The sequence below is a fragment of the Streptomyces sp. NPDC001902 genome, assembly GCF_042891295.1.
Lineage (GTDB): Bacteria > Actinomycetota > Actinomycetes > Streptomycetales > Streptomycetaceae > Actinacidiphila.
Genome location: NZ_JBIATA010000019.1, coordinates 55812 through 110559 on the forward strand (window position 1 = coordinate 55812; position 54748 = coordinate 110559).

Annotated in this window: 55 protein-coding genes and 1 pseudogene (2 of these 56 only partly in view); 33 read left to right on the forward strand and 23 right to left on the reverse strand. The window is 73.5% G+C overall.

Going from position 1 to position 54748, the window contains the following annotated elements; genetic code table 11:
- On the forward strand, nucleotides 1-54 hold the end of the coding sequence (locus ACFYYN_RS27600) for a helix-turn-helix domain-containing protein (protein ID WP_500547993.1). Its footprint begins 1875 nt before the window's first position; 54 of the gene's 1929 nt are visible here — the last part of the coding sequence; the start codon falls outside the window, past its left edge; the stop codon is at nucleotides 52-54.
- On the opposite strand, the gene ACFYYN_RS27605 is transcribed toward ACFYYN_RS27600, so the two are convergent.
- Both ACFYYN_RS27605 and ACFYYN_RS27610 read right to left on the reverse strand, forming a co-directional pair.
- The gene (locus tag ACFYYN_RS27605) at nucleotides 45-464 is read right to left on the reverse strand and encodes a VOC family protein (RefSeq protein WP_500547911.1); all 420 of its coding nucleotides are present in this window, start codon (nucleotides 462-464) and stop codon (nucleotides 45-47) included. The two genes, ACFYYN_RS27600 and ACFYYN_RS27605, sit on opposite strands and share 10 nt — an antisense overlap.
- An 80-nt stretch (nucleotides 465-544) precedes the next feature.
- Entirely contained in the window at nucleotides 545-1921 is a 1377-nt protein-coding gene (locus ACFYYN_RS27610) for an MFS transporter (protein ID WP_500547912.1), read from the reverse strand.
- A gap of 268 nt (nucleotides 1922-2189) precedes the next feature.
- Here ACFYYN_RS27610 and ACFYYN_RS27615 point away from each other — a divergent pair, with 268 nt between their 5' ends.
- Nucleotides 2190-4409 carry an NADP-dependent isocitrate dehydrogenase gene (locus ACFYYN_RS27615; protein WP_500324322.1) on the forward strand — a complete coding sequence of 740 codons (2220 nt, stop codon included), beginning with the start codon at nucleotides 2190-2192 and terminating at the stop codon, nucleotides 4407-4409.
- 84 nt (nucleotides 4410-4493) lie between these two features.
- Here the strand turns inward: ACFYYN_RS27615 and ACFYYN_RS27620 are convergent, their stop codons facing one another.
- The gene (locus tag ACFYYN_RS27620) at nucleotides 4494-5222 is read right to left on the reverse strand and encodes an SRPBCC family protein (RefSeq protein WP_500547913.1); all 729 of its coding nucleotides are present in this window, start codon (nucleotides 5220-5222) and stop codon (nucleotides 4494-4496) included.
- Between the two features lie 129 nt (nucleotides 5223-5351).
- Nucleotides 5352-6017 (reverse strand): ArsR/SmtB family transcription factor, encoded by a 666-nt coding sequence (locus ACFYYN_RS27625; protein WP_500547914.1) that lies wholly within the window; start codon nucleotides 6015-6017, stop codon nucleotides 5352-5354.
- Nucleotides 6018-6318: 301 nt separating this feature from the next.
- Between ACFYYN_RS27625 and ACFYYN_RS27630 the strand changes: the two genes are divergently transcribed.
- The 4 genes from ACFYYN_RS27630 (at nucleotide 6319) to ACFYYN_RS27645 (ending at nucleotide 11225) form a co-directional block, all read left to right on the forward strand.
- A complete protein-coding gene (locus ACFYYN_RS27630; protein WP_500324319.1) occupies nucleotides 6319-7161 on the forward strand; it encodes a nitrilase-related carbon-nitrogen hydrolase in 843 nt (280 codons plus the stop codon).
- Nucleotides 7162-7178: 17 nt separating this feature from the next.
- Entirely contained in the window at nucleotides 7179-8579 is a 1401-nt protein-coding gene (gene hydA / locus ACFYYN_RS27635) for a dihydropyrimidinase (RefSeq protein WP_500547915.1), read from the forward strand.
- A 20-nt stretch (nucleotides 8580-8599) separates the two neighbouring features.
- Complete coding sequence (locus ACFYYN_RS27640; RefSeq protein WP_500547916.1) at nucleotides 8600-9622, forward strand: TIGR03842 family LLM class F420-dependent oxidoreductase; 1023 nt, start codon at nucleotides 8600-8602, stop codon at nucleotides 9620-9622.
- A gap of 70 nt (nucleotides 9623-9692) precedes the next feature.
- Nucleotides 9693-11225 carry an NCS1 family nucleobase:cation symporter-1 gene (locus tag ACFYYN_RS27645; protein WP_500547917.1) on the forward strand — a complete coding sequence of 511 codons (1533 nt, stop codon included), beginning with the start codon at nucleotides 9693-9695 and terminating at the stop codon, nucleotides 11223-11225.
- A 37-nt stretch (nucleotides 11226-11262) separates the two neighbouring features.
- Here the strand turns inward: ACFYYN_RS27645 and ACFYYN_RS27650 are convergent, their stop codons facing one another.
- From ACFYYN_RS27650 to ACFYYN_RS27675, 6 genes are all read right to left on the reverse strand, one after another.
- Nucleotides 11263-12906, reverse strand: a complete 1644-nt coding sequence (locus tag ACFYYN_RS27650) for a PucR family transcriptional regulator (protein WP_500547918.1) — start codon at nucleotides 12904-12906, stop codon at nucleotides 11263-11265.
- A gap of 82 nt (nucleotides 12907-12988) precedes the next feature.
- Nucleotides 12989-13843, reverse strand: a complete 855-nt coding sequence (locus tag ACFYYN_RS27655; protein WP_500547919.1) for an amidohydrolase family protein — start codon at nucleotides 13841-13843, stop codon at nucleotides 12989-12991.
- On the reverse strand, nucleotides 13840-14151 hold the full coding sequence (locus ACFYYN_RS27660) for an L-rhamnose mutarotase (RefSeq protein ID WP_361791698.1): 312 nt from the start codon (nucleotides 14149-14151) through the stop codon (nucleotides 13840-13842). The genes ACFYYN_RS27655 and ACFYYN_RS27660 overlap by 4 nt, the downstream gene beginning before the upstream one ends.
- Complete coding sequence (locus ACFYYN_RS27665) at nucleotides 14148-15140, reverse strand: aldo/keto reductase (protein ID WP_500547920.1); 993 nt, start codon at nucleotides 15138-15140, stop codon at nucleotides 14148-14150. The genes ACFYYN_RS27660 and ACFYYN_RS27665 overlap by 4 nt, the downstream gene beginning before the upstream one ends.
- A 14-nt stretch (nucleotides 15141-15154) precedes the next feature.
- Complete coding sequence (locus ACFYYN_RS27670; RefSeq protein ID WP_500547921.1) at nucleotides 15155-15922, reverse strand: SDR family NAD(P)-dependent oxidoreductase; 768 nt, start codon at nucleotides 15920-15922, stop codon at nucleotides 15155-15157.
- Nucleotides 15919-17259 carry an enolase C-terminal domain-like protein gene (locus tag ACFYYN_RS27675; RefSeq protein ID WP_500547922.1) on the reverse strand — a complete coding sequence of 447 codons (1341 nt, stop codon included), beginning with the start codon at nucleotides 17257-17259 and terminating at the stop codon, nucleotides 15919-15921. Before ACFYYN_RS27675 ends, ACFYYN_RS27670 begins: the two co-directional genes overlap by 4 nt.
- 232 nt (nucleotides 17260-17491) lie before the next feature.
- Between ACFYYN_RS27675 and ACFYYN_RS27680 the strand changes: the two genes are divergently transcribed.
- Genes ACFYYN_RS27680 through ACFYYN_RS27690 form a run of 3 tightly spaced genes read left to right on the forward strand, consistent with a single transcriptional unit; the run spans nucleotide 17492 to nucleotide 21199 of the window.
- Complete coding sequence (locus ACFYYN_RS27680) at nucleotides 17492-18544, forward strand: sugar ABC transporter substrate-binding protein (RefSeq protein WP_499510657.1); 1053 nt, start codon at nucleotides 17492-17494, stop codon at nucleotides 18542-18544.
- A 34-nt stretch (nucleotides 18545-18578) separates the two neighbouring features.
- Complete coding sequence (locus tag ACFYYN_RS27685; protein WP_500547923.1) at nucleotides 18579-20150, forward strand: sugar ABC transporter ATP-binding protein; 1572 nt, start codon at nucleotides 18579-18581, stop codon at nucleotides 20148-20150.
- 2 nt (nucleotides 20151-20152) lie between these two features.
- Nucleotides 20153-21199, forward strand: coding sequence for an ABC transporter permease (locus ACFYYN_RS27690; RefSeq protein ID WP_499510655.1), 1047 nt, complete (start codon nucleotides 20153-20155; stop codon nucleotides 21197-21199).
- Between the two features lie 24 nt (nucleotides 21200-21223).
- Here ACFYYN_RS27690 and ACFYYN_RS27695 read toward each other — a convergent pair whose 3' ends face one another.
- The gene (locus tag ACFYYN_RS27695; protein WP_499510654.1) at nucleotides 21224-21658 is read right to left on the reverse strand and encodes a nucleoside deaminase; all 435 of its coding nucleotides are present in this window, start codon (nucleotides 21656-21658) and stop codon (nucleotides 21224-21226) included.
- Between the two features lie 2 nt (nucleotides 21659-21660).
- Nucleotides 21661-22506, reverse strand: a complete 846-nt coding sequence (locus ACFYYN_RS27700; RefSeq protein ID WP_500547924.1) for a TIGR03619 family F420-dependent LLM class oxidoreductase — start codon at nucleotides 22504-22506, stop codon at nucleotides 21661-21663.
- A gap of 93 nt (nucleotides 22507-22599) precedes the next feature.
- Here ACFYYN_RS27700 and ACFYYN_RS27705 point away from each other — a divergent pair, with 93 nt between their 5' ends.
- Nucleotides 22600-23061, forward strand: coding sequence for an Lrp/AsnC family transcriptional regulator (locus tag ACFYYN_RS27705; RefSeq protein WP_500547925.1), 462 nt, complete (start codon nucleotides 22600-22602; stop codon nucleotides 23059-23061).
- A gap of 2 nt (nucleotides 23062-23063) precedes the next feature.
- Nucleotides 23064-23441, forward strand: coding sequence for a nuclear transport factor 2 family protein (locus tag ACFYYN_RS27710; protein ID WP_500324305.1), 378 nt, complete (start codon nucleotides 23064-23066; stop codon nucleotides 23439-23441).
- Between the two features lie 31 nt (nucleotides 23442-23472).
- Here the strand turns inward: ACFYYN_RS27710 and ACFYYN_RS27715 are convergent, their stop codons facing one another.
- Nucleotides 23473-25530 carry a phosphocholine-specific phospholipase C gene (locus ACFYYN_RS27715; RefSeq protein ID WP_500547926.1) on the reverse strand — a complete coding sequence of 686 codons (2058 nt, stop codon included), beginning with the start codon at nucleotides 25528-25530 and terminating at the stop codon, nucleotides 23473-23475.
- Nucleotides 25531-25727: 197 nt separating this feature from the next.
- Between ACFYYN_RS27715 and ACFYYN_RS27720 the strand changes: the two genes are divergently transcribed.
- The 4 genes from ACFYYN_RS27720 (at nucleotide 25728) to meaB (ending at nucleotide 31689) form a co-directional block, all read left to right on the forward strand.
- The gene (locus tag ACFYYN_RS27720; protein WP_500547927.1) at nucleotides 25728-26510 is read left to right on the forward strand and encodes a potassium channel family protein; all 783 of its coding nucleotides are present in this window, start codon (nucleotides 25728-25730) and stop codon (nucleotides 26508-26510) included.
- 97 nt (nucleotides 26511-26607) lie between these two features.
- Nucleotides 26608-28500, forward strand: a complete 1893-nt coding sequence (gene mutA, locus ACFYYN_RS27725) for a methylmalonyl-CoA mutase small subunit (RefSeq protein WP_500547928.1) — start codon at nucleotides 26608-26610, stop codon at nucleotides 28498-28500.
- The gene (gene scpA, locus ACFYYN_RS27730) at nucleotides 28500-30701 is read left to right on the forward strand and encodes a methylmalonyl-CoA mutase (RefSeq protein ID WP_500547929.1); all 2202 of its coding nucleotides are present in this window, start codon (nucleotides 28500-28502) and stop codon (nucleotides 30699-30701) included. Before mutA ends, scpA begins: the two co-directional genes overlap by 1 nt.
- Before the next feature lie 4 nt (nucleotides 30702-30705).
- Nucleotides 30706-31689: a methylmalonyl Co-A mutase-associated GTPase MeaB gene (gene meaB / locus ACFYYN_RS27735; protein ID WP_500547930.1), complete on the forward strand. Its 984-nt coding sequence runs from the start codon at nucleotides 30706-30708 to the stop codon at nucleotides 31687-31689.
- An 18-nt stretch (nucleotides 31690-31707) separates the two neighbouring features.
- Here meaB and ACFYYN_RS27740 read toward each other — a convergent pair whose 3' ends face one another.
- Nucleotides 31708-31995, reverse strand: a complete 288-nt coding sequence (locus tag ACFYYN_RS27740; RefSeq protein ID WP_500324299.1) for a hypothetical protein — start codon at nucleotides 31993-31995, stop codon at nucleotides 31708-31710.
- 177 nt (nucleotides 31996-32172) lie between these two features.
- Here ACFYYN_RS27740 and ACFYYN_RS27745 point away from each other — a divergent pair, with 177 nt between their 5' ends.
- Entirely contained in the window at nucleotides 32173-32628 is a 456-nt protein-coding gene (locus ACFYYN_RS27745; protein WP_500547931.1) for a hypothetical protein, read from the forward strand.
- 356 nt (nucleotides 32629-32984) lie between these two features.
- Here ACFYYN_RS27745 and ACFYYN_RS27750 read toward each other — a convergent pair whose 3' ends face one another.
- Nucleotides 32985-33794, reverse strand: a complete 810-nt coding sequence (locus ACFYYN_RS27750; RefSeq protein ID WP_500547932.1) for a DUF6597 domain-containing transcriptional factor — start codon at nucleotides 33792-33794, stop codon at nucleotides 32985-32987.
- Between the two features lie 75 nt (nucleotides 33795-33869).
- Here ACFYYN_RS27750 and ACFYYN_RS27755 point away from each other — a divergent pair, with 75 nt between their 5' ends.
- From ACFYYN_RS27755 to ACFYYN_RS27765, 3 genes are all read left to right on the forward strand, one after another.
- A complete protein-coding gene (locus tag ACFYYN_RS27755) occupies nucleotides 33870-34454 on the forward strand; it encodes a TIGR03086 family metal-binding protein (protein ID WP_500547933.1) in 585 nt (194 codons plus the stop codon).
- Nucleotides 34455-34569: 115 nt separating this feature from the next.
- Nucleotides 34570-36591: an NADPH-dependent 2,4-dienoyl-CoA reductase gene (locus ACFYYN_RS27760; RefSeq protein ID WP_500547934.1), complete on the forward strand. Its 2022-nt coding sequence runs from the start codon at nucleotides 34570-34572 to the stop codon at nucleotides 36589-36591.
- A 26-nt stretch (nucleotides 36592-36617) separates the two neighbouring features.
- Nucleotides 36618-37160, forward strand: coding sequence for a PadR family transcriptional regulator (locus tag ACFYYN_RS27765; RefSeq protein ID WP_499510640.1), 543 nt, complete (start codon nucleotides 36618-36620; stop codon nucleotides 37158-37160).
- Nucleotides 37161-37173: 13 nt separating this feature from the next.
- Here ACFYYN_RS27765 and ACFYYN_RS27770 read toward each other — a convergent pair.
- Nucleotides 37174-37485, reverse strand: a pseudogene (locus ACFYYN_RS27770) (FAD-binding protein); the annotation flags it as partial.
- Nucleotides 37486-37519: 34 nt separating this feature from the next.
- Nucleotides 37520-38611, reverse strand: coding sequence for a PP2C family protein-serine/threonine phosphatase (locus tag ACFYYN_RS27775; RefSeq protein ID WP_500547935.1), 1092 nt, complete (start codon nucleotides 38609-38611; stop codon nucleotides 37520-37522).
- A 149-nt stretch (nucleotides 38612-38760) separates the two neighbouring features.
- Here ACFYYN_RS27775 and rpmG point away from each other — a divergent pair, with 149 nt between their 5' ends.
- Together rpmG and ACFYYN_RS27785 are read left to right on the forward strand one after the other, a co-directional pair.
- The gene (gene rpmG / locus ACFYYN_RS27780) at nucleotides 38761-38925 is read left to right on the forward strand and encodes a 50S ribosomal protein L33 (RefSeq protein WP_499510637.1); all 165 of its coding nucleotides are present in this window, start codon (nucleotides 38761-38763) and stop codon (nucleotides 38923-38925) included.
- 50 nt (nucleotides 38926-38975) lie between these two features.
- Nucleotides 38976-39233, forward strand: coding sequence for a 50S ribosomal protein L31 (locus tag ACFYYN_RS27785; protein WP_499510636.1), 258 nt, complete (start codon nucleotides 38976-38978; stop codon nucleotides 39231-39233).
- A gap of 25 nt (nucleotides 39234-39258) precedes the next feature.
- Here the strand turns inward: ACFYYN_RS27785 and ACFYYN_RS27790 are convergent, their stop codons facing one another.
- From ACFYYN_RS27790 to ACFYYN_RS27805, 4 genes are all read right to left on the reverse strand, one after another.
- A complete protein-coding gene (locus tag ACFYYN_RS27790; protein WP_500547936.1) occupies nucleotides 39259-39657 on the reverse strand; it encodes a PTS-dependent dihydroxyacetone kinase phosphotransferase subunit DhaM in 399 nt (132 codons plus the stop codon).
- Entirely contained in the window at nucleotides 39654-40325 is a 672-nt protein-coding gene (dhaL, locus tag ACFYYN_RS27795; RefSeq protein WP_500547937.1) for a dihydroxyacetone kinase subunit DhaL, read from the reverse strand. Before dhaL ends, ACFYYN_RS27790 begins: the two co-directional genes overlap by 4 nt.
- A gap of 24 nt (nucleotides 40326-40349) precedes the next feature.
- Nucleotides 40350-41342 (reverse strand): dihydroxyacetone kinase subunit DhaK, encoded by a 993-nt coding sequence (gene dhaK, locus ACFYYN_RS27800; protein WP_500324290.1) that lies wholly within the window; start codon nucleotides 41340-41342, stop codon nucleotides 40350-40352.
- A 123-nt stretch (nucleotides 41343-41465) separates the two neighbouring features.
- Nucleotides 41466-42176: a GntR family transcriptional regulator gene (locus ACFYYN_RS27805; RefSeq protein WP_500547938.1), complete on the reverse strand. Its 711-nt coding sequence runs from the start codon at nucleotides 42174-42176 to the stop codon at nucleotides 41466-41468.
- Nucleotides 42177-42387: 211 nt separating this feature from the next.
- Here ACFYYN_RS27805 and ACFYYN_RS27810 point away from each other — a divergent pair, with 211 nt between their 5' ends.
- The 5 genes from ACFYYN_RS27810 (at nucleotide 42388) to ACFYYN_RS27830 (ending at nucleotide 46414) form a co-directional block, all read left to right on the forward strand.
- Complete coding sequence (locus ACFYYN_RS27810; RefSeq protein WP_500547939.1) at nucleotides 42388-43152, forward strand: LamB/YcsF family protein; 765 nt, start codon at nucleotides 42388-42390, stop codon at nucleotides 43150-43152.
- The gene (locus ACFYYN_RS27815; protein ID WP_500547940.1) at nucleotides 43149-43778 is read left to right on the forward strand and encodes a 5-oxoprolinase subunit B family protein; all 630 of its coding nucleotides are present in this window, start codon (nucleotides 43149-43151) and stop codon (nucleotides 43776-43778) included. The genes ACFYYN_RS27810 and ACFYYN_RS27815 overlap by 4 nt, the downstream gene beginning before the upstream one ends.
- Nucleotides 43775-44638 (forward strand): 5-oxoprolinase subunit C family protein, encoded by an 864-nt coding sequence (locus ACFYYN_RS27820; protein ID WP_500357413.1) that lies wholly within the window; start codon nucleotides 43775-43777, stop codon nucleotides 44636-44638. The genes ACFYYN_RS27815 and ACFYYN_RS27820 overlap by 4 nt, the downstream gene beginning before the upstream one ends.
- Nucleotides 44639-44727: 89 nt before the next feature.
- Nucleotides 44728-45906: an acyl-CoA dehydrogenase family protein gene (locus ACFYYN_RS27825; protein WP_500547941.1), complete on the forward strand. Its 1179-nt coding sequence runs from the start codon at nucleotides 44728-44730 to the stop codon at nucleotides 45904-45906.
- Nucleotides 45907-46015: 109 nt separating this feature from the next.
- Nucleotides 46016-46414, forward strand: coding sequence for a VOC family protein (locus ACFYYN_RS27830; RefSeq protein WP_500547942.1), 399 nt, complete (start codon nucleotides 46016-46018; stop codon nucleotides 46412-46414).
- Between the two features lie 5 nt (nucleotides 46415-46419).
- Here the strand turns inward: ACFYYN_RS27830 and ACFYYN_RS27835 are convergent, their stop codons facing one another.
- Nucleotides 46420-46914, reverse strand: coding sequence for a nucleotidyltransferase domain-containing protein (locus ACFYYN_RS27835; RefSeq protein WP_500547943.1), 495 nt, complete (start codon nucleotides 46912-46914; stop codon nucleotides 46420-46422).
- Nucleotides 46915-47133: 219 nt separating this feature from the next.
- Here ACFYYN_RS27835 and ACFYYN_RS27840 point away from each other — a divergent pair, with 219 nt between their 5' ends.
- The 6 genes from ACFYYN_RS27840 to ACFYYN_RS27865 all read left to right on the forward strand — a co-directional run bounded on the left by ACFYYN_RS27840 (nucleotide 47134) and on the right by ACFYYN_RS27865 (nucleotide 52110).
- Entirely contained in the window at nucleotides 47134-47622 is a 489-nt protein-coding gene (locus ACFYYN_RS27840) for a fluoride efflux transporter FluC (RefSeq protein ID WP_500547944.1), read from the forward strand.
- A complete protein-coding gene (locus ACFYYN_RS27845) occupies nucleotides 47619-47966 on the forward strand; it encodes a DUF190 domain-containing protein (protein ID WP_500547945.1) in 348 nt (115 codons plus the stop codon). The genes ACFYYN_RS27840 and ACFYYN_RS27845 overlap by 4 nt, the downstream gene beginning before the upstream one ends.
- A complete protein-coding gene (gene crcB, locus ACFYYN_RS27850) occupies nucleotides 47963-48337 on the forward strand; it encodes a fluoride efflux transporter CrcB (protein ID WP_500324281.1) in 375 nt (124 codons plus the stop codon). The genes ACFYYN_RS27845 and crcB overlap by 4 nt, the downstream gene beginning before the upstream one ends.
- Nucleotides 48338-48515: 178 nt before the next feature.
- Nucleotides 48516-48971: an SPW repeat domain-containing protein gene (locus ACFYYN_RS27855; protein ID WP_500547946.1), complete on the forward strand. Its 456-nt coding sequence runs from the start codon at nucleotides 48516-48518 to the stop codon at nucleotides 48969-48971.
- A 141-nt stretch (nucleotides 48972-49112) separates the two neighbouring features.
- Nucleotides 49113-49979, forward strand: a complete 867-nt coding sequence (locus ACFYYN_RS27860) for an oxygenase MpaB family protein (protein ID WP_500547947.1) — start codon at nucleotides 49113-49115, stop codon at nucleotides 49977-49979.
- Between the two features lie 76 nt (nucleotides 49980-50055).
- Nucleotides 50056-52110: a serine/threonine-protein kinase gene (locus ACFYYN_RS27865; protein ID WP_500547948.1), complete on the forward strand. Its 2055-nt coding sequence runs from the start codon at nucleotides 50056-50058 to the stop codon at nucleotides 52108-52110.
- Nucleotides 52111-52854: 744 nt separating this feature from the next.
- Here the strand turns inward: ACFYYN_RS27865 and ACFYYN_RS27870 are convergent.
- Nucleotides 52855-53751 (reverse strand): LysR family transcriptional regulator, encoded by an 897-nt coding sequence (locus ACFYYN_RS27870; protein ID WP_500438533.1) that lies wholly within the window; start codon nucleotides 53749-53751, stop codon nucleotides 52855-52857.
- 181 nt (nucleotides 53752-53932) lie between these two features.
- Here ACFYYN_RS27870 and ACFYYN_RS27875 point away from each other — a divergent pair, with 181 nt between their 5' ends.
- A protein-coding gene (locus ACFYYN_RS27875) for an SDR family oxidoreductase (RefSeq protein WP_500547949.1) crosses the window boundary here: on the forward strand, nucleotides 53933-54748 show its 5' portion. It continues 93 nt past the right edge of the window; only the first 816 of its 909 coding nucleotides appear in the window; its start codon is at nucleotides 53933-53935; its stop codon lies off the right edge, out of view.

Below are 54748 nucleotides of genomic sequence, written 5' to 3' on the forward strand. Positions count from 1 at the left end.
CACCGGCTCTCGGCCGGGCAGGAGGGCCCGCCGGGCCCCGCCGGTCAGGTCTGATCCGCGCCCGCGACCAGCTCCACCTCGAACCCGTCGCCGTTCTCCAGGTAGGCGGCGTAGTGCTCCTCGCCGCCGGCGTACGGATGCAGCTCGGGGAACATCAGCGTCCAGCCGTGCCCCGGCGAGCGGGCCACCAGGGCGTCCAGCTCCGCGCGGCCCGCCACATGGAACGCGAGGTGGTTCAGCCCCGCCCTGCGGCGCTCGTGCGGCCCCTCGACGAGGTCCGGTGACCGTTCGACGACGATATAGGTCGCCCCCAGCCGCCAGCTGCGGCCCGCCTCCCACCGCTGGTACCGGACGTAGCCGAGCTCGCCCAGCAGCCAGCCCCACTCGGCGTCCGCGCGCTCCAGCTCCGGAACCCACAGCTCGACATGGTGCAGCACCCCCGTCATCTCTCTCGTGTCACCCACGGTCACGACGGTAGACCCCGCCACTGACACACCGTGACGGGGTCCACGTACCAGGGGGTGCGGAACGTGTCCGCACGGGGTCAGCCCGCGTGGGCCGACCGGGCCAGCGGGGCGTCCTCCGCGGTCCCGGAGTCGACGGCGTCGAGGTCCCGGCCGCGCGTCTCCTTGGCCACCCCGACCGCGACCAGCGTGAGCAGCGCGGCGGCGATGACGTACAGCGAGATGGGGACCGAGCTGTCGTAGGACGCGAGCAGCGCGGTCGCGATGAGCGGAGCCGGGGCGCCCGCGGCCACGGAGGCGAACTGGGCGCCGATCGAGGCCCCGGAGTAGCGCATGCGGGTCGCGAACATCTCGGAGAAGAAGGCCGCCTGCGGCGCGTACATGGCGCCGTGCAGCACCAGGCCGCCCGTGACGGCCAGCAGCAGCGCCGGGAAGCTCTTCGTGTCGATCAGCGCGAAGAAGGGGAAGGCCCACAGGCCCACGCCCGCCGCGCCCAGCAGGTACACCGGCCTGCGCCCGACGCGGTCGGAGAGCGCGCCCCAGGCCGGGATGACGGCGAAGTGCACCGCGGAGCCGATGAGCACGGCGTTCAGCGCGGTCTGCTTGCCCAGGGCCGCGTGCTCGACGGCGTAGACGAGGACGAAGGCGGTGATGACGTAGTAGCTGATGTTCTCCGCCATGCGGGCACCCATCGCCACCAGGACGTCCCGCCAGTGGTCGCGCAGGACCGACACCAGCGGCAGCCGCTCGATCGTGGACTCCTCCGTCTTGCGGGCCTCCGCCCTGGCCAGCGCCGCCTTGAACACCGGGGACTCGTCCACCGACAGCCGGATCCACAGCCCCACCATCACGAGCACGCCCGAGAGCAGGAACGGGATGCGCCAGCCCCACGAGGTGAACGCGGCGTCCGAGAGCAGCGCGGTCAGCGCCGACAGCACACCGGTGGCGAGCAGCTGCCCGGCCGGCGCGCCCGTCTGCGGCCACGAGGCCCAGAACCCGCGCCGCTTCGCGTCGCCGTGCTCGGAGACCAGCAGCACCGCGCCGCCCCACTCGCCGCCGAGCGCGAAGCCCTGCACGAGGCGGAGCATGGTGAGCAGCACCGGTGCGGCGACGCCGATCGTGGAGAACGTCGGCAGCAGGCCGATGCAGAAGGTCGCGCCGCCCATGAGCAGCAGGCTCAGCACCAGCAGCCGCTTGCGGCCGAGGCGGTCCCCGAAGTGGCCGAAGACGAGGGCGCCCACCGGGCGGGCGGCGAAGCCGACGGCGTACGTGAGGAACGACAGCAGCGTGCCGACCAGGGGTTCCTCGTTGGGGAAGAACAGCTTGTTGAAGACCAGCGCGGCGGCGGAGCCGTAGAGGAAGAAGTCGTACCACTCGATGGTGGTGCCGATGAGGCTCGCCGCGACGATTCTGCGGAGCGAGCCGGGTGCGGTGGGCGCGGGTGCCGGGGTTGCCATGGTCACCACTTCCGGGCGGGGGACGGGGACGTTTCCGATGTCGCCACACCGTAGAAACGGCCACGTCACGCTCCCATGTGGTGGAACACCACAGTTATGCCGCCGGGTATGCGGGCGGGCACCATGAGCGTCCCGCCCGGGGTACCCGGCGTGGCCGGGGCGGGGCCGGGCGGTGGTGCCCCGGCGCCGGGAGGGTCCATTCGAGTGGCGGCCGCTCACGAGATATCTTGATGTCGAGCAATGTTGCAGACGTGGAGCGGAGCACCCGGTGACTGACTCGACCATCATCTATACGCACACCGACGAGGCGCCGGCGCTGGCGACGTACTCGTTCCTGCCCGTGATCCAGGCGTACGCCTCCACGGCCGGAGTCGCCGTGGAGACCCGTGACATCTCCCTGGCCGGGCGCATCATCGCGAGCTTCCCCGAGTACCTGGAGGAGGGCCAGCGCATCGCCGACGCCCTCGCCGAGCTCGGCGAGCTCGCCAAGACCCCGGCCGCGAACATCATCAAGCTGCCGAACGTCTCGGCCTCGATCCCGCAGCTGAAGGCCGCGGTCGCCGAGCTGCAGGCGCAGGGCTACGCGCTGCCGGACTACCCGGACGACCCGAAGTCCGACGAGGACAAGGACGTGCGCGCCCGCTACGACAAGATCAAGGGCAGCGCCGTCAACCCCGTCCTGCGCGAGGGCAACTCCGACCGCCGCGCCCCCGCGTCGGTCAAGAACTACGCCAAGGCGCACCCGCACCGCATGGGCGCGTGGTCGGCCGACTCGAAGACGAACGTCGCGCACATGACCGCCGACGACTTCCGTTCCACGGAGAAGTCCGCCGTCATCGCCGAGGACGGCGCGCTGCGCATCGAGCTGGTCGGTGACGACGGCACGACCACCGTGCTGCGCGAGTCGGTGCCGGTGCTCGCGGGCGAGGTCGTGGACGCCTCCGTCATGCGCGTCGCCGTGCTGCGCGAGTTCCTCGGCGAGCAGGTCGCGCGCGCCAAGGCCGAGGACGTGCTGTTCTCGGTGCACCTGAAGGCCACGATGATGAAGGTCTCCGACCCGATCGTCTTCGGCCACGTGGTCCGCGCCTTCTTCCCCAAGACCTTCGCCCAGTACGGCGAGACCTTCGCGGCGGCCGGCCTCACCCCCAACGACGGCCTCGGCGGCATCCTCAAGGGCGTCGAGTCCCTGGCCGACGGCGCGGCGATCAAGGCCTCCTTCGAGGCGGAGCTGGCCGAGGGCCCGGCCCTGGCCATGGTCGACTCCGACCGCGGCATCACCAACCTGCACGTCCCGAGCGACGTCATCGTCGACGCCTCCATGCCGGCCATGATCCGCACCTCCGGCCACATGTGGGGCCCGGACGGTCAGGAGGCCGACACCCTCGCGGTGCTCCCGGACAGCAGCTACGCCGGCATCTACCAGGCCGTCATCGACGACTGCCGCGCGAACGGCGCCTTCGACCCGGCCACGATGGGCTCGGTGCCCAACGTCGGTCTCATGGCGCAGAAGGCCGAGGAGTACGGCAGCCACGACAAGACCTTCGAGATCCAGCACACCGGCACCGTCCGCCTGGTCGACCAGGCCGGGAACGTCGTGCTGGAGCAGGCCGTCTCCGCCGGCGACATCTTCCGCGCCTGCCAGACCAAGGACGCGCCGATCAAGGACTGGGTCAAGCTCGCCGTCACCCGCGCCCGCGCGACCGGCGACCCGGCGGTGTTCTGGCTGGACGAGGAGCGCGCCCACGACGCGAACCTCATCGCCAAGGTGAAGCAGTACCTGACGGAGCACGACACCGAGGGCCTGCAGATCGAGATCAAGTCCCCGGTCGAGGCAATCAAGTTCTCCCTCGACCGCATCCGTCGCGGCGAGGACACGATCTCCGTCACCGGCAACGTGCTGCGCGACTACCTGACCGACCTCTTCCCGATCCTGGAGCTGGGCACCAGCGCCAAGATGCTGTCGGTCGTGCCGCTGATGAACGGCGGCGGGCTCTTCGAGACCGGCGCCGGCGGCTCCGCGCCCAAGCACGTCCAGCAGCTGGTCAAGGAGAACTACCTGCGCTGGGACAGCCTCGGCGAGTTCCTCGCGCTCGCGGTCAGCTTCGAGCACCTGGCGACCACCACGGGCAACGCCCGCGCCCAGGTCCTGGCCGACACCCTCGACCGCGCCACGGGCACCTTCCTCAACGAGGACAAGTCGCCCAGCCGCCGGCTCGGTGGCATCGACAACCGCGGCAGCCACTTCTACCTGGCGATGTACTGGGCCCAGGAGCTGGCCGGGCAGTCGGACGACGCCGAGCTGGCCAAGGCCTTCGGCCCGCTCGCCCAGACGCTGACCGAGAAGGAGCAGGTGATCGTCGACGAGCTGATCGCCGTGCAGGGCTCCCCGGCCGAGATCGGCGGCTACTACCAGCCCGACCCGGCCAAGGCCGCGGCCGTCATGCGTCCGTCCGCGACCTTCAACGAGGCGCTGGCGACCCTCGCCTGACGCGACCGGCAGCACGACGCGAACCGCCCCGGCTGGTGATCCAGCCGGGGCGGTCCCGTGCAGGGGGCGCGGTGGGGCGCGCGGTTACGCGAAGACGCCGTCCAGCCACGCCTGCCAGCGCTGCCCGGCGCGCTCGCCGTCGGCGCCGGGGGCGAAGTCGTGCACGCTCACGCCGACCGGGGCGCCGAAGTGGTTGCGGCCGAAGACCCGGTACATCGCGTCGCCGGTCCGCAGGCCGACGAAGTACCGGTCGCGGTAGTCGACCAGGGCCTCCACCGGCCCGGCGCCGGGCAGTTCGACACGCACCACGGCACCCTCGGCCGCGTCGTCCGGCACGCCGAGGGCGCGGCTGACGGCCTCGAGGGCGTCGGGCGAGGTGGACGCGGCGGGGCCGTTCACCGTGGCGAAGGCGGCCGGCCGCCCGGTGAAGTGGGTCAGGTACTGGCGCAGGGTGTGCAGGTAGAAGTCGGTGTGCTTGCTCGCGCCGTCGTACTGGTTGTCCCAGTCGTCGACGAAGACGCCGCTGTGCACGTAGCGCACCCAGGCACCGCCGCCCTCGCGCTCCTCGATGACGTGCTCGAGCTGGTTGAAGAACTGGTTGTCGACGCCCTCCGGGCTCTCCGACCGGGCGATCAGGTGGTGCGGCGGGTCCCAGGCGGTGAGGGTGCCGCCGAAGGGCGCGGCGCCGCCCTTGCGCGGCTCGAACTCCTGGGGCCACAGCCAGCCGGCGGAGCCGGTGGTGACGGCCTCCCAGACCTCCTCCGGGCTTGCCTCGGTCTCGAACTCGCGGACGATCTCGAATTCCTTGGACATGGTGCTTCTCGCTCCTCGGGGGACGGGCCCGGACGCCCGGACGACGTGGTGGGTGGTGGGGTGGTGGTGGGGGTGGTGTTCGGCGGGTGCGGTGCGGTGCGGTGCCGGCCGCGACGGGTCACGGGCCGCTCACGGGGACTCCTCGACGGCGGCCGGCGTGGCCCGCCCGACGGCCGGTGCGGCCTCCCCGGACGGCCCTGGCGTGGGGCCGGGGTCCTTGACGGTGGGGTGGAGCGCGACCACGATGCGGTGCTCGCGACCGCCCTCGCCGTCCGCGTCGTGGTACTTGGCGATCAGCGCGCTCACCCCGCGGGTCAGCTCCTCCACGAACGCGGCCCGGTCGGCGGCGGAGGCGAAGCGCACCTCCCCGTCGAGGGCGTACGTCGCGAGCCGCTTGCGGGCCCTGGCCGCACCGGTGATCAGGGTGCCGACGTCGCGGACGAGCCGGGCGGCGACGGCCAGCAGCCAGCGCGCGGACAGCTGGTCGCGGAAACGCCCGGGGTCCGGCTGGACGGCGGCCAGCGCGAGCGGGGAGATCACGTACGAGGCCGCGGTGGCCCGCATCAGCCGCTCGGTGACGTTGCCCTTCCGGCGTTCGCCGGCCAGCTCGACCAGGCCGTGCGCCTCCAGTGTCCGCAGGTGGTAGTTCACCTTCTGCCGCGGCAGCCCGACCCGGGCGGCGAGCATGGCCGCCGACGCGGGCCCCTCCGCCAGCTCGGCGAGGAGGCGGGCCCGTACGGGGTCCAGCGTGGCAGCGGCGGCCGCCGAGTCCTCGATCACGCTCACGTCCAACATGGCCCCACCGTCTCACCGAAAAGTTTTTTTGTCCAGCCCATATTTCTTGTCGGTGAGCCCGGGGACACCCGCCGGTAACGCCGGGGCCTCGGACGAAACACCGATTTCACCTGCCGCGCGAACGGACCTGACACGGCCGTGGGCCGTGTCCGCGCAGGTGACGCGGCGGAACGCCGGGGGCCCCAGCGCGTTACAGCGTGGTACTGCACCCCGCACCTCAGGGCTCCTAATGTCAGCCGTCAAGCGGCCCGGAGTTCACCTTCGCGGCCCGCTCATTGCCGCGACGTCGGAGGGAAGACCGATGAGTCGAGTAGTGCGCGCCGCGCTCGTCCAGACGAAGTGGACCGGCGACAAGGAATCGATGACCGACCTGCACGAGCGGTACGCCCGCGAAGCGGCCGCCCAGGGGGCGCAGGTCATCGGCTTCCAGGAGGTGTTCAACGCCCCGTACTTCTGCCAGGTGCAGGAGCCCGAGCACTACCGGTGGGCGGAACCGGTGCCGGACGGCCCGACGATCGTGCGGATGCAGGCGCTCGCCAAGGAGCTCCGCATGGTGATGGTGGTGCCGGTCTACGAGGTCGAGCAGGCGGGCTTCTACTACAACACCGCCGCCGTGATCGACGCCGACGGCAGCTACCTGGGCAAGTACCGCAAGCACCACATCCCGCAGGTCAAGGGCTTCTGGGAGAAGTACTACTTCAAGCCCGGCAACCTGGGCTGGCCGGTCTTCGACACGGCCGTCGGCAAGGTCGGCGTCTACATCTGCTACGACCGCCACTTCCCCGAGGGCTGGCGGGCACTGGGCCTCGCCGGCGCCGAACTCGTCTACAACCCCTCCGCCACCTCGCGCGGGCTGTCCGCGTACCTGTGGCAGCTGGAGCAGCCGGCCGCGGCCGTCGCCAACGAGTACTTCGTCGCCGCCATCAACCGGGTCGGCCAGGAGGAGTACGGCGACAACGACTTCTACGGCACGTCCTACTTCGTCGACCCGCGCGGCCAGTTCGTGGGCGACGTCGCCTCCGACAAGGAGGAGGAACTTCTCGTGCGCGACCTGGACTTCGGGAAGATCGAGGAGGTCCGTCAGCAGTGGGCCTTCTACCGGGACCGCCGCCCCGACGCCTACGGCCCGCTGACCGAGGCCTGAGGGGAGGGAGGGAACCGGTGAGCCGAACCCTGATCCGCGGCGGACTGGTCGTCACCGCCGCAGAGGAGGTCCACGCCGACGTCCTCGTCGAGGACGAGAAGATCGTCGCCCTCGCCACCACCGGCAGCACGGTCGCCGAGGGCTGGACGGCCGGCACCGTGATCGACGCGACCGGGACGTACGTCGTCCCGGGCGGTGTCGACGCGCACACCCACATGGAGCTGCCCTTCGGCGGCACCTTCGCCTCGGACACCTTCGAGACCGGCACCCGGGCCGCCGCCTGGGGCGGTACGACGACGATCGTGGACTTCGCCGTCCAGTCGGTGGGCGAGTCGCTGCGTGCCGGACTCGACGCCTGGCACGCCAAGGCCGAGGGCAACTGCGCCGTCGACTACGCGTTCCACATGATCGTGTCGGACGTGAACGAGGACAGCCTCAAGGAGATGGACCTCCTCGTCGACGAAGGGGTCACCTCCTTCAAGCTGTTCATGGCCTACCCCGGTGTCTTCTACAGCGACGACGGCAAGATCCTGCGGGCCATGCAGCGCGGTGCCGACAACGGCGGCCTGATCATGATGCACGCGGAGAACGGCATCGCCATCGACGTGCTCGTCGAGCAGGCGCTGGCCGCGGGCAGGACCGACCCCCGCTACCACGGCGAGGTCCGGCGGGAGCTGCTGGAGGCCGAGGCGACCCACCGCGCCATCCGGCTGGCCGAGGTGGCCGGTGCGCCGCTCTACGTCGTCCACGTCTCGGCCCAGCAGGCGGTCGCGGAGCTGGCGACGGCGCGCGACCGCGGTCTCAACGTCTTCGCCGAGACGTGCCCGCAGTACCTGTTCCTGTCCACGGACAACCTGGCGGAGCCGGACTTCGAGGGCGCCAAGTACGTCTGCTCGACGCCGCTGCGCCCCAGGGAGCACCAGGCGGAGCTGTGGAAGGGTCTGCGGACCAACGACCTGCAGGTGGTGTCCACGGACCACTGCCCGTTCTGCTTCGTGGGGCAGAAGGAGCTGGGCCGGGGTGACTTCTCGAAGATCCCCAACGGTCTGCCGGGGGTGGAGAACCGGATGGACCTGCTCCATCAGGCGGTGGTGGACGGGCACATCAGCCGGCGCCGGTGGATCGAGATCGCCTGCGCGACCCCGGCGCGGATGTTCGGGCTGTACCCGCGCAAGGGCACCATCGCGCCGGGCGCGGACGCTGACATCGTCATCTACGACCCGGACGCGGAGCAGGTGATGTCCGCCTCCACCCACCACATGAACGTCGACTACTCGGCCTACGAGGGCAAGCAGGTACGCGGCAAGGCCCGCACCGTGATGTCGCGCGGCACCGTCGTCGTCGACCGGGACCGCTACCTGGGCCGGGCCGGCCACGGCCGCTACCAGACCCGCGAGACCTGCCAGTACCTCGTCTAGCCACCCCAGGGAGCAGAGCTATGGATTTTGGTCTCGTCCTGCAGACGGACCCGCCCGCGTCGGGGGTCGTGGAGCTGATGCGGCGCGCCGAGCGCAACGGCTTCACCCACGGCTGGACCTTCGACTCCACGGTGCTGTGGCAGGAGCCGTTCGTCATCTACAGCCAGATCCTGGCGCGGACGGAGCGGATGGTCGTCGGCCCGATGGTCACCAATCCGGGCACCCGTACCTGGGAGGTGACCGCGTCGACCTTCGCCACGCTGAACGAGATGTTCGGCAACCGGACGATCTGCGGCATCGGCCGGGGCGACTCGGCGATGCGTGTGGCGGGCCGCAAGCCCAACACCCTCGCCCGCATCGAGGAGGCGATGCACGTCATCCGCGACCTCGCCGAGGGCCGCGAGGCCGACCTCGGCGGCGGGACGGTGGTGAAGTTCCCGTGGGTGCGGCCCGGTGCGCAACTGCCGGTGTGGATGGCGGCGTACGGGCCGAAGGCGCTGGCGATCGCCGGGGCGAAGGCGGACGGGTTCATCCTGCAGCTCGCCGACGTCTACCTGACCGAGTGGATGGTCAAAGCGGTCAGGGACGCCGCGGTCGCCGCCGGCCGGGACCCCTCGCAGGTCAAGGTCTGCGTGGCGGCCCCCGCCTACGTCACCGAGGACGACTCCCCGCAGGCGCTGGCCCACGCCCGCGAGCAGTGCCGCTGGTTCGGCGGCATGGTCGGCAACCACGTCGCCGACCTGGTGACCCGGTACGGCGAGGTGTCGAGCGCGGTCCCCCAGGAGCTCACGGATTACATCAAGGCCCGTGAGGGGTACGACTACTCGCACCACGGCCGCACCGGCAACCCCGACACCGCGTTCGTCCCCGACGAGATCGTCGACCGCTTCTGCCTCATCGGCACCGCCGAGCGGCACATCGAGAAGCTGCGCGCCCTGAAGGCCCTCGGTGTCGACCAGTTCGCCCTGTACGACATGCAGGACGCCAAGGAGTCCACCATCGACGTCTACGGCTCCACCGTCATCCCCGCGCTCCGCGGCTGATCCCGGGCCCGCCATCCCCCCGCACGGCACGTTCGATCCCCGTTCCCCGCCTCGAACGAAGGGGGCTGCCATGACAGCCACCGCTCCACCCCCTGCCGGAAGAACCGGGGCCGACGGCCGCGTCGAGCTCCCGCCCGACGCCGTCCCGTCCGGCCCCTACGCCAACGAGGACCTGCTCCCCGTTCCGCTCGCCAAGCGGAAGTGGACCACGTACAACTTCACCGCGCTGTGGATCGGGATGGCGCACAACGTCGCCTCCTGGACCCTCGCCTCGGGCCTGGTCGCCCTCGGCATGGACTGGAAGCAGGCGGTGCTCACCATCGCCCTCGCCAACCTCATCGTGCTCGTGCCGATGCTGCTCACCGGCCACGCCGGTCCCAAGTACGGCATCCCGTTCCCGGTCTTCGCCCGCGCGTCGTTCGGGGTGCGCGGGGCCAACCTGCCCGCCCTGGTCCGGGCGGCGGTCGCCTGCGTGTGGTTCGGCATCCAGACCTGGATCGGCGGCTCCGGCATCTTCCTGCTCGCGGGGAAGCTCTTCGGCGACTCCTGGGCGACCGCCGGGACGATCGGCGGTTACCCGTGGACGCAGTGGCTCTCCTTCGTCGTCTTCTGGATCATCCAGGTCGCGATCATCGTGCGCGGCATGGAGATGGTGCGGCGGTTCGAGAACTGGGCGGCCCCCTTCGTCATCGTCGGCGCGATCGCGCTGCTGATCTGGATGAGCGTGAAGGCCGGCGGCTTCGGCCCGCTGCTCGACCAGCCCTCCGCCCTCGGCTGGGGCGGTGACTTCTGGAAGGTCTTCTTCCCCGCCCTCATGGGGATGATCGGCTTCTGGTCGACCCTCTCCCTCAACATCCCCGACTTCACCCGCTACGCCGCCGGCCAGCGCGCCCAGTTGTGGGGCCAGTCCCTCGGACTGCCCACCACGATGACGCTGTTCGCGCTGCTGTCGGTGCTGGTGACCTCCGGCTCGCAGGCGGTGTACGGCGAGCCGATCTGGGACCCGGTGGCGCTGGCCGCGAAGCTCGACAACTGGGCCGCGGTGCTCTTCGCGCTGATCACGGTCCTGGTGGCCACCCTGTCGGTGAACATCGCGGCCAACGTGGTCTCACCCGCCTTCGACCTGTCCAACATCGCGCCGCGCAGGATCAGCTTCCGTACCGGTGCGCTGATCACCGCGGTCGTGGGCGTCGTCATCTTCCCCTGGAAGCTGCTGGCCAGCCCGCAGGCGTACATCTTCACCTGGCTCGGCACCGTCGGCGGTCTGCTCGGCACGGTGGCCGGCATCCTCATCGCCGACTACTGGATCCTGCGCCGCACCCGGCTGGAACTGGCCGACCTGTACCGGACGGAGGGCCGCTACTGGTACGACGGCGGGTGGAACTGGCGGGCGCTGGCGGCGTTCGCGGTCGGCGGTGTCCTGGCCATCGGCGGCTCGCACTCCGGGCTCGACGCCAAGGGCGTCAAGCAGGGGCCGTTCCCCGTCGACGGGATGATCCCCTTCCTGAAGCCGCTCGCGGACTACGGGTGGGCCGTCGGCCTCGCCGCCTCCCTCCTCGTCTACCTCCTGCTCAGCCGTCTCGCGCCCGACCGCAGGAGCTGACCCCGCCGGTTCGTACCGGGGCCCGGGTCCGGTCCGCTCAGCGGCCGGACCCGGGCCCCGCGGCGCGCTGCGCCTCGTGCGCGAGCAGCGCCACGTACAGCGAGGTGAGCTGCTCCCAGTCGTCCAGGTCGATGCCGAGCAGCGACTCGATGCTCTGCAGCCGCCGGTACAGGGCGGGCCGGCTGACGTGGTGCACCTGGGCGGCCGCCGACTTGTTGCGGCCCGTGGCCAGGTAGGTGCGCAGCACCTCCAGCAGCGCCGGGTTCCCCAGCAGGGGCCCCAGCTCCCGCCCGATGAAGGCCTGCAGCTCCGGCTCGTCGCGCAGCAGGCGGACCAGGCCGCGCAACCGCACGTCGCGCAGCCGGGCCACCGGTGCCCCGGGCGGGCCGGCGACCGCCGCGTCCGCCACGTGCACCGCCTCGACGAAGGAACGGCGGACCTCGTCCAGCTCCCGGCAGCCGAAACCCGCGCCGGCCACCGCGGTACGGTGCCGCCCGGCGAGCTCCTCGTGCACCCGCACCGCCACCTTGTGCGCGGCGGCGTCGGCGTCCTGACCGTACGGGACGCTCAGCAGGACCGCCGTGCCGGCGGAGCCGATCCGCGCCACCAGCCCGGCGACGCCGGGGTGTTCGGCCAGTACGTGCTCGATCAGCTCCGGCATGTCGTCCCGGCCCTCCGGCGCCGCTCCGAGGGGGCGGACGACGACGGGCACGAAGGTGCGCCGGTTGACCGGGAGCCCCGCTGCGCGCACCCGGGTGACCAGCTGCTCGGGGCGGGCCGTGCCCGTCGCCAGGTCGTGCAGCAGCGACTCGGCGGCCTGGTCCTCCCAGCCCCGGTCCTGGTCACCGAGGAGGCGGTGCATGGCGAGCGCCTCGGAGGCACGGGCGCCCAGCACCCGGCCGAACTCCTCCGGGCCGTGGTAGCCGAAGAGCACCAGGCGCCCCCACTGCCGGCCCCGCGCCTCCAGCGGGGCGACGACCCAGCCGTCCGGGCCGACCGTCACCGCGCCGCTGCCGGCCAGTTCGGCGACCTGACCGGAGACCCGCTCCCAGTCGCGCAGCAGGTCGTTGAGCGAGCCCTTGTCCCCGGCCGAGGCCAGCACGCGCTGCGCGAGGTTGACGACGACGGCCGGGCAGCCGCTGTGCGCCGCTATCTCGTCCAGGACCTGCTGGAGGCTGGCGCCGGAGAGGTTGAGCGCGGTCAGCGAGGAGCGGACCCGGTCGGAGAGGTCGAGCGCGGCGAACCGGCCGTGTACCAGCCGCGCGTGCACCTCCTCGGTGAGCCGCGCGAACGGTGCCGGCCGGTGCAGCACGATCAGCGGCACCCCGCAGCGCTCGGCGGCCCGGCGCATCGGCTCGGGCGTGGTGCGGAACGCCCGGCCGAGGCCCAGGACGACCGCCGCGACGTCGGCGCGCTGCATCGACTCGACGTACTCGCGCTGCGCCCGCTCGTCGCCCGCCAGCAGCAGTCCGGTGGTCAGCACCATCTCCCCGCCGCTGAGCATGACCCCGACGTCCAGCGCCTCGGCCACGTGCAGCCAGCGCACCGCGCGGTGCAGATGGGCGGAACCGGCCACGACCTCCGGCACCCAGGGCGTCACGAGGTCGAGGTCGAGGACGTCGCGCACGGTGAGCCGCCCCGCCGCGCCCGCCGGGGGTGTGTCCGGTCTGCCGTCGCTCACGCGCCCACGCCCGTCCCTCGTGCTGCCAGGGGTGGGAGTCTAGTCACCCGCACCCCGCCGGGGGCCGGTCCGCGCGGGGGGATCAGAGGCCGTAGACGCGCCGGGCCGTGCCGGAGAAGACCTCCCGCCGCTCGCCGTCGTCCAGTCCGCCGGTCAGGGCGCGGGCGGCGTCGACCACCTCGGCGTAGGAGGCGGCGAGTCGGCACACCGGCCAGTCGGAGCCGAACATCAGGCGGCCGGGCCCGAAGGCGTCGAGGGCGGTGGCGGCGTACGGGGTGAGGTCGGCCGTGGTCCAGGTGTCCCAGTCGGCCTCGGTGACCATGCCGGAGAGCTTGCACACGGTGTTGGGCCGTGCGGCCAGCGACCGCAGGTCGTCGCTCCAGGGCCGCGTCCCGCCCTCGGAGATGGGCGGCTTGCCCAGGTGGTCGAGGGCGAACACCAGCTCGGGCACGAGGCCGGCGGCGCGGGTCGCCGCCGGGAGCTGGCGGGCGAGCATCACCAGGTCGTAGACGAGCCCCGCGTCGGCCACCGCGCGCAGTCCGCGCAGCACGTCGGGACGGAGCAGCCACTCGGGGTCGGCTTCGCCCTGCACCTGGTGGCGGATCCCCACCAGGTGCTCGCCGCCCGGCAGTTCGCGCAGGGCCGCGAGCCGGTCCGCGACCGCGGGGTCCGTCAGGTCGGTCCAGCCGACCACCCCGGCCACCAGGTCGCTGCCCGCGGCCAGCGCCAGGAACTCCGGGGTCTCCGCGGCCACCGTGACGGTCTGGACGAGGACGGTCGCGGTGACCCCGGCGGCCTTCGCCTCCGGTTCCAGGTCGGCGAGGGAGAAGTCGCGGCGCAGCGGGGCCAGCCGCTCCCCGGTGATCCAGTCCTGGTCGCGCACCGACAGGTCCCACAGGTGGTGGTGCGCGTCGACGATGCCTTCCGCCGCGGTCACAGCCGCCACACCACCGGCAGCGGCGCCCCGGCACCCTCGGCGGAGTAGTCGTGGGCGACCTCCAGCAGCTCCGCCATCCTCGCCTGCCAGGCGATGTTGACGGGCAGCCGTTCCAGCGCGGCGAGCATCGCCGGGTAGTCGTCGACGTCCAGCAGGTGGAAGAGGTCGCCGCCGCTGCGCCAGATCGTCCACTCGCGCACGCCCGCGCCGCGGATGGCGGCGGTCAGTTCAGCGGGCACCTCGCGGTGCGCCGCCTCGTAGGCGGCGATCCGGTCCGCTCGCACCTTCGTGTGCAGGGCGACCCTCATGACACCTCCTCGTCCGGTACGGGTACGTCCGCGCGGAGCAGGCCCTCGGCGCGCAGGTCGGCCCACATCGGGGCCGGGAGCGGCAGCCGCAGCATCGCCGCGGTGTCCCGCGCCTCGTCGGCGGAGCGCAGCCCCACCAGCGTGCTCGCGACGGCGGGATGGGCCGCGGGGAAGCGCAGCGCGGCCGCGCGCAGCGGCACGCCGTGCCGGCCCGTCACCGAGCGCAGGCGCCGGGCGCGGGCGAGCACGGGTTCCGGGGCGGGGGCGTAGTCGTACGTGGCGTCCTCGCCGGGGTCGATCAGCAGGCCGGAGTTGAAGGCACCGCCCACGACGACGCTCGCGCCGCGGGACGCCGCCAGCGGCAGCACCTCGGCGAGGCCCTCCTGCTCCAGCAGCGTGTAGCGGCCGGCCATCAGCACCACGTCGACGTCGGTGTCGCGCAGGAAGCGGGCGAGCATGGAGGTCTGGTTCATGCCCGCGCCGATCGCGCGGACGACGCCCTCCGAGCGCAGTCGCTCCAGCGCCGGGTAACCCTGGCCGAAGGCCTCCTCGGCGTCGTCGTCGGGGTCGTGGAGGTAGACCAGGTCGACGTGGTCCAGGCCCAGGCGCTCCAGGCTGGCCTCGATGGAGCGCCGGACGCCGTCGGCGCTGAAGTCCCAGACGCGGCGCAGCCCGGCGGGCACGGCGAAGCCGTTCGCCAGGTCGTCCCCGCCCGGTCCGCCGGGCTCCAGCAGCCGCCCGACCTTGGTGGAGACGGTGTACTCGGCCCGCGGCCGGTCGCGCAGGGCGGCGCCGAGCCGGCGTTCGGACAGGCCGAGCCCGTAGTGGGGCGCGGTGTCGAAGTAGCGGACGCCTGCGTCCCAGGCGGCGTCCACGGCCGCGCGGGCGGCGTCGTCGGCGACCGGGGTGAAGAGGTTGCCGATCGGGGCGGCGCCGAAGCCCACCTCGGTGACGGCGACGTGGCTGCGGCCCAGGGTGGTGGTGCGCATCGCGGTCCGGGCCCTCACTTCCCGGCCGGGCGCAGCCGCAGCCCGGCCATGCCGCCGTCCACGGCGAGCGCGGTGCCGGTGACGGAGGCCGCGGCGGGGCTCGCCAGGTAGACGATGGCGGCGGCGACCTCGTCGGCGGTCACCAGGCGGCCCATCGGCTGCCGGGCGTGGAGGGCGGCGCGTTCCGCCTCGGGGTCGTCGGCGGCGTCCAGCAGCCGGGCCACCCACGGGGTGTCGGCGGTACCGGGGTTGACGCAGTTGACCCGGATGCCCTCGCGGACGTGGTCGGCGGCCATCGCCAGGGTCAGCGAGAGCACGGCGCCCTTGCTGGCGCTGTACAGCGCGCGCTGCGGCAGCCCGGCGGTGGCGGCGATGGAGCAGGTGTTGACGATCGCGGGACGGGCCGAGCGTCGCAGGTGCGGGAGCGCGGCGCGGGTGGTGCGCACGATCCCGAGCACGTTGACGTCGAGCACGCGGTGCCACTGCTCGTCGGGGTTGTCCTCGACGGTGCCCGCCGCCCCGATGCCCGCGTTGTTGACGAGGACGTCGAGGCCGCCGAGGGCTTCCGCCGCGGAGTCCACGGCGGCGCGGGTGGAGGCGTCGTCGCTGACGTCGGCCTTGAAACCCGTCAGGTGCGCCGGCAGTCCGTCCGGCGCCAGGTCCAGTACGGCGACGCGGGCGCCGCGCGCGGCCAGCAGCCGCGCGGTCGCCAGCCCGATCCCGGAGGCACCGCCCGTGACCAGGGCCCCGAGGCCCTCCAGGTCGCGCAACTCCTCGCTCATGCCGTCCCACCTTCCTGCCGTGCCCGGTCGGCCACCCAGAACGTACCGTCGGGGTAGCGGTACGCGTCGATCGATTCCGGCCTCATCTGCGCGGAGAAGCCGGGCGCCACCGGAGCGGTGTAGTGGCCGCGGCGCATGACGACCGGCGTGGTGAAGTGTTCGTGGAGGTGGTCCACGTACTCGATGGAGCGGTCCTCGGTCGTGCCGGCCAGTGCCACGAAGTCGAACATCGACAGGTGCTGCACCAGCTCGCACAGTCCGACGCCGCCGGCGTGCGGGCACACCGGGACGCCGAAGGCGGCGGCCAGCAGCAGGATGGCCAGGTTCTCGTTGACCCCGCCGACCCGCGCCGCGTCGATCTGCAGCACGTCGATCGCGCCGGCCTGCAGCAGCTGCTTGAACACGATCCGGTTCTGCACGTGCTCGCCGGTGGCGACCCGGACCGGCGCGACCGCCTTGCGGATCGCGGCGTGGCCGAGGACGTCGTCGGGGGAGGTGGGTTCCTCGATCCAGTACGGGTCGAACTCGCCCAGCGCGGTGACCCATGCCACGGCCTCGGCGACGCCCCACCGCTGGTTGGCGTCGATCGCGATGCGTACGTCCGGGCCCACGGCGGCACGGGCCGTGCGCATGCGCCGTACGTCGTCGCCCAGGTCGGCGCCGACCTTCAGCTTGATCTGGGTGAAGCCGTCGGCCACGGCCTGCTCGGCGAGGCGGGTCAGCTTCTCGTCGGAGTAGCCGAGCCAGCCGGGCGAGGTGGTGTAGCCGGGGTAGCCGTGCTCCAGCAGTTCGGCGGTGCGCGCGGCGGCGCCCTTCCGGCCCGCGCGCAGCAGTTCCAGCGCGCGCTCGGGGGTGAGGGCGTCGGCGATGTAGCGGAAGTCGACCTGGGAGACGAGCCATTCGGGCTCGGCCTCGGCCAGCAGCCGCCACAGCGGAAGGCCCCGGCGCTTGGCGGCCAGGTCCCACACGGCGTTGACGACGGCTCCGATCGCCATGTGCATCACGCCCTTCTCGGGCCCCAGCCAGCGCAGTTGGCTGTCGCCGGTCAGGTCGCGGGCCACGGAGCCGGGGTCGGCGCACAGCTCCTCGACCGGCCGGCCGGCGAGATGGGGGCGGAGTGCCTCGATCGCCGCGACCTGGACGTCGTTGCCCCGGCCGATGGTGAAGACGAAGCCGTGTCCTTCGTGGCCGTCGTCGGCATCGGTCCGCAGCACCACGTACGCGGCGGAGTAGTCGGGGTCCGGATTCATCGCGTCCGAACCGTCGAGCTCCCGTGAGGTGGGGAAGCGGATGTCGTGGGTGTCGATCGCGGTGATGCGGGCGGAGGTTGCGGACAAGTGGCTGCCTTTCACGCTCGGCCTGGCCAAGACATCGGAGGTCTCGCGCCACGGTGACTCTAGGCCTCCGGGACGGGGCTGGCAATCCATTCCTCGGATGTCTCGCCCCTCGAACTCCATTCGATCGTGTCCGTATAAGGGGTTGTCAGGGTCGCGGGACGGACTTACCTTCCTTTCGTCCGGGATACCTCGGATGAATCGCCCCGGCTTACCCGGACAGGGAGAACACGGCATGAAGCCCGCCCGCACGCGCTCCACCGCCGCGATCGCCGCGGCCGTTCTCGTCACGGCCGCGCTCGCCACCGCCTGCAACCGCGGCAGCACCGGCACCGCCGCCGGCTCCGGCGACGACAAGCCCGCCATCGGCATCGACCTGCCGCGCTCGGACTCCGACTTCTGGAACTCCTACGCGCAGTACGTCGAGAAGGGCATCGAGGACGACGGCCTGAACGCGCTGCCGCGGAGCAACTCGCAGAACGACATCACCAAGCTCGTCGCCAACGTCCAGGTCTTCCAGAACACCGGGGCCAAGGCCGTCGTGATGGCGCCGCAGGACACCGGCGCCATCGCCTCCACCCTCGACACCCTCGCCGGCAAGAAGATCCCCGTGGTCAGCGTGGACACCCGCCCCGACAAGGGCGACGTCTACATGGTCGTCCGCGCCGACAACAAGGCGTACGGCACCAAGGCCTGCGAGTTCCTGGGCGAGCAACTGGGCGGCAAGGGCAAGGTGGCCGAGTTCCAGGGCGCCCTGGACTCCATCAACGGCCGCGACCGCTCCGAGGCGTTCGCGGCGTGCATGAAGGAGAAGTTCCCCGGCATCACGGTCTTCGAGCTGCCCACCGACTGGAAGGGCGACGTCGCCTCCGCCAAGCTGCAGAGCCTGCTCGCCCAGCACCCCGACCTGAACGGCATCTACATGCAGGCGGGCGGTGTCTTCCTGCAGCCGACGCTGGCCCTGCTCAAGCAGAAGGGCCTGCTCAAGCCGGCCGGGCAGAAGGGCCACATCAGCATCGTCTCCAACGACGGCATCCCGCAGGAGCTGGACGCCATCCGCAAGGGCGAGATCGACGCCACCGTCTCCCAGCCCGCCGACCTCTACGCCAAGTACGCGCTGTACTACGCCAAGGCCGCCGCGGAGGGGAAGACCTTCAAGGCGGGCCCCACCGACCACGACTCGACGATCATCAGCATCCCCAACGGCCTGGAGGACCAGCTCCCCGCGCCGCTGGTGACCAAGGAGAACGTCGACGACAAGGCCCTGTGGGGCAACAACATCGGCTGACCGTCCGTCCGCACCCGAAGAACGGAAGACCACCATGGCGGACCCCGCCACCGCGCCGCCGGCCGTGGCCGAGGCGACCGGGATCAGCAAGCGGTTCGGCGCCACCGTGGCGCTGCGCGACGCGGGCATCTCGGTCGCCCCGGGCGAGTCGCACGCCCTCGTGGGCCGCAACGGCGCCGGCAAGTCCACCCTCGTCGGCATCCTCACCGGCCTCCAGCAGCCCGACGACGGCACCCTGCGCTTCTCGGGCGAACCGGCGCCCTCCTTCGGCGACACCGACGCCTGGCGCTCCCGGGTCGCCTGCGTCTACCAGCGCTCCACCGTCATCGGCGACCTCTCCGTGGCCGAGAACCTCTTCCTCAACCGGCAGAGCCCCGGCGCGCTGCGCCCCATCCGGTGGACGGCACTGCGCCGCCGGGCGGCCGAACTGCTCGGCGAGTACGGGGTCGACATCGACCCCGCCGCCCGCGCCCGCGACCTCACGGTCGAGCAGCGGCAGTTCGTCGAGATCGCACGCGCCCTGTCCTTCGGCGCCCGCTTCATCATCCTCGACGAGCCCACCGCCCGGCTCGACGCCCGCGGTATCACCCGGCTCTTCGACAAGCTCCGCGACCTGCAACGGCAGGGCGTGGCCTTCCTCTTCATCTCGCACCACCTGCAGGAGGTCTACGACCTCTGCACCACCGTCACCGTCTACCGGGACGCCCGCCACATCGTCACCGCCCCGGTGGCCGAACTGGACCACGACGCCCTGGTCGAGGCGATGACCGGGGAGAGCGCCGCCGCGCCCGCGGCCGGCGCCCCGGCGGGCGGCCGGGCGGCGGCCACCGGCGGCGCGCCGCTGCTGGACGTGACCGGCCTGACCCTGCGCGGCGCCTACGCGGACGTCCGCCTGGAGGTCCGCGCCGGGGAGGTCGTCGGCCTCGCCGGGGCCACCGCCAGCGGCAACGTCCGGCTGGGGGAGACCCTCGCCGGGCTGCACCGCGCCGACGCCGGGCGGATCACCGTCGCGGGCCGGGAGGTGCGCGGCTCCGGCGTTCCCGCGGCCCTGGCCGCGGGGGTGGGCCTGGTCCCCGAGGACCGCCACCACCAGGGCCTGGTCGGCACGCGCAGCGTGGCCGAGAACGCCACCCTCACGGTCACGGACCAGCTCGGGCCGTTCGGCACCGTACTGCCCTCGCGGACCCGCGAGTTCGCCGAGCGCATGATCAAGGACCTGGACATCAGGACGCCGGGCGCGGCGACCTCCGTCTCCGCGCTCTCGGGCGGCAACCAGCAGAAGGTCGTGGTCGCCCGCGCCCTGGCCACCGACCCCCATGTGCTGGTCGCGGTACGGCCCACCAACGGGGTGGACGTGCGGTCCAAGGAGTTCCTGCTGGGCAGGATCCGCAAGGTCGCCGACGACGGCCGGGCCGCGCTGGTCGTCTCCGACGAGCTGGACGACCTCAGGGCGTGCGACAGGATCGTGGCGATGTTCCACGGCCGGGTGGTCGCGGAGTTCGGCCGGGGCTGGCGTGACGAGGAACTGGTCGCCGCCATGGAGGGCGTGGCCGCCCGTCCCGCGCAGTCGCGGGACACCGAGCAGGGAGAGGAAGAGGAAGGGTAGCCATGTCCACCACCACTGACGTCACCGAGCCGCCGGTGCCCACCGCCGAGGCGGCCGCGGCCGGGACGCCGCGCCGCGTACCGGGCGGGCTCGCCCGCTTCCGCGAACTGTCCCTCGTCCCCGCCATCCTGGTGCTGGGCGTCATCGGCTTCATCGTCTCGCCGGCGTTCCTCACCTCCGACAACCTCATCGGGGTCGCCCAGCAGTCCACCGAGCTCAGCCTGCTCGTGCTGGCCCAGGCGCTGATCCTCATCGCGGGCCGGATGGACCTGTCGCTGGAGTCGACCATCGGCGTCGCGCCGGTCATCGCCGTCTGGCTCGTCCTGCCCTCCGCGGGCGGCCGCTTCAACGGACTGGAACTGCTGCCGGTCTGGACGGCGATACCGGTGTGCCTGCTGGTCGGCGCGGTCATCGGTGCCGTCAACGGCTTCTTCATCCTCAAGCTGCGGCTGAACGGCTTCATCGTCACCCTCGGCGCGCTCACCATGCTGCGCGGGCTGCAGATCGCCATCTCCGAGGGCCGTTCCATCGTGGAGCTCCCCGGTTCCTTCACCTACCTCGGCCACGCCTCCTGGGCCGGGGTGCCCGCCGCGATCTGGGTCTGCGCCCTGCTCTTCGCGGTCGGCGGCTGCGCGCTCGCCTGGCTGCGGCACGGCCGGGCGCTGTACGCGATCGGCGGCAACCCCGAGGCCGCGCGCACCGCGGGAATCCGGGTGGACCGGATCACCTGGGTGGTGCTCATCGTGGGCGGCGTGCTCGCGGCCTTCGCGGGCGTGCTCTACAGCGGGCACTACGGCTCGATCTCCGCGGACCAGGGCAGCGGCTGGATCTTCCAGGTCTTCGCCGCGACCGTCATCGGCGGGGTCAGCCTCAACGGCGGCCGCGGCACGCTCTTCGGGGCGCTGACCGGTGTCCTCACCCTGCAGCTCGTCGTGAACGTGATGACCCTGGCGGGCGTGCCCCCGCTGTGGAACCAGTTCCTCAACGGGGCCATCATCATCGTCGCCCTGATCATCTCCCGCTTCGCCTCGGGCGAGAAGCAGGAGTGAGGCCGCGGGGCGGGGCCGACGGGATCAGTAGTAGCCCTCGACCGGGACGCGGGCCTCGTCGTACAGGGCCGGGCCGTCCTGCGGCACGTGCGGGAAACCGGCCTTGGCGGCGGGCGACTTGAGCCCGGTGAGCTGGTCGGTGGACAGGGCGTAGACGACCCGGCCCAGGCCCGAGCGCTCGATGGCGCCCGCGCACATCCCGCAGGGCTGGCAGCTGGTGTACAGGGTGGTGGCGGCCGCGGTGGCCGGATCGAGCTCCCGGGCCGCCCACCGCGCCAGCTTCAGCTCGGGGTGGGCGGTGATGTCGTCGTCGCTCAGGCTGCTGTTGCGGTCCTCGGCGAGCACGGCGCCGTCCGGCCCCGCCAGCAGCGAGCCGAAGGGCGGGTTGCCGGACGCACGGGCCTCCGCGGCCAGTTCGACCGCCCGGCGCAGCAGCCGGGTCGTCATCTCGTCGGTCATCGTCACTCCGTTCGTGAGCGGTGGGCGGCGACGGCCGCGAGCGCCTGCCACGCCGTCTGCGGGCGCAGGATCTCGTGGGGGTCGCCGTTGAAGGGGTCCAGGACGACGGTGTCCGCGCCGAGCGCCCGCAGTCCGTCGAGGTCGGCGGTGATCTGGTCGAGGGTGCCCTCGCCGGCGAGCCGGTCCGGCCCGGTCACCGGTCCCGGCGTGAGCCGCAGCGCGATGCGCGGCGCGAGTGCGGGTACGGGCCGTCCCTGCTCGCGGGCCTGAGAGGCGAGGTCGCCGACGGCCTCGCGCAGCCAGGGCAGGGTGAACCGCAGCGGATGCCACGCGTCGCCGACGCGGACCGCCCGCCGTCGTCCCGCCGCGCTGTTGCCGCCGATCCAGAGCGGCACGGGGCCGCCGGCGTAGTCCACCTCGTCCTTCCAGGCCTCGCGCAGTGCCGCCAGGTACTCGTCCGTCAGCGCGCCGCGCCGCTCGTGGGGGACGCCGAGCGCCGCGAACTCCTGCCGCGCCCAGCCGACGCCCACGCCGAGCACCAGCCGCCCGCCGCTGAGCGCGTTGAGGTTCGCGGCCATCCGGGCGGTCAGCAGCGGATGCCGGTACGGCAGGATCAGCACCGTCGTCCCCAGCCGGATCTTGTCGGTGACGCCCGCGAGCCAGGACAGGGTGGTGAAGGGCTCGTAGAAGGGTGCCGGGTACTGCTCCGCCACGTCCGGCGTCACCACGACGTGGTCGGAGACCATCAGCAGGTCGAAGCCGAGGCCCTCCACCGTCCGCGCCCAGTCGCGCAGTACGCCGGGGTCGGTTCCGGGCCCGAAATTGGGGACGTTCACACCGATTCGCACTCCGTCAGGCTATCCAGCCGGAGGTCCCGCCCGGAAGGCATTCCTCGCGGTGTGGGCGGCGCCCGGCCGTGGATCCGCCGGTATCTTCGCCGCATGGCCGAGAATCTCGACGCGACCGACTGGACGATCCTCACCGAGCTGCAGCGCGACGGCCGGGTCCCCTTCACCGAACTGGCCCGCCGGGTGAGCCTCAGCGCCTCCGCGACCACCGAGCGGGTCCGCCGGCTGGAGACCCTGGGCGTCATCACGGGCTACCGCGCGGAGGTCGACCTCGGCGAGGCCGGCTACCCGGTCCTCGCGGTCGTCCGCCTGAAGTACCCCGGCAGCCGGCACGAGCCCCTGCACCGGCTGCTCGCGGAGCGTGCGGAGATCCTGGAGTGCCTGCGCACCACCGGGGAGGAGTGCTACGTGCTGAAGGTCGCCACCGCGTCCATGGGCCACCTGGAGGAAGTCATGGACGAGCTGGCGCAGTTCGGGAGCGCGACGACCAGCGTCGTCTACCGGCAGACCCTGCCGTACCGGGGTCCCGGCGGCGCTCCTTCGGGCATGCTGTGAGCGTGGAGTCTGCGAAGGTCGTCGAAGAGCTGTGGCAGCGGATCCAGGCGCGCGACTGGGCCGGTGCCGGTGAACTGATCGCCGAGGACGCCGTGGTGGAGTGGCCCGTGAGCGGCGAGCGCATCGTCGGCAGGGCCAACTTCCTCGCCGTCAACAGCGAGTACCCGGAAGGCTGGTCGATCCGCGTCCTGCGGGTCGTGGGCGACGGCGACCAGGCCGTCTCGGAGGTCGAGGTGCCGCACGTGGACCTCGGGCTCTTCCACGCGGCGTCGTTCTGGACCGTCCGCGACGGGCGGATCGTCGCCGGACGCGAGTACTGGACGAGCCCGGGCGCCGACCCCCGCCCGGAGTGGCGCGCCCGCTACGTCGAGCCGATGTAGCGGGCGCGCGCCCTCGTACCGTGCGGGACGGTCAGCCGCCGATCGCCGGGTCGCTGGTGCTCTCCCGGCCCGTCTCGACGTGGCCGGCCAGCCGGCGCCGGAAGGTGCCGTCGTGGTCGGAGGTCACCGACAGGTCGTACCAGCCGTGGCTGCGGTGCGTCTCGGCCACGTGCACGACACGGGCACCCGGACGCAGCCGGTGGGACGCCGGCTTGTGCTCGCCGTAGCCGTCCTTGACCGTGAGCGTGACCGTCGAGTGGCCCTGGTTGGTCAGGACCAGGCGCACGGCGCCGCTCCCGCCGTCGTGGCGGGCGCTGACCTCGGCACCCGCCGCCGCGGCCCGGCCGGCGAACCGGCGCAGGAAGCCGTTGGGGCCGTGCACGGTGAGGTCGTAGTCGCCGTGGGCGGACGCGGCGACGTTCCAGGCGCCGGTGAACGAGTGCCCCGACCCGACGGTGTACGTCCACGGACCGGAGGCGTCCGTCGTGGAGGTGACCAGGAAACCGGCGCCGGCCTCGCCGTGGGAGGCGAACTCGATCCGCAGCGAGCCCGCGGCGCTGACCGCGCCGTCGGCGGCGAGGTCGTACGGGACGGGCCGTGCGGGGCGCAGACCGCGCTCCTGACGGGGCAGCGAGCCCTTCGCGGGAGGGACCGGGGAGTAGTCGGGGTGACGGTCGCCGTCCGGCGGGAGGTAGCCGTCGGTGTCGGGCAGCCGCGGGGTGCGGCTGTCCTTGTGCCGGAAGTCGAAGGCCGTCGTCAGATCGCCGCAGACGGCGCGGCGCCAGGGGGAGATGTTGGGCTCGGTCACGCCGAAGCGGCGCTCCATGAACCGGATGATGGAGGTGTGGTCGAAGGTCTGCGAGCAGACGTAGCCGCCCTTGCTCCAGGGGGACACGACGAACATCGGGACGCGCTGACCCAGCCCGTACGGACCCGCCGGGCGCCCGCTGTCGCCGGCGTACACGTCGCGGGTGACGTCGACGGTGGACGCGCCCTGTGCGGACGAGCCGGCCGGGAACGGCGGCACGACGTGGTCGAAGAACCCGTCGTTCTCGTCGTAGGTGATGAACAGCGCGGTCCTGCTCCACACCTCCGGGTCGGAGGTGAGCGCGTCGAGGACCTGCGAGATGTACCAGGCGCCGTAGTTGGCGGGCCAGTTGGGGTGCTCGGTGAAGGCCTCGGGGGCCACGACCCAGGAGACCTCCGGCAGCTTCCCGGCCTTGACGTCGGCGCGCAGGAGGTCGAAGAAGCCCTCGCCCTTGCGGGCGTCGGTGCCGGTGCGGGCCTTGTCGTACAGCGGGTCGCCGGGCTTGGCGTTGCGGTACTGGTCGAAGTACAGCAGCGAGTTGTCGCCGTAGTTGCCGCGGTAGGCGTCCTCGATCCAGCCCCAGCCGCCGGCGGCGTCCAGGCCGTCGCCGACGTCCTGGTAGATCTTCCAGGAGACCCCGGCCTTCTCCAGCCGCTCGGGATAGGTCGTCCAGGAGTAGCCCAGTTCGTCGTTGCCGAGGACCGGGCCGCCGCCCTTGCCGTCGTTGCCGGTGTGGCCCGTCCACATGTAGTAGCGGTTGGGGTCGGTGGATCCCATGAAGGAGCAGTGGTAGGCGTCGCAGATGGTGAAGGCGTCGGCGAGCGCGTGGTGGAACGGGATGTCCTCACGGGTCAGGTGCGCCATCGTCGTGGCGGACTTGGCCGGGATCCACTGGTCGTACCGGCCCTTGTTGAAGGCGGCCTGGGTGTCCTTCCACCCGTGCGGCAGGTCCTCCAGGAAGGCCAGACCGAGGTCGTCGGCGTCCGGGTGGAAGGGCAGCACCTCCTTCGTGCCGTCCGACTGGTGCCAGACCGGCTTGCCGCTCGGCAGCGTCACGGGGTGCGGGTCCCCGAACCCCCTGACGCCGCGCAAGGTGCCGAGGTAGTGGTCGAAGGAGCGGTTCTCCTGCATCAGGACCACGATGTGCTCGACGTCCTTGAGGGAACCGGTGGTCCTGTGCGCGGGTATCTCCGCCGCGCGGGCGATGCTGGTGGACAGCGCGGTCAGGGCGGCCGTACCGCCCGCCAGTTGCATGAACCTTCTGCGGTCAAGGGCGTTCATGAAGGGCCTGTCTCCCGGAAGATGCGATGGGCCGTCGGATGTGTGGAGCCGTCAGCTTCCTCAACTTGTCCGAACAAGTGGGGGCCAGTACGCGAACCGTTCGGGAAACCTGCCCCAACCGGGCCGCGGTCGGCGGTGCCGTGACCTGGCCTGCCGTGCCGCTGAGGGCGTGCGGGGAGAGCGTGCACACTGAGCCCATGAACCGTCTCGAACGCTGGGAGCAGCAGACCAGGGCGCCGCTGCTCGCCCTGGCCGTGGTGTTCGGCGCCGCCTACGCCCTGCCGATCCTGGTGCCGGCCGCCGACCCCTCGCTCATCACCACCGCGCACTGGACGGAGCGCACGGTCTGGGCCCTGTTCGCCGCCGACTACGCGGTCCGGCTGGGGCTGAGCGAGCGTCGCTGGGAGTTCGTCAAGCGCCAGCCGCTCAGCCTGGCGGTGGTCGTCCTCCCGCTGCTCCAGCCGCTGCGCCTGCTGCGGCTGGTCTCCGCGCTCTTCCTGGTCGGCCAGCGGGTGCGGATGGCGGCTCAGGTGCGCCTGACGACGTACGTCGTCGGTGCCGTGCTCGGGCTGCTGGCGTTCGGGTCGGTCGCCGTCCTCGAGGTCGAGCGCAGCTCCCCGCACGGCAACATCCGCACCATCGGCGACGCCCTGTGGTGGTCCTTCACCACGATGACGACCGTGGGCTACGGGGACCACGCCCCCACCACCGGCGTCGGCCGGCTGATCGCCGTCGGGCTGATGCTCTCGGGCATCGCCCTGCTCGGTGTGGTCACCGCCAACATCGCCGCCTGGTTCCTGGCCCGCTTCCAGGAGGACGAGGAGGAGAACCGGCGGGTCCAGGAGGTCACGGAGGAGCTGCTGCGGGAGGTCCGTGAGCTGCGCCGCCAGGTGGCCGACCTCACGCAGGCCACGGCCGCCGCCCGCGCCGGGGCGTCCGGGCACGTCGCGAACAGCGCGGTCGAACAGGGCGTCGAATAGGGCATCGCGTCCGAACGGATCAAGGGCGCGCGGGAATGGGCTAGGTCACAGGTGTGCCCCCTGCTGCTCACCTGCTCACGGGCACTAACCTCTGAGCATGACGGTCCTGCCTGATGACGGGCTTTCTCTGGCCGCCGAATTCCCGGATGCGACCCACGAGCAGTGGCGGCGCCTCGTAGAGGGCGTCCTGCGCAAGGCGGGCAAGGACGTCTCGGGTCAGGCGGCGGAGGACGCGCTGTCCACCACCCTCGAAGACGGGCTGACCACGCGCCCGCTGTACACCGCGCCCGACGCGCCCGACGCCTTCGGCGACCGCGTCGGCCTCCCCGGCTTCGCGCCCTTCACCCGGGGCGGCTCCCCGGCGGGCGGCGTCCTCGGCGGCTGGGACGTGCGCCAGCGCCACGCCCGGCCCGACGCGGCCCGCGCGAACGAGGCGGTGCTCGCCGACCTGGAGAACGGTGTCACCTCCCTCTGGCTCGTGCTCGGCGACGCCGGGCTCCCGGTGTCCGCGCTCGGCGCGGCCCTGGACGGCGTCTACCTCGACCTCGCCCCGGTCGTGCTCGAGGCGGGCGCGGACTTCGAGGCCGCCGGGCAGGCGCTGCTCGCGCTGTACGACGAACGCGGCGTGGCCCGTCGGGCCGCGCGCGGCAACCTCGGCGCCGACCCCCTCGGCCACGTCGCCCGCACCGGTGACGCCGACGCGCTCGCCGCGCACACCGCCGCCGCCGCGGGGCTGGCCCGCCGGGCCCACGAGCAGTACCCGGGGCTGCGCGCGCTGACCGTGGACGCCCTGCCGTACCACGAGGCGGGCGGCTCGGCCGCCGAGGAACTGGGCGCCTCCCTGGCCACCGGTGTGGCCTACCTGCGGGCGCTCACCGAGGCCGGACTGCCGGTCGACGCGGCCTGCGGTCAGCTGGAGTTCCGCTACGCCGCCACCGCCGACCAGTTCCTGACGATCGCCAAGCTGCGCGCGGCGCGCCGGCTGTGGGCCCGCGTCGCGCAGGTGTGCGGCGCGACCGCGGCGGTGGGGCAGCGCCAGCACGTCGTCACCTCGCCGGTGATGATGACCCGCCGTGACCCGTGGGTGAACATGCTGCGCACCACCGTCGCCACGCTGGGCGCCGGTGTCGGCGGCGCGGACTCGGTCACGGTGCTGCCGTTCGACCACGCGCTGGGCCTGCCCGACGCCTTCGCGCGCCGCATCGCCCGCAACACCTCCACCATCCTCCTGGAGGAGTCCCACCTGGCCCGGGTCGTCGACCCCGCCGGCGGCTCCTGGTACGTGGAGCGCCTCACCGACGAGCTCGCCGGGGCCGCCTGGGCCTGGTTCCAGGAGCTGGAGCGCGCCGGCGGACAGGCCGCCGCCCTCGCCTCCGGCCTGGTCGCCGACCGCCTGGCCGCGACCTGGGCCAAGCGGGCGCAGGCGCTGGCGAAGCGCCGCGAACCGATCACCGGCGTCAGCGAGTTCCCGTTGCTGTCCGAGGCACCCGTCGAGCGCGACCCGGCCCCGGCCGCGCCCTCCGGAGGGCTGCCGAAGGTCCGCCGCGACGAGGCCTACGAGAACCTGCGCGCCCGCTCGGACGCCCACCTGGCCGCGACCGGGTCCCGCCCGAAGGTCTTCCTGGCCGCCCTCGGTCCCGCCGCCGCGCACACCGGCCGCGTCACCTTCGCCGCCAACCTCTTCCAGGCCGGCGGCGTCGAGCCCGTCCACGACCCGGTGACGGTCGACGCCGCGACCGTGGCCGAGGCCTTCGCCCGCAGTGGTGCGCAGATCGCGTGCCTGTGCTCCAGCGACGCGCTGTACGAGGAGCGTGCCGCGGACGTCGCCGCGGCGCTGAAGGCCGCGGGCGCGGGCCGGGTGTTCCTGGCCGGGCGTCCGGGCGGGCATGAACAGGCCTACACGGCGGCCGGCGTCGACGGCTTCGTCTTCGCGGGCGGCGACGCGGTCGCCGTCCTGACCTCCGTACTCGACAGGATGGGAGTGGCGTGATGCGGATCCCGGACTTCTCGGAGATCGAGCTGGGACCGGGCGCCGGGAACGGCGCCACCGAGGAGCAGTGGCGCGCCGCGGTCAAGGAGACCACCGGCCGCGGCGCCGAGGACCTGGTGTGGGAGACGCCCGAGGGCATCGGCGTCCAGCCGCTCTACACCGGTCGCGACCTGGAGGGCCTGGACTTCCTGGGCACCTTCCCGGGCATCGCGCCGTACCTGCGCGGCCCGTACCCGACGATGTACGTCAACCAGCCCTGGACGATCCGGCAGTACGCGGGCTTCTCCACCGCCGAGGAGTCCAACGCCTTCTACCGGCGCAACCTCGCCGCCGGCCAGAAGGGCCTGTCGGTCGCCTTCGACCTGCCCACCCACCGCGGCTACGACAGCGACCACCCGCGCGTCACCGGCGACGTCGGCATGGCGGGCGTCGCCATCGACTCGATCTACGACATGCGGCAGCTCTTCGACGGCATCCCGCTGGACCGGATGACCGTGTCGATGACGATGAACGGCGCCGTGCTGCCGGTGCTGGCGCTCTACATCGTGGCCGCGGAGGAGCAGGGCGTACCGCCCGAGAAGCTGGCGGGGACCATCCAGAACGACATCCTCAAGGAGTTCATGGTCCGCAACACCTACATCTACCCGCCGAAGCCCTCGATGCGGATCATCTCCGACATCTTCGCGTACACCTCGCAGAAGATGCGGCGCTACAACTCGATCTCCATCTCCGGCTACCACATCCAGGAGGCCGGGGCCACGGCCGACCTGGAGCTCGCCTACACCCTCGCCGACGGCGTGGAGTACCTGCGCGCCGGGCTCGGCGCGGGCCTGGACGTCGACGCCTTCGCGCCGCGGCTGTCGTTCTTCTGGGCGATCGGCATGAACTTCTTCATGGAGGTCGCCAAGCTGCGCGCGGCCCGACTGCTGTGGGCCAAGCTGGTCAGGCAGTTCGAGCCGGCGAACGTGAAGTCCCTTTCGCTGCGCACCCATTCGCAGACCTCCGGCTGGTCGCTGACGGCGCAGGACGTCTTCAACAACGTCACGCGCACCTGCGTGGAGGCGATGGCCGCCACCCAGGGCCACACCCAGTCGCTGCACACCAACGCCCTCGACGAGGCGCTGGCGCTGCCCACGGACTTCTCCGCGCGCATCGCCCGCAACACCCAGCTGCTGCTGCAGCAGGAGTCGGGCACCAACCGGGTCATCGACCCCTGGGGCGGCTCCGCGTACGTGGAGAAGCTGACGTACGACCTGGCGCGGCGCGCGTGGCAGCACATCCAGGAGGTCGAGGCCGCCGGCGGCATGGCGCAGGCGATCGACGCGGGCATCCCCAAGATGCGCGTCGAGGAGGCCGCGGCCCGCACCCAGGCGCGCATCGACTCCGGCCGGCAGCCCGTCATCGGCGTCAACAAGTACCGGGTGGACAGCGACGAGAAGATCGAGGTCCTCAAGGTCGACAACTCCTCCGTGCGCGCGCAGCAGATCGCCAAGCTGCGCCGGCTGCGCGAGGAGCGCGACGAGGCCGTCTGCCAGGACGCGCTCGCCGCGCTGACCACCGCCGCCGAGCGCGGCGCGGGTCAGGGCCTGGAGGGCAACCTGCTGGCGCTCGCGGTGGACGCGGCCCGCGCCAAGGCCACCGTGGGCGAGATCTCCGACGCCCTGGAGAAGGTGTACGGCCGGCACGCCGGGCAGATCCGTACGATCTCGGGTGTGTACCGGAACGAGGCAGGGGAGTCGCCGTCCGTGGACCGCACCCGCGCGCTGGTCGACCGCTTCGAGGAGGCGGAGGGCCGCCGTCCGCGCATCCTCGTCGCCAAGATGGGCCAGGACGGTCACGACCGCGGGCAGAAGGTGATCGCCACTGCTTTCGCCGACCTCGGCTTCACGGTGGACGTCGGGCCGCTCTTCCAGACCCCCGCCGAGGTCGCCCGGCAGGCGGTGGAGGCCGACGTGCACATCGTCGGTGTCTCCTCGCTCGCGGCCGGCCACCTCACGCTGGTGCCCGCGCTGCGCGAGGAACTGGCGGCCGAGGGCCGGGAGGACATCATGATCGTGGTCGGCGGCGTCATCCCGCCGCAGGACGTCCCCGAACTGCTGGACATGGGCGCGGCCGCGGTCTTCCCGCCCGGCACCGTCATCCCCGACTCGGCGCACGACCTGGTCACGCGGCTGGCCGCCGCGCTCGGCCACGAACTGTGAGCCCATGCCTCCCACCATCGACCTGGACGCGTACGTCAAAGGCGTGCTGGACGGCTCCCGGGCCTGGATCGCCCGCGGTATCACCCTGGTGGAGTCGTCGCGGCCCGACCACCGGGAGCTCGCCCAGCGGTTCCTGACCGAGCTGCTGCCGCACGCGGGCAAGGCCCGCAGGATCGGCGTCAGCGGGGTGCCAGGGGTGGGCAAGTCCACCTTCATCGACGCCTTCGGCACCCTGCTCACCGGGCTCGGCCACCGGGTCGCGGTGCTCGCCGTCGACCCGTCGTCCACGCTGACCGGCGGCTCCATCCTGGGCGACAAGACCCGCATGGAGCGGCTGTCGGTGGACCGTTCGGCCTTCGTGCGGCCCTCGCCCTCGGCCGGGACGCTCGGCGGCGTGGCCAAGGCGACCCGGGAGTCCATGGTCGTGGTGGAGGCGGCCGGCTACGACGTCGTGCTCGTGGAGACCGTGGGCGTCGGCCAGTCCGAGACCGCGGTCGCGAGCATGGTCGACACCTTCCTGCTGCTCACGCTGGCCCGTACCGGCGACCAGCTCCAGGGCATCAAGAAGGGCGTGCTGGAACTCGCCGACGTCATCACCGTCAACAAGGCCGACGGCCCGCACGAGCGCGACGCCCGCGCCGCCGCGCGTGAACTGTCCGGCGCCCTGCGGATGATGACCCCGGTGGACGCCGCCTGGACCCCGCCCGTGCTGACCTGCAGCGCCCGCGAGGGGACCGGCCTCGACACCCTCTGGGAGCGGCTGGAGCAGCACCGCACGCTGCTGGAGTCCACGGGCCGGCTGGCCGCCAAACGGCGCGACCAGCAGATGGAGTGGGCCTGGAGCATGGTCCGCGAGGAACTGCTGGGCCGCCTGCGCGGTCACCCCGAGGTGCGCAGGCTGACCCCGGAGATCGAACGGCAGGTCCGCGAGGGCACGCTGACGCCCACCCTGGCCGCCGCGCGCATCCTCGACGCCTTCTCGGGCTGAGCCCGCAGACCCTTGGGCTCAGGCCGCCCGGGCCTGGTCCCGGGGCACGGCGCACCGCCCCGCCGACCACAGCGCACCGGGCATGTTGCAGTCCGGGCCGACCTGGTGGCGGTCGACGTAGGCGAACAGCCGCCGCGCCTCCGCCATGTGGCCCGGGCACGCGAACGAGCCGTGCCCGGGGAGCCATTGGATGTGCCACCGTGCGGGCTCCCCGCACGGCTGCGTCGCGCCGGTCGCGACACGGCCGCACGGCGTCATGCCGTCGACGGGGATCGGGGTGAGCCGGGGCGTGATGGGACCGGTCATGGGGCAGGCCTCCTCTGCCGCGTGACGCGACGTGACCTGTGTGCGTGTGGGGGGATGAGCCGCTTGTGCGCACTCGATGTCGGTATGCCCCGTCGTGGCCGCCTCCGACGCATGTGCGAGGGTCAGGAGTTGGTAACCCTGCCGCCCCGGGGCGGGGGAGGAGGCCACCATGCGGGCATGGACGACCAGGGTGGGGCTCCGGTAGCGGTGTGGCGGGTGGGCGGGGCGGCTCGTGCGGCGGGCTTCCTGCTCCCTGCGGTCCTGGGCGTGAAGGCGCTCGTCGGCTGGGCCGGCTGGATCTCCTCGCCGGAAGCGGCGACGGCCCGGTCGGCCGGGCTGTCGTCGGGATTCGCCGTCGGCGTCTCGTTGTTCTTCTGGTGGTTCGTCCACAGGGTCCGGCTCGAGGTCGGCCCGGCCGGGATCGTGGCGGTCAATCCGTGGGGCACCCACCGCCTGGGGCTGGACGAGGTGGCTTGGGTGCGGCTCGGTGCCTGGGGTGCGGAGTTCCATCACGGGGACGGCTTCAAGACCACGGCGTACGCGCTCAGCGAGCTGGCCGCAGGCACGTCGCAGGTCCGACGTTTCGCCGAGCTGCAGGCCGTTCTGGGAACGGGCCCCGAGGCCGGGGACTGACCGGGCGGGCCGGGCGGGAGGCAGCGGCGCGGGTGCACTCCGGAGCGCCGGCCCGCTCCGGTGACCGTTGCGCCGTAAGGCGTGCCAGGAGCCCCGGGGTGGGGCCGGGCCGGTCGTGCGGTGCCCGCGGGGTGCCGGGCACGGGTGGCGGCGGGTGCCGGACTGCTGCGCTGTGGCCCCGTGGGGAGCTGTGCCGTCGGGCTGGTCCCGGGCCCGGGGCGGTTGAGCTGGTGGTGCTGCGCCTGCGGGGCCGCTGCGCGGCGGTGTTCGGCGCGGCGGTGGTGGCCCTTCGCGGAGGGAGACGCCTGGCTCGGCTGGGCCCGCGGGTGGAATCGGGCCGGTCGTGCGACGCCCGGTCAGCTCGCGTAGGCGGTCGGCGGCACGCCTACGGTCGCGGTGAAGTCCCGCACCAGATGGGCCTGGTCGCTGTAGCCGAGCTCCGCGGCGAGGGCGGCCCAGTCGACGGACGCCTCGGACTCGGCGCGCTCCAGGGCCTCGTGGATGCGGTAGCGGAGGATGACCCACTTCGGGCTGACGCCGACGTACGCCGCGAACAGCCGCTGCAGCGAGCGGGCCGACATGCCCTCGGCGCGGGCGAAGTCCTCGACCCGCAGGATGGACCGGTCGTGGCGGATGCGGTCGGCCAGCGCCGTCGCGAGGGCCGCCTGCGGGTCGGGGGCAGGGGAGAGGGACAGCAGGAAGGCGTCGAGGGCGGCCACGCGGGCGTCCTCGTCCTGCGGGCCGAGCACCGCGTCCGGCGCGGCCTCGTGACCGGGCAGCGCCTCGTCCAGGAGGACGCGCCGGCCCGTCCAGTGCGACACCGGCACCGTGGGGGCGAACGGCCGGAAGCCGCCGGGCCGGAACTGGATGCCGCAGACGCGTCCGGCGGCCTCCAGCTTCTGCGTGAACAGCTCGAGCCCGATGCCCGCGACCTCGCCGAAGTCGGGGGTGGTGCCGTGGCGCTGGAAGACGATGTTGACCGAGGGGTGCGGCACGACGTGCGAGGCGTACGGCTCGGCGAGGTCCCAGTCGATCAGCCAGTAGTGCTCCAGGTACGGCCGCAGTGCGGGCGCGGGCGCCCGGCGCCGGAAGCGGACGCGGGCGAAGAGCTCCGGGGCGTCGACGATGCCCCGGGTGTCGTGGCGCGGGCTGTCCGGACCTGCCATACCGGCGATCCTACGGGGCGCCCCTGTCGCATTTCTTCAAGCCGCCGCGGCCTTCGCCGCCCTAGCGTCGGCCCCATGACGACGAGGACCGGTGAACTGCTCGCCGCGGCCCGCGACCGGGCCCTGCCCCTGGTGCGTGCGCTGCCCGACGAGGCCCTGGACGCGCCCACGCCGTGCGCCGAGTACGACGTGCGGAGCCTGCTCAACCACCTCTTCCACGTGGTCGTGGGCTTCCAGGCCCTCGCGGCCCGGGGGGAGGCCGACTTCTCGGTCACCCCGGACCGTCTCTGCGCTTACGGCGACGGCTGGCGGGCGCGCTTCGAGAAGGAGACGGAGTTGCTGGTCGAGGCCTGGGCGGCGCCGGGCGCCGACGAGGGTGTGGCCGGGTCGATGAACCTGCCGGCGCGCACCGTCGGTGCCATGGCCCTGCTCGACCTGACGGTGCACCCCTGGGACCTCGCCCGTGCCACCGGGCTGCCGTTCACGCCGCACGACGAGGGGCTGCGGGCGCTGGAGGAACTGGTGGCCGCGATGGGGCCGACCGCCCGGAAGATGGGGGTCTTCGGCGAGCCCGCGCCGGTGCCCGCCGGGGCCTCCGCCTTCGAGGCGCTGCTGGCGGGGACGGGCCGCGATCCGCGCTGGAGCCGCCCGGCGGCATAGGGCCGCGCAGTGCGGCGTAGCGCGGAACACTTTTGCAACTGGTTGCATAATCGCCCCCGGGTGGTCTACAAAAGTCGCGAAGACACCGCGCGCCGCCGCCCGAGGAGACCCCGCGATGAGCCCGTACCCGCACCTGCTGAGCCCGCTCGACCTCGGCTTCACCACCCTGCCGAACCGGGTGCTCATGGGCTCGATGCACATCGGTCTCGAGGAGGCCGAGCGCGGCTTCGAGCGGATGGCCGCGTTCTACGCCGCCCGGGCCCGCGGCGGCGTCGGCCTCATCGTGACCGGCGGCATCGCCCCCAACGACCGGGGCCGTCCCTATCCGGGCGGGGCCCGGATGACCACCGAGGCCGAGGCGGCGCAGCACGCCGTCGTCACCGACGCCGTGCACCGCGCGGGCGGCCGCATCGCGATGCAGATCCTGCACTTCGGCCGGTACGCGTACCACCCCGACCTGGTCGCCCCGAGCGCGCTGCAGGCACCGATCAGCCCCTACGTCCCGCACGCCCTCACCGACGAGGAGGTCGAGGAGACCGTCGAGGACTTCGTGCGGGCGGCCGCGCTCGCGCAACGGGCGGGGTACGACGGCGTCGAGATCATGGGCTCCGAGGGCTACCTGATCAACGAGTTCATCGCCTCCGCCACCAACCACCGCGACGACCGCTGGGGCGGCTCCTACGAGAACCGGACCCGCTTCCCGCTGGAGATCGTCCGCCGCACGCGCGAGCGGGTCGGACCCGACTTCATCATCGTCTACCGGTTGTCCATGCTGGACCTGGTACCCGGCGGGTCCACCCTGGAGGAGGTCGTCTCCCTCGCCAAGGAGATCGAGGCGGCCGGCGCGACGATCATCAACACCGGCATCGGCTGGCACGAGGCCCGCATCCCCACCATCGCCACCTCCGTCCCGCGCGGCGCGTACACCTGGGTGACGAAGAAGCTGATGGGCGCGGTCTCGGTGCCGCTGGTCACCAGCAACCGCATCAACACCCCCGAGGTGGCGGAGCGGTTGCTCGCCGAGGGCGCCGCCGACATGGTGTCGATGGCCCGCCCGATGCTCGCCGACCCGGACTTCGTCGCGAAGGCCCGCGAGGACCGCGCGGACGCCATCAACACGTGCATCGGCTGCAACCAGGCGTGCCTGGACCACACTTTCAGCGGCAAGCTCACCTCCTGCCTGGTCAACCCCCGGGCCTGCCACGAGACCGAACTCGTCCTCCTCCCCACCCGCCTGCGCAAGAACGTCGCCGTCGTCGGCGCCGGGCCCGCCGGGCTCGCCTGCGCCGTCGCGGCGGCCGAACGCGGCCACGCCGTCACCCTCTTCGACGCCGCCGACCGGATCGGCGGACAGCTCAACATCGCCCGCAAGGTGCCGGGCAAGGAGGAGTTCGACGAGACGCTGCGGTACTTCCGCACCCGGCTCGCCGAGGAGGACGTGCAGCTGCGTCTGGGCACCCACGTCACGGCGGAGTCCCTGGCGGACCAGGGCTTCGACGAGATCGTCCTGGCCACCGGCGTCACCCCGCGCACCCCGGAGATCCCCGGCCTCGACCACCCGAGCGTGCTGAGCTACCTCGACGTGCTGCGCGACGGCGCCCCGGTCGGCGAGCGGGTCGCCGTCGTCGGCGCGGGCGGCATCGGCTTCGACGTCGCGGAGTTCCTCACCGACGGCGGCGAGGGCGCGAGCCGGGACCCGGAGACGTACTTCCGCCAGTGGGGGGTCGACACCGACTACCGCGCGCCCGGCGGGCTGCGCGCGCCCGAGCGGCCACGGCCGCCGCGCACCGTGCACCTGCTGCAGCGCAAGACCACCAAGGTCGGCGCGGGGCTGGGCAAGACCACCGGCTGGATCCACCGCACCGAGCTCAAGCACCGCGGCGTCACCATGGTCGCGGGCGCCGTCTACGAGCGCATCGACGACGAGGGCCTGCACATCACCGTCGACGGCGAGCGGCGGACCGTGCCGGTCGACACCGTCGTCCTGTGCGCCGGTCAGGAGCCGCGCCGCGACCTGTACGAGGCGCTGCGCGCGGCCGGGCACTCCGTGCACCTCATCGGCGGCGCCGACGTCGCGGCCGAGCTGGACGCCAAGCGCGCCATCCGCCAGGGCACTGAAGTGGCCGCGGCGCTGTGACCCCGGCCCGTCCGTAGGATGCGGGCATGTCGCTGCCGCACGCCATCCTGACCGCCCTGCTGGAGAAGCCGTCCTCGGGCCTTGAGCTGGCACGCCGCTTCGACCGCTCGATCCGCTACTTCTGGTCCGCGACGCACCAGCAGATCTACCGCGAACTGGGCCGGCTGGAGGAGGCGGGGCTGATCCGGGCCCTGCCCGCGGCGCAGCCCGCCCGCGGCCAGCGCAAGGAGTACGAGGTGCTGCCCGCGGGCCGTGCCGAACTCACCGCCTGGGTGGCGGCCACCGAGGACCCCAAACCCATCCGCGACCCGCTGCTGCTGCGGCTGCGCGCCGCGGCGGTGGTCGGGACCGACGGGCTCGCGGCCGAGTTGCGGCGCCATCTGGAGCTGCACGAGCGGCAGTTGGCGGAGTACGCCGAGATCGAGCGGCGCGACTTCCCGCCGGGGCGCGGCGCCGACGAGGACCGGCTGCGGCACCTGGTGCTGCGTGCGGGCATCGACCTGGAGACCTTCTGGTCGCGGTGGCTCGGCGAGGCGGTCGCCGAGGTCGAGCGGATGGGGCGGCCCTGATCTGCCTCCGGGTTCACTGGTCGGCGATGTCGTTGGCCGCGACGTGGCCGAAGGTCATCGCGGGGCCGATGGTCGAGCCCGCCCCGGCGCAACTGTGCCCCATGACGGCCGAGCTGGCGTTGCCCGCGGCGTAAAGGCGCGCGATCGCCGTCCCGTCGGGGCGCAGCACACGGGCGCGGACGTCGGTGCGCATGCCCCCCTTGGTGCCGAGGTCCCCGGGGACGATCTTGAAGGCGTGGGAGGGCGGCAGCCAGAGCGGGGCCGGGCAGGAGTTCGGCAGCAGCGCGGGGTCGGTGCAGTGGTGGTCGTGGGCGCTGTCCCCCCGGAACTCAAGACGCACGCGTCCGTCACCGCGTCCGTCACCGTGTGCGGCGCACGGCCAGCAGTGCCGCGTCGTCGCCGAGGCCGCCGCCGCTCCAGGAGCGCAGATCGGCCAGCACCCGGTCGAGCAGGTCGTCCGGGTCCTGTTCCGGCATCTCCCGCACGCGGTCGGCGAGCGGGTAGAAGCGGCCCCGTCGGTCGCGGGCCTCGACCACACCGTCGGTGAAGAACAGCAGCAGGTCGCCGCGGTGGAAGGGGACCGTCCGCGGCCGGTAGCGGTCGCCGGTCAGGGCGAGGAGCCCGAGCGGCGGCGCCGCGGGCTCCGGCGTCAGCTCGGTCACCGTGCCGGCGCGCCGCAGCAGCGGCGCGGGATGGCCGCAGTTGACGAGCACGGCGGCGTCGCCGTCCTCCGGGACGGTCAGCAGCACGGCGGTGACGAAGTCCTCGCTGCCGCCGCTGCGGGAGAGCGCGCCGTCCAGCCGGACGGCCACCGCCTCCAGGTCCGGTTCGGAGCGGGCGGCCTCCCGGAAGACGCCCAGGACGTCGGCGGCGGTCTCCACGGCGGTCAGTCCCTTGCCGCGCACGTCGCCGAGCAGCACCCGCACCCCGTGGTCGGTCGGCACCACCTCGTACAGGTCCCCGCCGATACGGGCCTCCGCCTCCGCCGCCACGTACCGCACCGCGACACGCAGCCGTCCGATCCGGGGCGGCGCGGGACGCAGCAGGGCGCTCTGCGCCGCCTCGGCGACCCCGCGGACCCGGGCCAGCTCCCGCTCCCGCCCGGTGATCAGGACGACGGCGCCGGTGCTGGTGAAGGTCACCGCGAGCACGGTGATCGCGGAGGCCACGTGGACCAGCGCCGGGACCCCGTGGTTCGCCGCCGCGAGCACGAAGACCAGGCCGATCGCGAGCGCCCCGGCCGCCAGCGGCCCGCGGGCGCGGCGGGAGTGCGCACCGGCGAGCACCGGAAGGGCCGCCAGCACGGGGGCCAGGGTGGTCTGCGGGCCGCTGGTCAGGTCCAGGACCACGCATGCGGCGATCAGCAGGTAGGCCATGGCCAGGAAGCACAGCGCCCCGCGGGACAGTGCGAGCGGGGCTGCCGCGGTGTGCAGGTGCGGGCCTCGGGCCATCGGTGCCGGCCCTCCTGTCGCCGTGCGGGACCCCCTGTCTCCATCTTCGCCGCACCGGGCGGGGAGCGGCGGGAATGGACGCGAAGGCCCCCGTGTTGAGGAGGACGTCCGAAGAAAATGAAAACCATTATGGAAGAAGAGGGCACCGCATGGCACGCAGCGAGCAGCGCCCGGTGGTCACGCTCCGGTCGACCGCCGGCACCGGCACGACCTACGTGACCCGCAAGAACCGGCGCAACGACCCGGACCGCATGGTCCTGAGCAAGTACGACCCGGCCGTCGGCCGTCACGTGCCGTTCCGCGAGGAGCGCTGACACCGGCGAGGCCGACCGTCCCCCGTCCCTTCCCCAGACTGGAGCACACCGTGCAGCACACGATCCACCCCGTCTACCGTCCGGTCGTCTTCCGCGACCGCGCCGCGGACCACGCCTTCCTCACCCGCTCCACGATGACCAGCGAGAAGACCGTCGTCTGGGAGGACGGGAACACCTACCCGGTGGTCGACGTGGAGATCTCCTCCGCGAGCCACCCGTTCTACACCGGCAACGCCCGCGTCCTGGACACCGCCGGACGCGTCGAGCGGTTCGAGCGCCGGTACGGGGCCGGCGCCCGCCGGAGCTGACGACCGCCGACGGCCGCGGCGCCGCTCAGGTCTTGCGGAAGGTGTAGGCGTCCTGGGCCGCCGCGGCCACGGCGTCCAGGTCGGCGCCCGCCGACGCGGTGACCACCGCGGCCACCGCGCCCTCGGCGAACGGCGCGTCGACCAGCCGGGTGCCGGGCGGCAGCTCGTCCTCGTCGGCGAGCAGCGTCTTCACCGTCAGGACCGCGCTGCCCAGGTCGGCGAGGACGGCGACGCCGTCGCCCTGGTCGACCGCGTGCGCGGCGGCGGCGATCTTCGTGGCGTCCGTGCCGAGTCCGCCGCCCGGCGCGCCGCCGGCGGCGGCCACCGGCACCCGGGCCCCGCCGCCGCTGAGGCCGGTCGCCATACGGGCGACCGACTCGGCGACCTCGGCGCTGTGCGACACCAGCACCACTGCGACCGTCATGACGCACCGCCCCGCGCGGTGCCGGCCAGGGCGCCCACCAAGAGGGCCGAGGAGGTCGCCCCGGGATCCTGGTGGCCGATGCTGCGCTCCCCGAGGTAGCTCGCCCGCCCCTTGCGGGCCTGGAGCGGCACGGTCGCCAGCGCGCCCTCGTCCGCGGCGATCGCGGCCGCCGACAGCGCCTCCGCGAGCCCCGCACCCTTGTCGAGGGCGAACGACAGCGACTCCACGGCCGGCACCAGTGCGTCCAGCATCGTTTTGTCCCCCTGCGCCGCGCCGCCCAGCTGCGCCACTCCGTCGACCCCCTCCCGCAGCGCCTGTGCGAACTCCTCCGGCGCCACCTGGTGGGCGTCGCCCAGGGCCTTGCCCGCCTTGCGCAGCAGCGTCCCGTACAAGGGCCCCGAGGCCCCGCCGACCGTACTGATCAGCTGCCGTCCGACCAGCACCAGCACACCGCCCGGGGTGTCCGGCGGCTCCTTCTCCACCGCGGTGCGCGCGGCGATGAAACCCCGCCGCATGTTCGCGCCGTGGTCGGCGTCGCCGATGGGGGAGTCCAGCTCCGTCAGCCGGTCCGCCTCGCGCTCGATCACCGAGGCCGCGGCGGTGAGCCAACGGCGGAGGAAAGCCGTGTCGATCACCTGGCCCGCTCCGGTGGACGATGCCTCGCTCATCTCTCCCGCTCTCCTTCTGCTCGCTCAGGCGCCCCAGCGCAGGCCCGGCGTGCTCACCGGCGCGTCCCACAGGCGCAGCAGCTCCTCGTCCACCTGGCACAGCGACACCGACGCGCCCGCCATGTCCAGCGACGTCACGTAGTTGCCGACCAGTGTGCGGGCCACCGTCACACCGCGCGCCCCGAGCACACGGTGCACCTCGGCGTTGAACCCGTACAGCTCCAGCAGCGGCGTCCCGCCCATGCCGTTCACCAGCAGCAGCACCGGACCGGTCGGGCGGAAGTCGTCCAGGACGGCGTCGACGGCGAACTCGGCGATCTCGCCCGAGGTCATCATCGCCCGCCGCTCCCGGCCCGGCTCGCCGTGGATGCCGATGCCCAGCTCCAGCTCGCCCGCCGGGAGGTCGAAGGTGGGCGCGCCCTTGGCGGGCGTGCTGACCGCGGTCAGCGCCACGCCGAAGCTCCGCGAGAGCTCGTTGACGCGCCGCGCGACCGCCTCGACGCGCTCCAGCGGCGCCCCCTCCTCGGCCAGCGCGCCCGCGATCTTCTCCACGAAGAGCGTGGCGCCGGTGCCGCGCCGTCCCGCCGTGTAGAGGCTGTCGGTCACCGCGACGTCGTCGTTGACCAGGACCTTGGCGACCACGATCCCCTCGTCCTCGGCCAGCTCGGCGGCCATGTCGAAGTTGAGCACGTCACCGGTGTAGTTCTTCACGATGAACAGCACCCCGGCCCCGCTGTCCACCGCCGCGGCGGCCCGGACCATCTGGTCCGGGACGGGGGAGGTGAACACCTCGCCCGGGCAGGCCGCGTCGAGCATCCCGCGTCCCACGAACCCGCCGTGCAGCGGTTCGTGCCCCGACCCGCCACCGGAGACCAGCCCGACCTTCCCCGCGACCGGCGCGTCCCGGCGCACGACCAACCGGTTCTCCACGTCCACGGTCAGCTCGGGATGCGCGGCCGCGAACCCCCGCAGCGCGTCGGCCACGACGGTCTCCGGGACATTGATCAGCATCTTCATCGAACGGCTCCGTCCAAAGGCTGGGTCTGGCGGTGCTGCGCTGTGACATCAGCCTACGGATCAGCCGCGCGCCGTGGGCAGTCCTGATGACGCACGAGTCTCGTGTGCACCGTGCACGAGGCTTCAGCCGCGCTGGTCCCCGCCCCCGGCCGGTCCGGAGTACCGGCGGACGAGCTGCGCCTCGGCGTCGTCGAGGTAGGACGCCAGCAGCAGTTCCGCCTTCGCGGGATCGGCCGCCTCCAGGGCGGCGAGGATCTCCCGGTTGCCGCCCAGGTAGGGCGCGTGGAACTCGCGCGGGTCGTCCATCGCGTGGAAGGCCAGGCGCAGTTCGGCGAGCACGCCCGTCATGAGCCCGGTCAGCCGGGCGCTGCCCGCGAGGTCGACCAGCGCCTGGTGGAAGTGGATGTCGGCCGTGCCGAGCAGGCCCCACCGCTCCCCGGCCGCGGCCCGCTCGCCCTCCGCCACGGCCTCCGCCGCCCCGGTCAGGTCGTACGGCGGGGTCACGAGGCCGCGGATCACGGAGCACTCGACCAGGCGCCGCACCCGGTAGACGTCGACGACGTCCCGCACGGTCAGCACCCGGACGAAGACCCCGCGGTTGAGCTCGTGCACCAGCAGTCTCTCGTGCGTCAGCAGCCGGAAGGCCTCGCGGAGGGTGTTGCGGGAGACGCCCAGCGCCCCGGCGACGACGTCCTCGGCGAGCTTGGCGCCCGGCGGCAGGTGGCCCTCGGAGATCCGGCTGCGCAGCACGGCGGCGACACGGTCGGCGGTGCTGGAGCGTGCCAGCAGTGCGCGGTCGCCCACGAGGACCGCCGGATCCACCTCGGCTGCCATCGTCCCCGCCCCTCTCCGCTCCGCCGTGGGCCCGCGGCGCGGGCCCAGTCAATCCGAGAGCGGGGGACAAGACAACAGGACTCTTGTGGGATTGTTCAACAAGAATCTACGGTGAGCGAGCGCCGGGTACCCGTTCGCCACCGGCCCGCCGGAGACCGCAGCTCGCGTCGCCCGACCGGACGCGACCCTTCCCGAGGAGCTCGCCGCACCGATGACAGACCTCGTGATCGACCTCAACGCGGACCTGGGGGAGGGCTACGGGCGGTGGGTCCTCACCGACGACGAGGCCCTGCTCTCCGTCGTGACCAGCGCCAACGTCGCCTGCGGCTTCCACGCCGGGGACCCCGGCATCATGCGCCGGGTGTGCGACACCGCGGCCGGGCGCGGGGTGCGCATCGGCGCCCAGGTCTCCTACCGCGACCTGGCGGGGTTCGGCCGGCGGGCGATGGAGGTGCCCGCCGACGAACTGGCCGACGAGATCACCTACCAGATCGGCGCGCTGGAGGTCTTCGCCCGCGCCGCCGGGGCCCAGGTGGCGTACGTGAAACCGCACGGGGCCCTCTACAACAGGGTCGTCGTCGACGACGAGCAGGCCGCCGCCGTCGCCGCGGGCACCCGGCGGGCCGACCCGGCCCTGCCGGTGCTCTGCCTGCCCGGCTCGGCCATGGAGCGCGCGGCCCGGCAGGCCGGGCTGGACGTGGTGGGGGAGGCCTTCGCCGACCGCGCCTACACCGCCGCCGGCACACTCGTCCCGCGCGGCACCTCGGGCGCGCTCCTCGCCGACCCCCACGACGTCACCCGGCAGGCGGTCGCCCTCGCCCGCGACGGTGTCACCACCGCCCTGACCGGCGAGCGGGTGACCGTACGGGCGCGGTCGCTGTGCCTGCACGGCGACTCCCCGGACGCGGTGGCCACGGCCCTGCGGGTGCGGGCCGCGCTCGAGGACGCGGGCGTGCGGCTGGAGGCGTTCGCGTGAGGGTCCTCACGGTCGGGGAGGACGCACTCCTGATCGACCTCGCCACCGCCGAGGAGGCGCAGTCCTGGCACGCCGAGCTCCTGCGCCGCCGCGGCGAGGGCAGCCTCGGGCCGGTGCGCGAGATCGTCCCCGGCGAGCGGACCGTGCTGCTGTACGGGGTGCCGGACACCGCCGCGCTCCGCGCCGAGCTGCGCGGCTGGACCGTCGCGGTCCGGGCCGCCGGGAGCGGGCCGCTCGTGGAGATCCCCGTGCGCTACGACGGGCCCGACCTGGCGGTCGTGGCCGAGCGGTGGGGCGTTGCGGAGGAGGACGTGGCCGGGCTGCACACCGGTGCCGAACACCGCGTCGCCTTCTGCGGGTTCGCCCCGGGCTTCGCCTACATGACCGGCCTCGGCGCACGGTACGGCGTGCCGCGCCGGGCCGAGCCGCGCACCTCGGTGCCCGCCGGCTCGGTGGCCGTCGCGGGCCCCTACACCGGCATCTACCCGAGGAGTTCGCCGGGCGGCTGGCAACTGATCGGCACCACCTCCGTGCGCCTGTGGGACCTGGAACGCGAACCGGCCGCGCTGCTCGCGCCCGGCACCCGGGTGCGCTTCGTCCCCGTGCCCGCCGGGGCCGGCGCATGAGCGGGGGCGAGCTGCGGGTCGTCAGGGCCGGCGCGCTGACCACCGTCCAGGACCTCGGGCGGTACGGCCACGCGGCCCTCGGCGTCGCCCGCTCCGGGGCCCTGGACCGTCCGGCGCACCGGCTCGCCAACCGCCTGGTGGGCAACGCCGACGGCGCCGCGACCCTGGAGACCACGCTGACCGGGGTGACCGTGCGGGTCACCCGCCCCGCCGTCGTCGCGGTCACCGGAGCCCCGGCACCGGTCCTGCTCGACGGCCGTCCCGCCCCCTGGGGCACCCCCGTGCGGCTGCCGGCCGGGGCGGTGCTCGAGGTCGGGCCCGCCACGCGGGGCGTGCGCAGCTACCTCGCGGTCGGGGGCGGAGTGGCCGTGCCCGCGGTGCTCGGCAGCCGCTCCACCGACCTGCTGTCCGGGCTCGGGCCCGCCCCGCTCGGGGACGGTGACGTCCTGCCGCTGGGCCCGGGGGCCGGGCTGCCCGTCCATGCCGACCTGGCCCCGCACGCCGGTCCGCCGCGGGAGCTCGTGCTGCCGCTGCGGCTCGGTCCGCGCGACGACTGGTTCACGGCCGCGGCCGTACGAACCCTCGCGGCCGGCCGCTTCCGGGTGTCCGACCGCAGCAACCGCATCGGGCTGCGCACCACGGGGCCGGTGCTGGAGCGCGCCGTCCACCGGGAGCTGCCCAGCGAGGGCATGGTCGTGGGCGCGGTCCAAGTGCCGCCCGACGGCAGGCCGGTGGTCTTCCTCGCCGACTCGCCCACCACCGGCGGCTACCCGGTCGTCGGCGTCGTCCCCGAGCGCGGCCTGGCCGCGGCCGCGCAGGCCGTCCCGGGGCTGCCGGTGCGCTTCGTGCCCCGACGCTGAGGCCGGTCACGGCCCTTCCGGATTTCTGCAACGCGTTCTACTCTTGCGCCGTCGTCGCTCAGGGACGCGACCGGACCTCTGGAGGGGCCGTGCACCTGGACCACACCCCGGAGCAGCAGCGGCTGCGCGCCGAACTCAGGTCGTACTTCGCCGGACTGGTGCCCGACAACGCCTACGCCCGCCACTTCGACCGGGCCACGGCCAAGCGCTTCTACCGCGACACCGTCCGCCGGCTCGGCGGCGACGGCTGGCTCGGCGTCGGCTGGCCCGAGGAGTACGGCGGCCGCGGCATGACCCCCATGGAGCAGTTCATCTTCTTCGACGAGGCCGCCCAGGCGGGCGTCCCGCTGCCGCTGATGGCGCTCAACACCGTCGGCCCCACGATCATGCAGTTCGGCACCGAGGAGCAGAAGGCCCACTTCCTGCCGCGCATCCTCGCCGGCGAGATCGACTTCGCCATCGGCTACTCGGAACCGGACGCCGGCACCGACCTGGCCGCACTGCGCACCCGCGCCGTACGGGACGGCGACACGTATGTCGTCAACGGGCAGAAGATCTGGACCACCAACGGCGACACCGCCGACTGGGTCTGGCTCGCCGTGCGCACCGACCCCGGCGCCCCGCCCCACAAGGGCATCTCGATCCTCCTGGTGCCGACCACGGATCCCGGCTACTCCTGCACGATCATCAACACCCTCGCCTCCCACGACACCACCGCCAGCTACTACGAGGACGTCCGCGTCCCCGTGGCCCGCCGCGTCGGCGAGGAGAACCAGGGCTGGCGGCTGATCACCACCCAGCTCAACCACGAGCGCGTCACCCTCGCCGCCCACGGCACGATGGCGATCCGAGCCTTCCACGACGTACGCCGCTGGGCCGCCGACACCAAACTGGCCGACGGCCGCCGCGTCATCGACCTCGCCTGGGTCCGCGGCCGCCTCGCCCGCACCCACGCCCGCCTGGACGCCATGAAGCTGCTCAACTGGCAGATGGTCGACGCCCTCCAGCGCGGCACCCTCACCCCGCACGACGCCTCCGCCGTCAAGGTCTACGGCTCCGAGGCCCGTCGCGACGCGTACGCCTGGCTGATGGAGGTCACCGCCGCCCTCGGCCCCATGAAGGAGGGCTCCGCGGGCGCCCTCCTCCACGGCGAGCTGGAACGCGGCTACCGAAGCGCCGTCATCTTCACCTTCGGCGGCGGCAACAACGAGATCCAGCGCGAGATCATCTCCTGGATCGGGCTGGGCATGCCGCGCGTACGGCGGTGAGGCGGCCGGGCCGCGGCCAGGCCGCCGCCGGTCCTACGTCCACCGGCGCAGACGCGACGGGACCTCCGCTCGATGCCCGGCCGCCCGGAGCGGTTCTAGCGTGCGGTGCATGGAGATCCCCGAGCAGTACAAGTACGCCGTCATCCCGCACGCGTTGGTCGACGGGGCCGCCGAGGCGATCACGTTCTACGCCGCCGCGTTCGGAGCGACGGAGTCCTTCCGGCTCGAAGGCGACGACGGGCGGATCGTGCACGCCGAGATCAGGATCCACCGCTCCACCCTCATGCTCGGCGACGCCGAGGCCCCGGCCTCGCCCCCGTCCGCCGCGGCCGGGCCGTCCGTCGTCCTGCACGTCTACGTGCCGGACGTGGACGCCCTCACCGACCGGGCCGTGGCCGCCGGAGCCGAACTGCTCACGGCCCCGGCCGACATGCCCTACGGCGCACGCCAGTCGATGCTCAGGGACCCCTTCGGCCACGTCTGGATCTTCCTGACGCCGCTGTCCTGATGACCTCAGAAGTGGGTGGCGATGCCGAAGGCCTCGCGGAGCCGGAGCATGTCGTGGCGGTCCCGGTCGGTCGGCTCGTACCCCTGGTGGAAGTACACCTGCTGCTCGGCCGACAGGCACGGGACGACGGTCCGTCCGACCTCGCCGGTGACGAAGCACGCGGCCGGGTAGACGAAGGGCCGCCCCGGCTCCGGCGACGCCTGTTGCGCGCTCCCGTCGGCGGCGAAGGACAGCGGGTGCAGGTCGATCTCACGACCCCTGCCGTCGGTGACGACGAAGCGCACCGGCCGCCGGTCGAGGGTCTGGGTGAAGCCGGCCGCGGCCAGCGCCGCGACGACGGTGTCCTCCTGCTCGTGCCGGTGCATGAGGTCCAGGTCCCGGTGGTCGCGGGTCTGCCTGCGCAGCAGGGCGTCGACGCCCCAGCCGCCGCCCACCCAGACCTCCGCGCCCGCGCTCCGCAGCAGGTGCAGGATCTGCACCACGTCCGGCCCGGTCATCATCGCCGCATCCCCCCTCGCCGGTTCGAAGCCCCAGGGTGCCACCCCGGAGCGGATCACGGGGCCGGGCACCGCGGAGTATGCTGGAGGCAGCGGTGGTCCCTGGTGACCGCCGCGCGGCGGTGGGGCCCGCCGTACCCGAACCGCGGTGAGGATGCCGCCAACGGTCCCTACTTGTGACGGAACGCGCCCGCAGCAGGGCGCCTCACGAGTAGGAGACGCATGACCTCACCAGCCCCCTTCTCCCCGATGACCGAGCCCGTGTCCCCCGACGTCGAGCCGCAGCCGTCCCTGCCGCGATCCGCGCGGATACGGGAACAGGCGCCGGTCGTCGGCGTGGTCGCGGTCGGCGGAGCGCTGGGAGCGTGCGCGCGCTACGGCGCGGGCCTGCTGTGGCCCGGTGCGCCGGGCGCCTTCCCGTGGACCACCTTCGGTGTCAACGCGCTCGGCTGCGCCGTGATCGGCGTGTTCATGGTGGTCATCACCGAGATGTGGTCCGTGCACCGGCTCGTGCGCCCGTTCTTCGGCACCGGCGTGCTCGGGGGCTTCACCACCTTCTCCACGTACGCCGTCGACATCCACGGCCTGGTGGAGGGCGGTCACGCCGGTGCCGGGCTGGCCTACCTCGCCGCCACGCCGCTGGTCGCCCTGGCCGCGGTGTGGGGCGCGGCACACGCGGCCCGTCGCCTGATCGTTCGGAGGCAGACATGACACGGCTGCACGGCACCGCGATGCGGTTGACGATCCTCATCGGCGACAACGACACCTGGCACCACAAGCCGTTGTGCTCCGAGATCACCCGCCGCGCCCACGACGCCGGCCTGGCCGGCGCCAGCGTCTTCCACGGGGTGGAGGGCTTCGGCGCCTCCTCGCTGATCCACACCAACAGGCTGCTCTCGCTGAGCGACAACCTGCCGGTGGCCGTCGTCATCGTCGACCACGAGGAGCGCGTCCGCGCGTTCCTGCCGCAGCTCGACGAACTGGTCACCGAGGGGCTGGTCACCCTCGACGAGGTCGAGGTCATCCGTTACGTGGGACGGGGGAACCACGGGTGAACTGGGTGCTCGTCATCGCCGGGGCCGTGGTCGGGGCACCGCTGCGCTACCTCACGGACCGCGCCGTCCAGGCCCGGCACGACACCGTGTTCCCGTGGGGCACGTTCACGGTCAACGTCGTCGGCTGCCTCGTCCTGGGGCTGGTGGCAGGCGGGGTCACCTACGGGGCGGCCTCCCATTCGGTCCAGCTCCTGGTCGGCACGGGTTTCTGCGGGGCGCTGACCACCTACTCGACCTTCTCGTACGAGACCCTGCGGCTGGCGGAGACCGGGGCGCGGTTCTTCGCCGTCGCGAACGTCGTCGCCAGCGTGGTCGCCGGGATCGGCGCGGCCTTCACCGGGGCCGCCGTGGCCCAGGCGATCTGGGCCTGAACCGCGCCCGGCACCGGAAGGCCGCAGAACAGGACGTTCCCGGCGACCCACCTAAAATGAGAGGAGTCCACACTCCGGCCCGTCGCCCGGAGCGGACGCGGGTGCGTTCCCCGCCGACAGGCGCCGCGAGGCGTGCGCCGCGTGCCGGGCGACGGGGCTCCCACCGCGGGAGGGCACCATGTCCCTGGCTCAGCGTTCCCCCACCCGGATCCAGACGGCGGGCCACACCCAGACCCCACCGGCCGACATACGCGACTCGCTGTTCACGGCACCCCTGCTGCTGATCGGCGGGTGGCTGTTCGCCGCCGGATGGGCGCTGGCGTATCCCGACACGCCCATCGGCAACAACGTGCGGATCGTCGACCTGGTCTTCTCGACCATCATCCTGCTCAACGCGATCGCACGGGCGGCTCGGACCCGGGGGCCCGGCAGCGACGTCATCACCATCGTGTGCGGTGCCTGCCTGGTCGCCTCGCCCTTCGTCTTCGGCTACTTCGACGACCCGGGCGCCGGTCTCGCGCCCCTCAACCAGATCGTGACGGGCGTGGGCCTGATCGTCCTGGGCGCGGTGAGCCTGGCCCTGATCGAGCGACGGCGCTCCCACCCGCCGGGTGACGCCGCGCCCGCCCGCTGACACGCCACCGAGGGAGGGCCGCGCGGGGCAGACCCGGCGCCCCGCGCGGCCCTATGCTCGGCGCTGCGGGCACCAGGCCGGAGGCCGCCGCCCCGGTCGCGGGTGGGGCCGGCCGTGGTCGCACGGCGACAGGAGGCTGCGATGCGCGACGCCGACCCCGGGCTCTTCGGGCCCGGCTCGGTCACCTGGCAGATGCACGGCGACCCCATGATGTGGATCGCCGGCGTACGGGCGCTGTACCTGCAGGCGCTGCACCCGCGCGCGGTGCGCGGCGTCACGCAGAACTCGGACTTCCGCCGGGACGCGTGGGGCCGTCTGCTGCGCACCGCGGACTTCGTCGGCACGATCACCTACGGCACCACGCTGCAGGCCGAGCGGGCCGGGGCCAAGGTGCGCGGCATCCACCGCCGGCTGTCCGCGACGGACCCGGACAGCGGCGAGCGCTTCCCCGTCGACGATCCCGGACTGCTGCTGTGGGTGCACTGCGCCGAGATCGACTCCTACCTGGAGGTCGCGCGGCGCTCCGGCTTCCCCCTGTCCGACGCGCAGGCCGACGCCTACGTCGCCGAACAGCGCGAGGCCGCCCGGCTGGTGGGCCTGGACCCGGCGGAGGTCCCCGGCGACACCGAGTCGCTCGCCGCCTACTTCGAGAAGGTGCGGCCGGAGCTCGCCGCCACCCCCGAGGCCCTGGAGGTCTTCGCCTTCCTGCAGGGGCCGCCCGTGCCCTGGGCGCTGCTGCCCCTGCGGTTCGCCGTGTGGGGCCGGGCCACCGCACTGGCCTACGCCGCGCTGCCACCCTTCGCCCACGAGCTGTACGGGCGGCCCGCCCCGGCCGTCCCGGTCACCGGGCGGCGGCTGCGCGGCACGGGCCTGCTGCTGCGCACGGTCCCCTCCTACGTGCGCTGGCAACTGCCCCCCGGGCACATCCTCAAGGCGGTCGGACGCCTCGGCCCCGGCACGCACCCGTCCACCCACCGGCTGCGCGAACAGGCGCGTTCCCTGGGGTAACGGCGGGTCCCCAAGCGTGCCCCCCGCGGCCATACTGGGTGCGGGGAGAGGCGGACGACCGGGGGCGGCGCACACCATGACGGCAGGTCGGTACGACAGGGGAACACTGCTGCGCGACCGCTACCGGCTGCGGGAGCGGATCGGGCGCGGCGGCATGGGCGAGGTCTGGAAGGCGCTGGACGAGTCGCTGGGCCGGGAGGTCGCGGTCAAGTGCCTGAAACCGACGAGCCCTTCACTGGACCCGTCCGTGCACCGGGTGCTGCGGGAGCGCTTCCGCCGCGAGGCACGGGTCGCGGCGGCGCTCCAGCACCGCGGCGTCACCGTCGTCCACGACTTCGGTGAGAGCGAGGGCGTGCTCTTCCTCGTCATGGAGCTGCTCGACGGCCGCAACCTGCGGCAGTTGCTCGGTGACAACGAGGGCCGTCCGCTGCCCGTCCCCGACGTCACCGACATCGCCGTGCAGATCGCGGCGGCCCTGGCGTACACCCACGCCCGGGGCATCGTGCACCGCGACCTGAAGCCGGCGAACGTCATGCGGCTCGCCGACGGCGACGTGAAGATCTGCGACTTCGGCATCGCCCGCCTCGGCCACGACATCGGCTTCACCTCGCGGCTGACCGGCACCGGGGTCGCCATGGGCACCCCGCACTACATGTCGCCGGAGCAGATCGGCGGCGAGGACGGGATCGACCACCGCAGCGACCTCTACTCGCTCGGCTGCGTCCTCTACGAGATCGCCACCGGCGCGCCGCCCTTCGATCTTGACGACACCTGGGCCGTCCTCGTCGGCCACCGCGACACCCCGCCCCGGCCGCCGCGCGAGCACCGGCCCGACCTGCCCGGGGAACTGGAGCAGCTCGTCCTCGACCTGCTCGCCAAGAACCCGGAGGACCGCCCGCAGAGCGCCGCCGACGTGGCCGGACGGCTCAAGACGCTCCGGGACGGCGGGCAGGGCGGGCACGGCGGCACCCGCCCCGAGCCCGGGCTGCCCTCCTGGGCGCGCCGTCTGGAACTGCGGTCGGGGGCGCCCGGCATGCACGGCACCGCGGCCCTGGCGAGCCGGCACACCACGGCCGTCGGACTCGCCCGGCTGGGCCGCTGGTCCGAGGCCGAACGGTCGCACCGCGCCGTCGCCGAGGAGCGCGAACGGCTGCTCGGGGCCACCCATCCCGACACGCTCACCAGCCGCTACGAACTCGCCCTGTGCCTCAGCCGCGGCGGCCGCCACGCCGAGGCGCTGCGCGCGTACGAGGAGGTGGCCGCCGCCCGGGCGCAGGCCCTGGGCGCGGATCACCCCGCCGTGCTCGCCGCCCGCCAGGAGGCCGCCTACGCCCTCGGACGGCTCGGCCGCCACGAGGAGGCCCGCCAGGGGTACACCGCGGTGCTCGCCGCCCGTGAGGGGCGGCAGGGCACCGACCATCCCGACACCCTGCACTGCCGGCACAACCTCGCCGTCACCCTCGGGATGCTCGGCCGTACGCAGGAGGCGTACGCGCTGGCGGCGCAGGTCGCGGACTCCCGCACCCGCGTCCTGGGCCCCGCCCACGCCGACACGCTCACCACCCGCTGCGAGGTCGGCCATCTGCTCGGGCTCCTCGACCGCTGGCCGGAGGCCCGCGCCACCTACGCCCACGTCGCCGCGACCCGGGCCGCACTGCTGGGGGCCGACCACCCCGACACCCTGGCAACCCGCCACGAACTGGGCATCTGCCTGGGGCGGATGGGCCTCGGCGCCGAGGCCCACGAGCTCTACACCGACCTCGTCGCCCTCCGCACCCGTCTGTCGGGCCCCGCCCACCCCGACACCCTCCGCGCCCGGCACGGCCTCGGGGTCAACCTCGGCCGTCTCGGCCGCTGGAGCGACGCCCTCGCCGAGGCCCGCGACGTCGCGGCGGTCCGCACCCGCGTGCTCGGCACGGACCACCCCGACACGCTCGTCAGCCGCCGCGAGATCGCCGTCGCCCTGGGCTGGCTGGGGGACTGGCGCGAGGCCCTGGCCCTCCACGAGGCCGTGGCGGAGGCCCGCGAGCGGACCCTCGGCCCGGAGCACCCCGACACGGTGGCCAGCCACGAGGACCGGGCACGCTGCCGTGAACAGCTGGCCTGCCCTGCTGACCGGACGACCGGATGACCCGTGCGACTCCGGGGACGGAGGCGGCTCTCCGGGCGCGCGTTCCGTGTCCGGAGGCGGCCGATGAGAAGCCGCCGCGGAGCTCGCCGTGCCTGTCGAGGGCGGCTTAGGCGGTGGTCGCCGCACCGCCGCCGTGGAAGGGGTGTGCCGAGCAGTCGGTCGCGGCTTCCGGCTGCGGGTCCGGAGTCGCGGGGGAGGGGTTCTGCCGGGCCTGCCTCGGACGAGCTGCGTAGGCCGTGTTCCCGGCGCCGTGGCCCTGGCGCGCCGAGTACCCGGTTGCGGCGGTCGGCCGCGGGTTCCGGGTGCAGGGGCGGCCGGTGGGAAGCCGGCGCGGCGGACGCCGTGGCGGAGTCCGTCGTGCCTGTCGAGGGCGGCTTAGGCGGTGGTCGCCGCACCGCCGCCGTGGAAGGGGTGTGCCGAGCAGTCGGTCGCGGCTTCCGGCTGCGGGTCCGGAGTCGCGGGGGAGGGGTTCTGCCGGGCCTGCCTCGGACGAGCTGCGTAGGCCGTGTTCCCGGCGCCGTGGCCCTGGCGCGCCGAGTACCCGGTTGCGGCGGTCGGCCGCGGGTTCCGGGTGCAGGGGCGGCCGGTGGGAAGCCGGCGCGGCGGACGCCGTGGCGGAGTCCGTCGTGCCTGTCGAGGGCGGCTTCGGCGGTGGCCGCCGCACCACTTCGGCGGAAGCGCCTGTGGGACCGCTGGGGGCTGCGCTCCTGGCGCGCCCGGAACCCCGCGCGCGGGGTTCCGGGTTCAGGGGCGGCCGGTCAGGCGGGACTGCGCTGCCTTGCGGAAGGCCGCCACCAGGCGGTTGCCGTCGCCGGCGCGGGTCGCCAGGACGACGTGGCTCGGCTCGACGTCTTCGAGGGGGATCGCGGTGAGGTCGGGGCGCAGGCCGCCGCGGACGCCCGCCGAGATGGTCACGGCCTGCCCGGCGGCGACCACCTCGAACTTGTCCTCGACGGCGTCGATGAGGGGGCCGTCCGGCGCAGGGCTGCCGTCGGGGCGGGGGTCGATCCGCCAGAACGCGCTCCACGACGGGTCCGACTGCCGTACCCGGGGCAGGGGTTCGCCGGCGATGTCGTCGAGCGTGACGGACTCCTTGCCCGCGAGGCGGTGGTCCAGTGGCACCACCAGCACCCGGGGTTCGTCGTACAGCACGGTCACGTGCAGCCCGCCGGTGGGGAACGGCAGCCGCGTGACCAGCGCGTCCACCCGGTGGTCCAGCAGTGCCGCGCTCGCCTCGTTCCAGGGCACGTGCTGGGTGCGCACGTCGGCGTCGGGATGCCGGTGGCGCAGTTCCCGCACCGCGGGGGTGACGATGAGGCCCGCGGTGTAGCCCACGGTGATCCGGCTGGGCCGGGCGGCGGCGCGGGTCTCGGCCGCGGCACTCGCGGCGGAGCGCAGCAGCGCCCTGGCGCGGGGCAGGAAGACCTCCCCGGCCTCGGTGAGGACGGTGCCCCGCGGGGTGCGGTCCAGCAGGCGCGCGCCCAGTTGCTGTTCGAGGCGGCGGACCTGCCGGCTCAGGGACGGCTGCGTGACGTGCAGCGCCTCGGCGGCCCGGCCGAAGTGCCGGTGCTCGGCGACGGCCGTGAAGTAGCGCACGAGCCGCAGGTCGAGGTCCGGCGGCGCGGAGGAGGACTCGGACATGACGCCCAGCCTAGTCCGCCCCGTCCCCTTCCACCTGGGGTGATGCCCGGAACGCATTGCGCCGTGCAGAACGGGCCTTGGACCGTGGGTGTTCCCGGCCCGCACGATGGAGACCGCCCCGGCCGCGCCGCCGGCACCGCGCGAGGGGCGGCACCACACCACCTCATCGAAGGATCGCAGCATGCGTGTATTCGTCACCGGCGCCACCGGGCACATCGGGACCGCCGTCGTCGCCGAACTCCTCGGGGCCGGGCACGAGGTCGTCGGCCTCGCCCGCTCGGACCGTTCCGCCGCCGCCCTGACGGCCGCGGGGGCCGGGGTCCACCGCGGCAGCCTGGAGGACCTCGACGGCCTGCGCCGCGGCGCCGCGGAGGCCGACGGCGTCATCCACCTGGCCTTCGGCCACGACTTCTCCGACTACGCGGGCGCGGTCGCCACCGACCTGCGGGCCGTCGAGGCGATGGGGGACGCGCTCGAGGGCTCCGGACGCCCCTTCGTGATCACCTCCGGCACGCTGATGCTCGCCTCCGCCGTCGCGGGCCGCCCCGGGACGGAGGACGAGGCGGCGCCCCCGGCATCTCCCCGTGGCGAGGCGGAGAACGCGGCCGTCGCGCTCGCCGCGCGCGGGGTCCGGTCGTCGGTCGTCCGCCTCGCCCCGTCCGTGCACGGCCCGTCCGACCGGCACGGCTTCGTCCCGCGGCTGATCGGCATGGCGCGCGACAAGGGCGTCTCGGCGTACGTGGAGGACGGCGCCACCCGTTGGCCCGCCGTCCACACCCTGGACGCGGCGCGCCTGTTCCGCCTGGCCCTGGAAGCGGCGCCGGCCGGCTCGCGGCTGCACGGGGCCGGTGACGAGGGCATCCCGTTCCGGGAGATCGCCGAGGCGATCGGGCGCGGCCTGGACGTCCCGGTGAAGAGCGTGCCGCGCGAGGCGGCGGAGGAGCACCTCGGCTTCCTGTCCGGCTTCGTGACGCTGGACAACCCGACGTCGAACGCG

Coding starts and splice junctions, on each gene's coding strand:
- ACFYYN_RS27820 (WP_500357413.1), top strand. CDS start 43,775: ATGAGCGGGGGCGAGCTGCGGGTCGTCAGGGCCGGCGCGCTGACCACC.
- ACFYYN_RS27670 (WP_500547921.1), bottom strand. CDS start 15,922: ATGAGCGAGGAGTTGCGCGACCTGGAGGGCCTCGGGGCCCTGGTCACG.
- ACFYYN_RS27870 (WP_500438533.1), bottom strand. CDS start 53,751: ATGTCCGAGTCCTCCTCCGCGCCGCCGGACCTCGACCTGCGGCTCGTG.
- ACFYYN_RS27755 (WP_500547933.1), top strand. CDS start 33,870: ATGACGACGAGGACCGGTGAACTGCTCGCCGCGGCCCGCGACCGGGCC.
- ACFYYN_RS27695 (WP_499510654.1), bottom strand. CDS start 21,658: ATGACCGACGAGATGACGACCCGGCTGCTGCGCCGGGCGGTCGAACTG.
- ACFYYN_RS27860 (WP_500547947.1), top strand. CDS start 49,113: ATGCGCGACGCCGACCCCGGGCTCTTCGGGCCCGGCTCGGTCACCTGG.
- ACFYYN_RS27610 (WP_500547912.1), bottom strand. CDS start 1,921: ATGGCAACCCCGGCACCCGCGCCCACCGCACCCGGCTCGCTCCGCAGA.
- ACFYYN_RS27690 (WP_499510655.1), top strand. CDS start 20,153: ATGTCCACCACCACTGACGTCACCGAGCCGCCGGTGCCCACCGCCGAG.
- ACFYYN_RS27745 (WP_500547931.1), top strand. CDS start 32,173: ATGGACGACCAGGGTGGGGCTCCGGTAGCGGTGTGGCGGGTGGGCGGG.
- dhaK (WP_500324290.1), bottom strand. CDS start 41,342: ATGAAGATGCTGATCAATGTCCCGGAGACCGTCGTGGCCGACGCGCTG.
- ACFYYN_RS27625 (WP_500547914.1), bottom strand. CDS start 6,017: ATGTTGGACGTGAGCGTGATCGAGGACTCGGCGGCCGCCGCTGCCACG.
- ACFYYN_RS27835 (WP_500547943.1), bottom strand. CDS start 46,914: ATGATGACCGGGCCGGACGTGGTGCAGATCCTGCACCTGCTGCGGAGC.
- ACFYYN_RS27660 (WP_361791698.1), bottom strand. CDS start 14,151: ATGAGGGTCGCCCTGCACACGAAGGTGCGAGCGGACCGGATCGCCGCC.
- ACFYYN_RS27680 (WP_499510657.1), top strand. CDS start 17,492: ATGAAGCCCGCCCGCACGCGCTCCACCGCCGCGATCGCCGCGGCCGTT.
- meaB (WP_500547930.1), top strand. CDS start 30,706: ATGCCTCCCACCATCGACCTGGACGCGTACGTCAAAGGCGTGCTGGAC.
- mutA (WP_500547928.1), top strand. CDS start 26,608: ATGACGGTCCTGCCTGATGACGGGCTTTCTCTGGCCGCCGAATTCCCG.
- ACFYYN_RS27740 (WP_500324299.1), bottom strand. CDS start 31,995: ATGACCGGTCCCATCACGCCCCGGCTCACCCCGATCCCCGTCGACGGC.
- ACFYYN_RS27840 (WP_500547944.1), top strand. CDS start 47,134: ATGACCTCACCAGCCCCCTTCTCCCCGATGACCGAGCCCGTGTCCCCC.
- ACFYYN_RS27810 (WP_500547939.1), top strand. CDS start 42,388: ATGACAGACCTCGTGATCGACCTCAACGCGGACCTGGGGGAGGGCTAC.
- ACFYYN_RS27750 (WP_500547932.1), bottom strand. CDS start 33,794: ATGGCAGGTCCGGACAGCCCGCGCCACGACACCCGGGGCATCGTCGAC.
- ACFYYN_RS27855 (WP_500547946.1), top strand. CDS start 48,516: ATGTCCCTGGCTCAGCGTTCCCCCACCCGGATCCAGACGGCGGGCCAC.
- ACFYYN_RS27805 (WP_500547938.1), bottom strand. CDS start 42,176: ATGGCAGCCGAGGTGGATCCGGCGGTCCTCGTGGGCGACCGCGCACTG.
- ACFYYN_RS27645 (WP_500547917.1), top strand. CDS start 9,693: ATGACAGCCACCGCTCCACCCCCTGCCGGAAGAACCGGGGCCGACGGC.
- ACFYYN_RS27865 (WP_500547948.1), top strand. CDS start 50,056: ATGACGGCAGGTCGGTACGACAGGGGAACACTGCTGCGCGACCGCTAC.
- ACFYYN_RS27705 (WP_500547925.1), top strand. CDS start 22,600: ATGGCCGAGAATCTCGACGCGACCGACTGGACGATCCTCACCGAGCTG.
- ACFYYN_RS27760 (WP_500547934.1), top strand. CDS start 34,570: ATGAGCCCGTACCCGCACCTGCTGAGCCCGCTCGACCTCGGCTTCACC.
- scpA (WP_500547929.1), top strand. CDS start 28,500: ATGCGGATCCCGGACTTCTCGGAGATCGAGCTGGGACCGGGCGCCGGG.
- ACFYYN_RS27830 (WP_500547942.1), top strand. CDS start 46,016: ATGGAGATCCCCGAGCAGTACAAGTACGCCGTCATCCCGCACGCGTTG.
- ACFYYN_RS27775 (WP_500547935.1), bottom strand. CDS start 38,611: ATGGCCCGAGGCCCGCACCTGCACACCGCGGCAGCCCCGCTCGCACTG.
- ACFYYN_RS27720 (WP_500547927.1), top strand. CDS start 25,728: ATGAACCGTCTCGAACGCTGGGAGCAGCAGACCAGGGCGCCGCTGCTC.
- ACFYYN_RS27630 (WP_500324319.1), top strand. CDS start 6,319: ATGAGTCGAGTAGTGCGCGCCGCGCTCGTCCAGACGAAGTGGACCGGC.
- ACFYYN_RS27640 (WP_500547916.1), top strand. CDS start 8,600: ATGGATTTTGGTCTCGTCCTGCAGACGGACCCGCCCGCGTCGGGGGTC.
- ACFYYN_RS27845 (WP_500547945.1), top strand. CDS start 47,619: ATGACACGGCTGCACGGCACCGCGATGCGGTTGACGATCCTCATCGGC.
- ACFYYN_RS27715 (WP_500547926.1), bottom strand. CDS start 25,530: ATGAACGCCCTTGACCGCAGAAGGTTCATGCAACTGGCGGGCGGTACG.
- ACFYYN_RS27765 (WP_499510640.1), top strand. CDS start 36,618: ATGTCGCTGCCGCACGCCATCCTGACCGCCCTGCTGGAGAAGCCGTCC.
- ACFYYN_RS27790 (WP_500547936.1), bottom strand. CDS start 39,657: ATGACGGTCGCAGTGGTGCTGGTGTCGCACAGCGCCGAGGTCGCCGAG.
- ACFYYN_RS27665 (WP_500547920.1), bottom strand. CDS start 15,140: ATGCGCACCACCACCCTGGGCCGCAGCCACGTCGCCGTCACCGAGGTG.
- rpmG (WP_499510637.1), top strand. CDS start 38,761: ATGGCACGCAGCGAGCAGCGCCCGGTGGTCACGCTCCGGTCGACCGCC.
- ACFYYN_RS27620 (WP_500547913.1), bottom strand. CDS start 5,222: ATGTCCAAGGAATTCGAGATCGTCCGCGAGTTCGAGACCGAGGCAAGC.
- dhaL (WP_500547937.1), bottom strand. CDS start 40,325: ATGAGCGAGGCATCGTCCACCGGAGCGGGCCAGGTGATCGACACGGCT.
- ACFYYN_RS27685 (WP_500547923.1), top strand. CDS start 18,579: ATGGCGGACCCCGCCACCGCGCCGCCGGCCGTGGCCGAGGCGACCGGG.